Origin of the sequence: Streptomyces sp. CBMA123 (genome assembly GCF_014596465.1) — a bacterium.
Lineage (GTDB): Bacteria > Actinomycetota > Actinomycetes > Streptomycetales > Streptomycetaceae > Kitasatospora.
In genome coordinates this window covers 1-45942 of sequence record NZ_MECK01000446.1, presented here as the reverse complement: position 1 = coordinate 45942, position 45942 = coordinate 1, and the positions used below count along the sequence as shown (strand labels likewise).

The window sequence follows — 45942 nt, the reverse complement described above, 5'->3', positions numbered from 1 at the left end:
TCGTCACCGTCCGCGCCGCCCGCGGCCCCGCCGTCCGCCCCGCCCGCCGGGCATCCGCAGACGTCGGCCGCCACGCCGCAGCCCAAGGTGACCACCGCGCAGCCGCCGACCGACCCCGAACCGCAGCGCACCCAGGCGGCGGCCGGCGGTTCGGGGTGCGAGATCCGCTCCGCCGCGGGCAACTGCTACGCGGCCGGGCAGTTCTGCCGCGACGCTGACCTGGGCCGGAGCACCCACGACGCGGGCGGACGGGTGATCTACTGCCGGATGGTCAGCGGAAAGCCGCACTGGCAGGCCTGAGGCCCGGCTCAGCCCAGGGTGTCCCAGAACAGGTGCTCGTAGGCCTGGAGCAGCAGACCGTACTCCCGGGCGGTGGCCAGGGTGTGGTCGTCCAGCGGGTGCGGCCCGAGGGCGTCGGCGGCCTGCTGCTCCAGCCCGGTCGCCGGCTGGGCGAAGAAGTCGAAGAACGCGCAGGCCTCGTCGGAGAAGCCGTGGCGGCCTGGGGCTCGGCCCAGGTGGGAGACGAAGGTGGCCAGGTTGAGGCGGCGTTGCCGTCGAGCATCAGTTCGCCGTGGACGATCTGGAGGGCGGTATCCGGGTCGGGTCCATCTCGCCCTGCGGCAGCTCGTGCCGCGGCACGGTGCGCGGCTCCCGGCTGAACAGGGGATGGGCGGCTCCCTCGGTCTGCGGGCGCCGCGGGTGGCGGGGGTGCTTGAGTCCCACGGTCGGATTCCTTCCACGGTGTTCGGAACGGGTGCTGCGCCGAGCCGGCGGGCGCTGCGGTGGTCTCGCCCGGCAGTGCCGAGGGCGCTTCAAGGTTGCGGCGGTGGGCCCCCACGCTCGTGGGAGCCCACCGCCACGGGGTCAGGAAGCCGCGTCAGTCCTTGAAGGCGTCCTTGACGTGCTCGCCTGCCTGCTTGACGTCGCCCTTGGCCTTGTCGGCCTTGCCCTCGGCCTCCAGGCGCTTGTTGCCGGTCACCTTGCCGGCGCCTTCCTTGACCGCGCCCTTGGCCTTGTCGGCGGCGTTCTTGATCTTGTCACTGGCACTCATGTCGGCCTCCGGTTCGTCGAAGCTGTGCTGGCATCCCGTCTGCCCCCGATCGGCCGGAAGATTCACCGGCATATGTGCCGCGGCTGCGGGCAAGCGGATGTCCGACACTGACGACGGAGGTCGAGATGGTTCCCCTTCTTCTTGTGCTGCTGCTGGCCCTGATCCTCTTCGGTGCCGGCTTCGCGCTGAAGGCCCTGTGGTGGGTCGCGGTCGTGGTCCTGGTGGTGTGGCTGCTCGGATTCGTGGCCCGCGGCACCAGCGCCTCCGGCAGCCGCAGCCGCTGGTACCGCTGGTAGGCGCTCCGGCGCGCAGCCGGAAGGGCCGGGACAGCAAGGGGGGCACGCATCACGGCGGCGTGCCCCCTCGTCATCTCCGGTCCTGTCACCGGCAGGCCCTGTTCCCGCGGCGCGAGGTTTCTCCCCGGCGGGCACTGCCGTCGATACCAAGAAGGCAGACGGCGCAGAGCGATCCGGAACCGTGGCTACCCCCGTACAAGGGCTGGAGGAGAACCGATGAATCCCGAAACGCCCGCAGGAAGCCCCGGCCGCGACCTGCCCCCGGCCCGCCGGGCCGGCGGCCCCCGCACCCGGATTCAGATCCCCGGCCGCGCCGCGCTTCAGGTCACCTCGTGGTTCCGCGCAGGCTTCGGCCTCAGCGTCGGCGCGCTGCTGGCCTGGCACCTGACGGACGCAGTACTCCAGCTCACCTCGCTGCTCACCCTGTTGCTCCTCGCCGTGTTCATCGCGGTGAGCCTGGAGCCCGTGGTCGCATGGCTGGAACGCCACGGTCTGCGCCGCGCCTGGTCGGTGGCGCTCGTGGTGATGGGGCTGGCCGTGCTGCTGACCGCCCTGCTCGCCGTGGTCGTCCCGCCGGTCGGCATCGAGGTGAGTGCCCTGGTCGGCGCTGTCCCGGGCTGGCTCCAGCAGCTGCACGACCACCAGTCGACACTCGGCCGGATCGAGGACCACTATCACCTGGTCGAGCGCGCCAAGGAGCAGCTGGGCCACGGCGGCTTCGGCGCCGGTGCGTTCGGTGGCGTGCTCGGCGCGGGCCAGCTCCTCCTCAGTACGGTGACGTCGACCGTGATCGTCGTGAGCGTCGCCCTGTACGTCATGGCGGCCCTGCCGGTGATCAAGGCGTTCTGCTACCGCTTCGTGCCGCGCAGCCGGCGCCAGGAAGTGGAGGAGATCACCGAGGAGATCTTGGCCCGGACGGGCCGCTACATGCTGGGCAACGTGCTGACCTCCGCCGTCGCCGGCCTGGCGACCTTCGCCTGGTGCGCGGCCACCGGCGTGCCGTACGCGGGGGCGCTGGGGGTGTTCGTCGCGTTGATGGACCTGGTCCCCATGGTCGGCTCGACCATCGGCGGCGTGGTCGTCAGCCTGGTCGCGTTGTCGGTGTCCCTGCCGGTGGCTCTCGCCACCGCCGGCTTCTACATCGCCTTCCGGCTCCTCGAGGACTACCTGATCATGCCGCGGGCCATGAAATTCGTGGTGGACGTGCACCCGGTCGTCACCGTGGTCGCGGTGCTTCTGGGGGGTGCACTCCTGGGCCTGGTGGGAGCGCTGGTCGCGGTGCCGGCCGCCGTCGCCCTCGGGCTGGTCCTCGACGCGTACGTCTTCCCCCGCACCGACAACGCCTGAGGCGCAGCCGGCCGGCGCGCACCCGGCAGGGCAGCCCGCTTGGGCGAAACGGCCGGTCCGCTGGTGGGCCTGGCCTGGCCTGGCCGGGGCGTGGCGTCCGTGGCGCGGGTCCGCCGGCAGCTGCGGGGTGCCTCGGCTCCAGGGTCAGGGGGTCATGTGCAGTCGCAAGGTCAGGCCGCCTTCAGTGGCGCGGATTTCGACGAGGTCGCAGAGCTGGTGGATCATCCACAGGCCGCGGCCCCCGTCGGTGGAGGCGAGGCGGGGGCGGTGGCGGCCGGTGAGTGGGTCGCTCAGGTGCCCGTCGTCGTGGATCTCCGCGATCACCGCTGCGTTCTCCCGGTCCACAGGCGCAGGGTGCCGCTGCCGTCGCCGTGGGCCAGGGAGTTGGCGGTCGCTTCGCTGATGGCGAGCAGCAGGTCGCCCTGGCGCGCAGGTGTCAGGGCGGTGCTCCGAGCCCAGGCTTCGGCGTGGTGGCGGACCTGCGCCAACTGCCCGGTGCTGTAGGCGTCCGCGACGACGCTTATCGGCAGCGCGGTGACGTCGTAGGGGCACAGGATACGTGGTAGTGGTTGCGGCGGCCGTGGCGGGTGCGGGCAGCCGGCGTTCTCCAGATCGCTCACAATCGCGCGTACGGCCCGCTCGGTCATCCCGCCCGCCACTGCGACATCCCGCAGGCGCACGTCGGCGTCCCGGGCGACCATCAGCAGCACGCGGGCGTGCTGCGTCAGGAACGTCCAGCTGCTGCGCGGCTCCTGGGCTCCGGCCATCAATTCATCATATGAACCAGAATGCCGGTTTTTGGCAAGCCTGTTTTCCTTCACCTGTCCACCGGTGACCCCCGGGCCCGCGTGTCCGGCCCGTCCGGGGCCGTCGTCCCGGCCGGCAGGCGGTGAGCTGTCCGCTTCCCGGGCACACGCCCCACCAAGGGTGCATACGGCCCGATCCATCGGGCGAAGGGAGCTGAGCATGAATCCCCTCGAGCGGGCACTGCGAGCCGTCGACCGCACGCAGCGGCACCACAGGCTGCCGGCGGCGGCGGTGGGGGTGGTCAAGAAGTACGGCGACGACCGCGGCGGCCTGCTCGCCGCCTTGATCACCTACTACGGGTTCGTCGCGCTGATCCCATTGCTGCTCCTGCTCTCCACCGCGCTCGGGTTCGTCCTGCACGGCCATCCCGGCGCGCAGAAGGCCGTGGTGGACTCCGCGCTCGCCGACTTCCCGATCATCGGCGACCAGCTGCGTCAGAACGTCCACTCCGTGCAGGGCAGCGGCCTCGCCCTGGTCATCGGCGTCCTCGGCCTGCTGTACGGGGCGCTGGGCATCGCGCAGGTCCTGCAGCACGCTATGGCCGAGGTATGGAACGTCCCCGGTGTCCAACGGCCCGGTTACTGGCCGCGCTTGGCCCGCAGCCTACTGCTGTTCGTCGTCCTTGCCGCCGGTATGCTGCTGGCCACCGCCGCCGCCACCCTGGTCGGCACCGCGCTGGCCGGACTGCCCGCCCGTATCGGCGCGCTGGTGCTGTCGGCCCTCATCAACTCGGCTCTGCTCCTGGCCTGCTTCCGCATTCTCACCCCCGCCGAGGTCCCCGTTCGGGCGCTGGTGCCGGGCTGCGTGATCGCCGGACCGCTGTTCACCGTGCTGCAGGCGTTCGGAGCGGTCCTGGTCTCCCACCAGCTGCGGCACGCCACCGCGGTGTACGGGTTCTTCGCAACCGTGATCGGCCTGCTGGGCTGGCTGGCCCTGGCCGCGCAGATCACCCTCTACGCGGCGGAGACGAACGTGGTGCTTCACCGGCGCCTGTGGCCTCGCAGCCTGATGCAGCCGCCGCTGACGGGCGCCGACGAGGAGGTCCTAGCGGCTTTGGCCCGGCAGGAGGAACGCCGCCCCGAGCAGCAGGTCGACGTCGCCTTCACCGACGAGGGCGATGAGGCTCAGCGGCCTGAACGGCGTGATCCGCCCGGCACCGGCGGCGAGTCCGCATCGGACCGCTAAGAAGCCGCGCAGATAGGCATCGAGGGCTGGGTGAACAAGTGGGCAAAGGAGGAGAGTTCCGGGACCTTCGCGGCTCTGGTCGTCGTCACCCTGTGCTTCGGCGACTGCGAGACCGTCGCCGCCTTTGACGAGGTCCTCGTCCCAACGTCCTTCAGCACGCTGCCCTCTTGGTCAGGTGGGCAGTCCCGCGTCGCGGGCCAGGAGGGCGGCCTGAACGCGGTTGGTGACGCCCAGGGCCGTGAGGATACGGCTGACGTGGGCTTTGACGGTGCTTTCCCGCATCGCGAGGCGGGTGGCGATGTCGGCGTTGGTCTCGCCCTGGGCGAGCAGGGCCAGCACGTCCAGCTCCCGGGGGGTGAGCCGCTCAAGCCGTTCCCGCGCGGCGGTGGCCTTCGGCTGGTTTCCGGCGTGGTAGCGGTCGATGAGTCGGCGGGCCGCGGCGGGGTGGAGCATGGCGGAGCCGGCTGCCACCAGGTGGACGGCACGCAGGATCTCGGCGGGATCGGTGTCCTTGAGCAGGAACCCGTCGGCTCCTGCGGCGAGCGCGTTGTAGACGTACTCGTCTAGGTCGAAGGTGGTGAGGGTGATCACCTTCGGCGGGTGGGGAAGGGCCCGTAGCCGGGCGGTCGCGGTGATGCCGTCCATGCGCGGCATGCGCACGTCGACCAGGGCCACGTCGACGTGGTGGGCGCCGGCCTGCTCGACGGCGTCCAGGCCGTCCACGGCCTGGGCGACGACCTGGATGCCCGGGTCGCCGTCGAGGAGGTCGGTCAGGCCGAGGCGGACCAGGGCGTCGTCGTCGACGATCATGGCGCGGATCATGTGCGGGTGCCGTTCTGTGCGATGCCGGCGGGGTGGGGGATGCGTGCGGCCAGTCGCCATGCGCCTGCGCCGGCGGGTCCTGCGTCCAGGTGGCCGCCCAGCGCGCTGACGCGCTCGCGCAGGCCGACGAGCCCGTATCCGGACTCGACGGCGCCCGTGCCGGAAGTGCCGGGGACGCCGGGGGTGTTGGTGACGTCGATCAGGGTGGCGGGCGGGCGGTAGTCGACCCGTACGGTCACCGCGGCGCCGCCCGCGTGCTTGCGGACGTTGGTCAGTGCTTCCTGGACGATGCGGTACGCGGCCAGCCGGTGGGTCGTGGGAGCCTGCTCGGGAACGCCGTCGACGGTCAGTTCGACGTGCTGCCCGGCGGCGCGTGCCTCCGCGGCCAGCTCCCGTACGTCTCGTATCGCGGGTGCGAGCGCCGCGCCCTGCGCCGCGTCCGGTTCGCGCAGGGCGCCGAGGACGTCGCGCAGGTCGGCCAGGGCCTCGGCGGAGGTGGCACGCAGCAGCGCCAGGCGTTCGACGACCGGCGCGGGCAGGCCGTCGGCCCTGGTGGCCAGCACTCCGGTGTGCAGCGCGATCAGGCTCAGACGGTGGGCCAGCACGTCGTGCATCTCCGCGGCGATGCGGGAGCGTTCGGCGACCCGGGCCGTTTCCTCCCGCAGCCGCGCCTCCGTGCGCAGGTGCTCGACCTCGGAGGCCAGCGCCTTCACCAGCCGCCGCCGGTTGCCCTGCCACAGGCCGACCACGAACCCGAACAGCAGGACGAACAGGGCCGACACCCATCGCCGGTCGGCCCACAGCGACGTGGCCTGGGCACCGAGCAGGTTGGCGCCCAGCGCCACGACGACACAACCGAGGGCGACCCGCATCCGACGGGCCACGGCCAGGTCGAACAGCGAAACGGCCAGCAGCGGAGCCAGCAGCCACCCCCACCACGCCGTGCCCGCCGCGACCACCCACGGCGCGGCAGACCACCGCAGCCGGGGCACCACCAGCGCCACCGCACACACCAGCGCGGCAGCCGTCACCGGCACCACGTATCGGCCGCCGGAGAGCAGCGCAGCATTCACCGCGGCGCCCGCGACCAGGAAGGCCAGCAACCCCGCACGCCCGACCGCCGCCCACACCGGGCCCTTCCACCACATCACCTGGCCATGCTAGGCAGTCCACCGCGATCGCCGGACCGACGAAATGCCATGCCGACCCCCTACTTTCGTCGGCCAAGCCCGTCGCAGAACGGAGGATCTCAAGGGCGACGCCGCTCCGTAGCGTCGAAACCATGAACGACTGGACGACCTCGCACCAGCGCGCCACCGCGCAGCGCCATGCCGAAGGCTGGATGTTCCTCATCGAAGCCGCCCGCGACCTGCGCACCACCGGCGCCATCGCCCCCAGCGGCAAGGCCCTCGCCCACGCCCTGACCGAGCCCGTCCGCGCCCGCTCGCCCCGCCCGCTGGCCGTCCTGGAAGCAGGCGCCGGCACCGGCGCCGTCACCCGCCACCTGATCCCTCGCCTTCCCCGCGGCAGCCGCCTCGACATGGTCGAGGCCAATCCCCGCTTCGCCGACGGGCTACGCGTCCTCGCTGCCACCCACCCCCGCACGACGTCCCGGTCCGCGGACCTCACCGTCCACCAGAGCCTCATCGAGGACCTCGACACCGACCGACGCTACGACGTGATCGTCTCCGGGCTGCCGCTGACCAATTTCGCCCCCCACGCCGTGGAACGGATCATGAGCCGCTACATGGAGCTGCTCCACCCCGGCGGAACCCTCACCTACTTCGCCTACCTCGGCACCCGACGCGCCCGCACCCTGCTCGCCTCCCCCTCCGAAGCACGCCGGCACGCCGCCGTGGACCACGTCATGACCGCCTACCAGCGCCGCTACGCCACCGCCCGCTGGAGCGTATGGGCCAACCTGCCACCCGCCCACGTCTGGCACCTGCAACACCCCCCAGTGCCTTCCCAGCCCTGCGCCGACGGTCGGCAGCACCACCCGGACCGGGTGAGTCAGTAGATGCACGTCCTGACCGACCTCCTCGCCCACCTCCCGGCGCCGGCCGCTTACGGGGTGCTGGCCCTGGCCGTGCTGGCCGAGTCGATCCTCCTGGTCGGCGCCTTCATCCCGACCCTCACCCTCATGCTGACCACCGGCGCGCTGGCCCGCACCGGCCACATCAGCCTCCCCCTCGTCATCGCCACCGCGGCCGGCGCCGTCATCGCCGGCGACCTCCTCGCCCACCGCACCGGCCGCATCCTCGGTCAGCGGCTCCGCACCGGCCGCGCGGCCCGCCGCATCCCCGCCCCCCTCTGGCAACGCGCCGAGGCCCTCACCGCCCGCCACGGCGGCCGAGCCATCCTGCTGGCCCGCTTCATTCCCGTCGTACGCACCCTCGCCCCCCACTTCGCAGGCGCCACCCGCCTGTCCTACCGCCGCATCGCCCCCTACAGCGCCACCGCCGCCTGCCTGTGGGCCACCGCCGAAGCCGGCACCGGCTACGGCGCCGCCGCGTCCCTGAAGCGAATCATCACCCTCGGCGGACCCGCCCTTGCCATCGCCGGCCTGGTCACAGCCGGGTGCGCGGCCTTGTGGATGAAGAAGCGCCGCCGCTTCCCGCACCCGAACCCGCACGACGTCAGCCCCGTCCGGCGCGGACGTGACTGACCGACAACCGGTACCTCCAACGCCACACAGAGCACAGGGCCACGACCCACGCACTCAACCGTTGCGCCGAGCAGCTGACGGCGAGCGGGTTTGGCGCCCGCCGCCAGCGGTTAGCCGCGCTTGCGGGAGCGCATCCCGCCCGCGCCCCGACGGCCGGCCTCGGAACCAGGAGGAACAGACCATGAAGGTTGCCGACTACCTGCTGCAGCGCCTGCGGGAGTGGGACATCGAGTACGTCTTCGCCTATCCCGGGGACGGCATCAACGGGTTGCTCGCCGCCTGGGGCCGCGCCGAGGACCAACCTCGCTTCATCCAGGCCCGGCACGAGGAGATGGCCGCTTTCCAGGCCGTCGGCTACGCGAAATTCTCCGGCCGCACCGGCGTGTGCGCGGCCACCTCGGGCCCGGGCGCGATCCATCTCCTGAACGGCCTGTACGACGCCAAGCTCGACCACGTGCCGGTGGTCGCGATCGTCGGGCAGACCGACCGCACCGCTATGGGCGGCTCCTACCAGCAGGAAGTCGACCTCCTGTCGCTGTACAAGGACGTGGCGTCGGAGTTCTGCGAGATGGTCACCGTCCCCGAGCAGTTGCCCAACGTGCTGGACCGGGCGATGCGCATCGCCGCCACCCGCCGTACCGTGACCGCGCTGATCGTTCCCGCCGACGTGCAGGAGCTCGACTACGAGCCACCGGCCCACGCCTTCAAGCAGGTCCCCTCCAGCCTCGGCACCCCCCACTACGCGCCCGTCCCCGTCGACGAGGACCTGGCGCGAGCGGCGGAGATCCTCAACGCGGGCGAGAAGGTCGCCGTGCTGATCGGCCAGGGCGCCCGCCAGGCGCGCGCCGAGGTCGAGCAGATCGCCGACCTGCTCGGTGCCGGCGTCGCGAAGGCCCTGCTCGGCAAGGACGCCCTCCCGGACACCCTGCCGTTCGTGACGGGCTCGATCGGCCTGCTCGGCACCCGGCCGTCGTACGAGATGATGCGCGACTGCGACACCCTGCTCGTGGTGGGCTCCAGCTTCCCGTACAGCAACTTCCTGCCCGACTTCGACCAGGCCAGGGCGGTGCAGATCGACCTGGACCCGTCCATGATCGGGCTGCGCTACCCGTTCGAGGTGAACCTCGTCGGCGACGCCGCCCAGACCCTGCGCCGCCTGCTCCCGCTGCTGGAACGCAAGACGGACGGCGCCTGGCGCAAGACGATCGAGGACAACACGGCCCGCTGGTGGGAGGTCATGCAGCGCCGCGCCGAGGTGGCCGCCGAGCCGGTCAACCCCGAGTACGTCGTCCACGCACTGGACGCGCTGCTGCCCGAGGACGTGATGCTGGCCGCCGACTCGGGGTCGGCCGCGAACTGGTACGCCCGCCATCTGCGGATGCGCGGCACCATGCGCGGCTCACTCTCGGGCACGCTGGCCACCATGGGGCCCGGGGTGCCGTATGTGATCGGCGCGAAGTTCGCCCACCCCGACCGGCCGGCGATCGCGATCGTCGGTGACGGCGCGATGCAGATGAACGGCCTGGCGGAGTTGATCACTGCCGCGAAGTACTACCGGGAGTGGTCGGATCCGCGCCTGGTGGTGGCGGTGCTGAACAACCAGGACCTGAATCAGGTCACTTGGGAGATGCGGGCGATGCAGGGCGCCCCGCAGTTCGAGCCCTCCCAGGCCCTGCCCGACGTGCGCTACGCCGACATCGCCCAGTCCTTCGGCCTGGACGGCGTGCGGGTCGAGCGGCCCGAGGACGTCGGCCCGGCGTGGACCCGGGCGCTGGCCGCGCAGCGTCCGTTCGTCATCGACTTCCGCACCGACCCGGCGGTGCCACCGATCCCGCCGCACGCCACCTGGGACCAGATCAAGGCCGCCGCCTCCGCTGTGCTGCGCGGCGACAGCGATCGCGGCTCCGTCATCCGCCAAGGCGTGAAAGCCAAGGTCCAGGAGTTCCTGCCCGGCAGTGGGAGCTGACCGTGGCCGCAGACGACAGCAGGGAGGACGTTGACCTCGCGGCCCTGGAACGCGCGCTGCGCGCCGAGGTGGATGGTGAGGTCCGCTTCGACGCGGGCAGCCGCGGCGCGTATGCCACCGACGGCTCCAACTACCGGCAGGTCCCGCTCGGCGTGGTGGTGCCCCGCACGATCGAAGCCGGTGCCGCGGCTGTCGCGGTGTGCTCGCGGTTCGCCGCGCCGGTGCTCTCCCGCGGCGGCGGCACCAGCCTGGGCGGGCAGTGCACCAACACCGCCGTGGTCATCGACTGGACGAAGTACTGCAACCGGCTGCAGTCCGTCGACGCCGAGGGGCGGACCTGTGTCGTCGAGCCGGGCATCGTGCTGGACGAGCTGAACCGGCAACTCGCCCCGCATGGGCTGATGTTCGGGCCCAAGCCCTCCACGCACACGCACTGTGCGCTGGGCGGGATGATCGGGAACAACAGCTGCGGCGCCTCCGCCCAGGCTTACGGCAAGACCGCTGACAACGTCCGCCGGCTGGAAGTACTCACCTACGACGGAACCCGCTTCTGGGCCGGCCCCACCAGCGACGAGGAGTACGCGCAGGTCGTGGCCGACGGCGGGCCCCGGGCCCGCCTGTACCAGGAACTGAAGGGCATCACCGGCCGCCATCTGGCCGAGATCAGGCGCGGTTACCCGAAGATCCCCCGCCGCGTCTCCGGCTACAACCTGGATTCCCTGTTGCCGGAGAACGGTTTCGACGTGGCGAAGGCCCTGGTCGGCAGCGAAGGCACCCTGGTCACCGTCCTGCGCGCCGAACTGAAGCTGGTCGAGGTCCCCGCCGCCGAGGCCCTGCTGGTACTCGGCTTCGACGACATCTACCAGGCGGCCGACGCCGTGCCCGACCTGCTCAAGCACAGCCGGCCCGCCCAACTGGAGGCCATCGACGGGCGCATGGCCCAGCTGATGCGCGAGGAACACGCCTACCTCGACTCCCTGGAACAGTTGCCCGAGGGCGACAGCTGGCTGCTGCTCCAGTTCACCGACGACACCAAGGAACAGGCCGACGCGCAGGCCCGCGAGCTGCTGCGCGCCATCGGCCGCGACGAGGGCGATGCGTCGGTGGCCTTCTCCGACGACCCACCACGCGAGCACGAGATGCTCAAGGCCCGCGAGGCCGGCCTGGGCGTGACCGCGCGCCCGCCGGACGGCTCCGAGACCTGGGAAGGCTGGGAGGACTCCGCCGTCGCACCCGAACGGCTGGGCGACTACCTCCGCGACCTGGAGCGGCTCTTCGATCGCTACGGCTATCAACAGGCCTCCCTCTACGGTCACTTCGGCCAGGGCTGCGTCCACACCCGGATCCCGTTCGAACTGCGCGACGGCAAGGGCATCGAATCCTTCCGGGCGTTCCTGCACGACGCGGCCGACCTGGTCGCCTCCTACGGCGGCTCGCTGTCGGGGGAGCACGGTGATGGGCAGGCCCGCGGCGAACTGCTACCCCGCATGTTCGGCCAACCGCTCGTCGACGCGATGGGCGAGGTCAAGGCGCTGTTCGACCCCGGCAACCGGATGAACCCCGGCAAGGTCGTCCACCCCCACCGGGTCGACCAGAACCTGCGCCTGGGCGCCGGGTGGCGGCCCGAGCCGCAGCAGGCCACACACTTCGCCTACTCCGACGACAACGGCGACTTCGGACAGGCCGTCATGCGCTGCGTCGGAATCGGCAACTGCCGCACCCGCCAGGGCGGGGTGATGTGCCCCTCCTACCGCGCCACGCTGGAGGAGGAGCACTCCACCCGCGGCCGGGCCCGCCTGCTGTTCGAGATGCTCGGCGGCCACCAGGACTCGCCCGTCACCCAGGGCTGGCGCTCCACCGAGGTCCTCGACGCCCTCGACCTGTGCCTGGCCTGCAAGGGCTGCAAGTCCGACTGCCCGGTCGGGGTGGACATGGCCACCTACAAGGCCGAGTTCCTCGCTCACCACTACCAGCACCGCTTGCGTCCGGCCGCCCACTACGCGATGGGCTGGCTCCCGCTGTGGGCCCGGCTCGCGGGCCTCGCTCCGGCACTCGCCAACGCCGTCCTGCACGCCCCGGGCCTGGCCCGGCTGGGCAAGCTGATCACCGGGATCGACCCACGCCGCGACGCACCCCTATTCGCGCCCGAGAGCTTCCAGGACGCCTGGCACGGGTCCGGGCGGCCGCAGCCGGACCCGGGTGATCCGCGCACCGTGCTGATCTGGCCTGACACGTTCACCAACCATTTCCATCCCCACATCGCCCGCGCCGCGGTCCGGGTGCTGGAGGATGCCGGCTTCCACGTCGCCGTCCCCGAGGGACCGGTGTGCTGCGGCCTGACCTGGATCTCCACCGGCCAACTCGCCACCGCCCGCCGCGTCCTGAAACGCACCAGCCAGGTGCTGCGCCCCTGGCTGGAGGCCGGCACCCCGATCATCGGACTGGAACCCTCGTGCACGGCCGTGTTCCGCACCGACGCCCCGGACCTGCTTCCCGGTGACCAGGACATCGTCCGGCTGGCCGCGCAGACGCGCACGTTCGCCGAGCAGCTCGTCAACCACGCCCCCGACGGCTGGCAGCCGCCGCAGGCAAACCGGGCGGCGACCGTCCAGACCCACTGCCACCAGCACGCCGTCCTCGGAACCGACCCCGACCGCGAACTGATGCGCCGCGCCGGCCTGGACGCGAACGTACTGGACGAAGGCTGCTGCGGCCTGGCCGGCAACTTCGGCTTCGAGCAAGGCCATTACGACCTGTCGCAGACGATCGCCGAGCAAGGCGTACTGCCCGCCGTCCGCGACACCGCACCAAGCGCCTTCGTCGTGGCGGACGGCTTCAGCTGCCGCACCCAGATCGAACAGGCCGGCACCGGACGCCAGGCCGTGCACCTGGCCGAAGCCCTCGCCATCGCCCTCGACGGGCCGGCACCCGCCGGACGCCCCGAGAAGGCCGTCGCGCGCCCGCGACCCCGACCCGCAGCAGCCCGTCTCCTGACCGCGGCCACCATCGGCGCGCTGACCGGCCTGGCCGCAGGGGCCGTGCTGGCCGTCCGCCACCGCGTGAGGAGAACGCCGTGACCACCCTTCACGAACGAATGCACCGCCAGGCCCGTGCCTACGCCGGTGACGCCGACCGTCCGCTGGCCTCCTACACCGGCCTCATGGCCGTCTACGCCACCACCGTTGCGGGCATCTCCATCACCGCTCGCGCGACTGCCCGTGAACTGCCGGATCCGAAGCCATGGGACGTCGCGTTGAACGCGCTGGCCACCCATCAGCTGGGCCGCCTGATCGCCAAGGACCCCGTCACCAGCCCGCTGCGCGCACCGTTCACTCACTTCGAAGGCACCACGGGACCGGCCGAACTCAAGGAGGGGGCCCGCGGCACCGGCGCCCGCAAGGCGATCGGCGAACTGCTCAGCTGCCCCTTCTGCACCGGCCTGTGGATCGCCACCGGCATCACCGCCGGCACCGTGTTCGCACCCCGCGCCACGCGCCTGGCCACCACGACCCTGTCCGCCCTGGCCGCGGCCGACTTCCTGCAGTTCGCCCGAACGGCCCTCCAGCGCGCGGCCGGCGAGACCTCATGACCGTCCGGTCGATGCCGACCGTCGACGGCCTGCGGGTGTGGGTCCTCGACTTCCCCACCGACGTCCCCGAGGCCGACGGCACCGCCACCTGGACCAGCACCACCATGGTCCTCGTCCGGGCACGCTCCGGCGCCTCCCACGGCTACGGCTGGACCTACGGTGCTGCGGCCTGCGCCGGCGTGATCACCGACCTGCTCGCCGAACACGCCATCGGCCGTAGCGTCTTCGACGTGCCCGCCGCCAACGAGGCCATGCACCGTGCGCTGCGCAACGCAGGACGTCCCGGCATCGGCGGCTACGCCCTGTCCGCCGTCGACATCGCCCTGTGGGACCTCAAGTCCCGACTGCTCGGCCTGCCGCTGGCCGACCTGCTCGGACGCGCCCGCGACACGGTCCCGGTCTACGGCAGCGGCGGCTTCACCACCTACACCGACCAGCAGGCGCGCGAGCAGCTGCGCGGATGGACCGAGCAGCAGGCGATCCCCCGCGTGAAGATCAAGATCGGGGAGGAGTGGGGCACCCGCGAGGACCGGGACCTGGCCCGCGTCGAGCAGGCCCGCGCCATCATCGGACCGGGCGTCGAGCTGTACGTGGACGCCAACGGCGGCTACACCGCCAAGCAGGCGATCCGCCTCGCCCGCCGCTTCGAGGAGTACGGCGTGCGCTGGTTCGAGGAACCGGTCTCCTCTGACGACCTTGCCGGCCTCGCCCGGGTCCGCGCCGCCACCGGCATCGAGGTCGCCGCGGGCGAGTACGGCTTCACGCTGCCCTACTTCGCCGCCATGGCCCCGTCCGTGGACTGCCTGCAGGCCGACGCCACCCGCTGCGGCGGAATCACCGTCTGGCTGCGCGCCGCCGCCCTCGCCCAGGCCCACGGCCTGGAACTCTCCGGCCACTGCGCCCCGCACGTCCACGCCCACGCCGCGGCCGCCCTGCCCAACCTGCGCCACCTGGAGTGGTTTCACGACCACATCCGCATCGAGAACCTCCTCTTCGACGGAACCCTCGACCCCACCGGCGGCGCACTGCACCCCGGCCGCAGCGACGCCCCGGGCATGGGACTGACGCCCCGCCCGGACGTCCTCGAACGCCACACACGCACCACCGCCACCGCCCCGGCCGCCAGCCCGTAGCCGTCGGCTGCGGCTTCGGCTGCCACGGACCGTCCCCGAACCGGAGGAGAGACCGAGTGCCGAAGAGCCCCGATCCACCGCCCCCGCACGCGCTGCGCGACTACGCCCTGCTCGCCGACGGACACCGCGGCGCCCTCGTCGGCCCGCGCGGCGACATCGCGTGGATGTGCGCACCCCACTGGAACAGCGACGCCGTCTTCGCGGCTCTGATCGGCGGGCCCGGCTGGTTCACCGTCACCCCCGCCGGACGCTTCGTGTGGGGCGGCTACTACGAGGACGGCACACTGATCTGGCGTAGCCGATGGGTCACCACCACCGGAATCATCGAGTGCCGCGAGGCCCTCGCCTACCCCGGGCAGGCCCACCGCGCCGTTGTGCTGCGCCGCATCACGGCCGTCGACGGCCCGGCCGAAGTGACAGTGCGCCTCCAGGTGGCCCCCGGCTTCGGCGAGCACCGACTGCGGAAGGTCACGCACGAGGAGGACGGAAGCTGGACGGCCCGGGCCGCAGGCTCGCACCTGCGCCTGAGCGGCCTGCCGGACGCGAAGACGAACGATGCCGGTGACCGCCCGCAGCTGAGGGCACGGCTGCGCCTGGAGCCCGGGGAGCAGCACGACCTCGTCCTGGAGATCTCCGACCAACCGCTCACCCGGCTCCACGACCCTGACCGGCTGTGGCGGGCGACCGAGGTGGCCTGGGCAGAGCGGGTACCCGAGCTCGCCGGGGTGCTGGGCCGGCGGGACGCCCGGCACTCGTACGCGGTGCTCCTCGGCATGACCGGCCCCGGTGGCGGAACCGTCGCCGCCGCGACGACGAGCCTGCCGGAGCGAGCGGAGCAGGGCCGCAACTACGACTACCGCTACGTGTGGATCCGCGACCAGGCCTACATCGGCCAGGCCGCGGCCGCCGCAGGCTGCGATGCGCTGCTGGACGACTCGGTCCGTTTCGTCACGGCCCGCCTCCTCGACCACGGCCCCCGCCTGGCGCCCGCCTACACCGCCGCCGGCGGCGCCGTCCCCGACCCGCGCACGCTCGACCTGCCCGGCTACCCGGGGGGCTTCGACGTCATCGGCAACCGGGTCAACCACCAGTTCCAACTCGACGGCTTCGGCGAGAGCCTGCTGCTGCTCGCCGCCGCCGCCCGCCGGGGCAGGCTCGATGCCGACGGCTGGCGCGCCGCCACGGTCGCCGTCGACGCGATCACCGCCCGCCACCGGGAGAAGGACGCCGGCATCTGGGAGCTCCACCCGGACCGCTGGACGCACAGCCGACTGACGTGCGCGGCCGGACTGCGCGCCATCGCCACCGCCCACCCGGCAGCAGGGTCCGGCCGCGCCGCCGCCTGGGAGGCCCTGGCCGACCAGGTCATCGCCGAGGCCGACCACGACTGCCTGCACCCCGCCGGCCGCTGGCAGCGCTCACCCACCGAGGCGGGCGTGGACGCCGCCCTGCTCCTGCCCGCGCTGCGCGGCGCCGTCCCGGCCGACGACCCCCGCACCCGCGCCACCCTGCACGCCGTCCTCACCGACCTGTGCGAGGACCACTACTGCTACCGCTTCCGCCACGACCAGCGCCCCCTGCAGGACGCGGAAGGCGCGTTCCTGCTGTGCGGATTCGTTGTCGCCCTCGCCCATCACCAGCAGGGCGACGAGCGGGAGGCGCTGCGCTGGTTCGAACGCAACCGCGCCGCCTGCGGACCGCCGGGCCTGTACGCGGAGGAGTTCGACGTCGCCCAGCGCCAGCTGCGCGGCAACCTGCCCCAGGCCTTCGTCCACGCCCTCCTGCTCGAAACCGCCCATCGCCTGGCATCCGGCCACTGATCCGCGGCAGCGACAGCGCGGCGGGTGTCGGGGGCGGCCCAACCGGGCAGCCGCTCAGTGGTCCGCTATCGGGCGGCCGTGAGGTGCGCAGATGTCCGGGAACGACGAACACACGCACCTCCTGTCCTGCGAGGAGTTCACCCCCGCAGAGCTTCTGGACCAGGCCCGGCGCGCGAAGGACACCGGTTTCACCAGGCTGGCGATCTCCGATCACTTCCACCCGTGGAACGACGGCCTCGCCCCACGGCACCGGGCGGGGGCGGCCAGGATGCTGCGGTCCCGGCGGGCCAGAAGGGCGTCTGCGTCGGCGGGTACCTCGATGGCGCCGGCTCTGCGCAGGACTTCTTCTCCGAACCCGGCGGACAGCACCGCCACGCACGGGACGCCTGCGCGCGCTGGCGTGCACGTGCCAGGGGGGTGTCGCCGACGAACACCGCCTCGCCGGGCTCGGCGCGGGCCGCACCGTGGCCGGTGCCGTCGCCCTTCGCCTTCCCCGCCTCGTCGTCCATGGGGTCACCGGCACCCGCCCTGCCTGCCAGGCGGGACGGGGTGTCCGGCCGGCGGACCGGGAGGGCCGGGAGGTTTGCCTCGCCCGGCCGGGGTTAGCCGCAGGATATGAGACGTCAACTCCAGACACCGCGCACCGTGGTGGTCACCGGGGCCAGCGGCGGCATCGGCCGGGCGAGCGCTCTCGCCTTCGCCGCCCGCGGGGACCGGCTCGCGCTGATCGCCCGCGGCCGGGCCGGACTCCAGGGCGCGGTCCGCGAGGCCGAGCAGGCGGGTGCGGAGAAGGTCCTCGCCATCGAGACGGACGTCGCCGACCCGGAGGCGATCGCGGCGGCCGCGCAGCGGGTAGAGGACGAGTTCGGGCCGATCGACGTGTGGGTCAACGACGCGTTCGCGTCCGTGTTCGCGCCGTTCACCGAGATCACCCCGCAGGAGTTCCGGCGGGTAACCGAGGTCTCCTACCTGGGCTACGTGTACGCCACCCGGGCGGCGCTGGCCCGGATGCTGCCCCGCAACCGCGGCGTGCTCGTCCACGTCGGCTCCGCGATCGCCTACCGCGGCATCCCGCTGCAGAGCGCCTACAGCGGCGCCAAGCACGCCATCCAGGGCTGGCACGAAGCACTGCGCTGCGAACTGCTCGCCTCCGGCACCGCCGTGCGCACCACGATGGTGCAGATGCCGGCGGTCAACACCCCGCAGTTCGACTGGGTCCGCTCCCGCCTGCCCGAGCGCGCCCAGCCCGTGCCGCCGATCTACCAGCCGGAGGTGGCCGCCCGCGCCGTACTGTTCGCCGCCGACCACCCCGATCGGCGGGAGTACTGGGTCGGTGGCAGCACGGTGGCCACCCTGCTCGCGAACGCCATCGTGCCCGGGCTGCTGGACCGCTACCTGGCGCGAACCGGCTTCGACTCGCAGCAGAGCGGTGAGCGGCGCCGCTCCGGCGATCCGGACAACCTCTTCGAGCCGGTCGACACCGGGGAGGACTTCGGGGCGCACGGGCGCTTCGACGGTCGGGCCCGCGCCCGCAGCTCCCAGCAGCTGGCCGCCCACGGCCTCGCCTCCGCCGTGGCAGGGGTGCGGCGGGCGGCCGACCGGGTGCGGGCCGGTCTGACGTACGGGCCGTGCGGGTTCGCATCCGGGCGGCGGGGCAGACGCATCCCACCGACCGGAACCCGTGAGACAAGGAGCATGTGATGCCACGCGGATCAAGCCCGAAGCGGGAACGCCAGTACGAGCACATCAAGGACAGCGCGCTGGAGCGCGGGGAGAGCCCGAAGCGGGCCGAGGAGATCGCCGCCCGCACCGTGAACAAGGAACGCGCCCGCCACGGCGAGTCGAAGACCGCCAGCCGCAGCTCCCTCAAGGACATCTCCTCCAGCCGGCGCGGCGGCCTGCGCTCCCACAGCGGCTCGCAGGGCCCGACGAAGGAACAGCTGTACAACGAGGCCAGGCAGCGCAACATCCACGGCCGCTCGAAGATGAACAAGAAGCAGCTCGCCGACGCACTCGGCCACTAGCGAGCAGGTACGCGATGGCATCGATCCCCGTCCCACCGGACCCCGACCTCACCCCGGTACCCCCCGTACCGCCCCGACCGCCCGAGCCCCCACAGCCACCCGACCCGGTGCCGCCTGATCCGCCGAAGCCACCCGGATCGCCTGAACCACCACCCGATCCACCGCTGCCCGGCCGTCCCGGCAGCCCTGGACCTCAACCTCCGGCGGATCCGCAACCGCCGTCATCCGAAGAACCCCGTCCGCACGAGCCACCGGACTGAACCACGCCGCGAACGGCCGATGACCCGGACAGGGGCAGGTTGCTGCGTACGGGTGGCCGACGGCGCGCCGACCGGCCTCGTCGGGCGTCGCCCTGTGGGGCACCGAACAATGACCGTGAATCAGAACGATCGGTCCGGGCGAGGGAGGGGTGGGCGTGCGCGGCGCGGTGCTGGAGATCACGGCATGGTTCAGCGTGCTCGTGGGGGTGACGGTCGTATCGATCAGTTCCCTCTCGCCGGTCGAGCTGCTGGTGGCCGCCGTCGCCGCACTCGGCGGCGCGTTCGCGGCCAGGCGCCTGCGTCTGGCCGCGAACGTCACCCCGGGCGGGACCCGGGGAGCCGTCCGGGCGGTCGTGCGGCTGCCGGGCGCCATTCTCAGGGGCAGCGCCGTCCTGGCCGCTGCGCTGCTCGACCAGCCGCAGACAGCCGGCTTGCACCGACTGCGGCTGCTCCCGGGAGTCGGCGCGGGATGGGCGCCGGTGCTGCTCGCCGCGTCACCGGACACCTGCGTTCTGGAGATCGACCGGCCTGACGCGGTGGACGAGGTCTTGGTGCACGCGCTCGGCCGCGGGCCGGGGCCGGTGGAGCGCGTAGTTGCCGCCAAGGGTGAAGGGGAGCCGTGAGCGTGTGGGCCGCGGCGGCGCTGGTCCTGTTGGCGGCCGCGGCGCCGGTGTGCCTGTGGGTGGCGTCGCGCGGCAGCACGGTGCGCCGCCTGGCCGGGATGTGTCTGCTGTCGAACGTCGTGGGTGCCGTGTTCCTGCTGCTGCCCCAGACCTACCAGCGCTCTTCCTACCAGGACCTCGCCCTGGTGCTCGCGGTGCTGGCCCCGGCGGGCACGCTCGTCTTCACCCGCTTCGCCGCCGGCCCACGCCGGGCACCCGACGACGCCGAACGAGAAGGCAGCGACACATGACGGCCGGTCACATCCTGGTGCTGGTCCTGCTGTGGGCCGGGGTCGCCTTCGTGCTGCTGTCCGTGGCGGCGCTGGTCCGCTTCACGGACACGTTCACGCGGTTGCACGCGCTCGCCCCGGCCGCGTGCGTCGGGGTGCCGTTGATCGCGGCGGCGGTGGCCCTCGACCAGGGCGGCGGGCGCGGGGCGGCGAAGACGCTGCTGATCGGCCTGCTGTTCGGGGTCGGCGGCACGGTGACGACGATCGCGCTCGGCAAGTCCAGCTGGCACTCAGAGGGGAAGGACGGCACGTGAACGAGTGGTTGATCGGTGTGGCGGTCGCGTTCGTCGTGGCCGCGGCGACGGTGGCGGTGCTGTGCCGGGACCCGGCCCGCCAAGCCGTCGTCCTGGCCGTCCTGGGGCTGGGACTGTCGGTACTGTTCGCCGTCCTCCAGGCCCCCGACGTGGCCCTGTCCCAGCTGGCGGTGGGCACCGCGCTGACGCCGCTGCTGATCCTCCTGACCGTCCGCAAGGTCACCCGCCGCCCCACCCGCGACGACCGCCGAGACGACCGGGGGAGCGGCCGGTGACGGCCCGCACCCGGCTGATCGTGTTCCTCGCCTCGGCGGCCGTGATCGCCGCGTTCTTCACCACCGCCTGCACAGGCCTGCCGCGCTTCGGCTCCGACCTCCACCCCTACGGCGACCGGGCAGTCGCGGCGGCCCTCGCGCACCGCACCGCCAACGTGGTGTCCTCCGTCAACTTCGACATCCGCGCGTTCGACACCCTCGGCGAGGAGTCCATCCTCTTCACCACCGTGCTCGGTGCCACCCTGCTGCTGCGCCTGGCCCGGGACGAACGCCAGCACCGGCCGACCGCCGAGCGGGTCCTCCCCACCACCGGCCTGTTCGGCGTCGTCCTCATGCCGGTCACGCTCGCCGTGGGGGTGTACATCATCGCCCACGGCCAGCTGTCGCCCGGCGGCGGTTTCCAGGGCGGCGTCGTGCTGGCCACCGCCCTGCACCTGGCCTACGTGGCCGCCGACTACCGCATCCTGAAGAAGGTCCGGCCGCTGACCGTCCTGGACGTCGCCGACTCCCTGGCCGCAGCCTCCTTCACGATCATCGGGCTGGCCGCCCTGATCACCGGAGGCGCGTTCCTGAAGAACGTCCTGCCACTGGGCACCTTCAACACGATCACCTCCGGCGGCACCGTCCCCGTCCTCAACGCCGCCGTCGGCATCGAGGTCGCTTCCGCCCTGATCGTGCTGCTCGCCCACTTCCTCGACCAAGCCGTCGAGATCACCGACCCCGACGAGCAGGAGACCACCTGAACATGGGCACCCTCGTCTACCTCGCCGCCGGATGGGTCCTGCTCATCGCCCTCTACGGCCTCGTCACCAGCCGCAACCTCATCCACGCCATCGGCTGCCTCGCCGTCGCCCAGTCCTCCACCTACCTGCTGCTCCTGGCCGTCGGCTACCGGCACGGCGCCACCGCCCCGGTGTTCTCCGACCTCACCCCCGGCACACGCCCGCTCGTCGACCCCGTCGTACAGGCCCTCGCCCTGACCGACGTCGTCGTCGGCGCCACCGTCACCGCCCTGCTGCTCGCCCTGACCATCCAGCTGCGCAAACGCCACCACACCGTCGACCCGCAGGCCCTCACCGGACTCAAGGGCTGAACCGTGACCGCACAGGACCTGCTGCCGCTCGCCATCGCCGTCCCACTGCTCGGCTCCGTCCTGCTCGCTGTGGCGGGCCGACGCCTGCCCCGGCTGAGCTGCGACATCCTCGCCACCGGGATCGCGGCCCTGGAGGTAGCGGTACTGGTCGTGCTCTGGACCAGGAGCGGCAGCATCGCCACCGCCGCCCTCGGCGGCTGGCCCGCCCGCGTGGGCATCGTGCTGGCCGCCGACCCGCTCGGTGCCGGCCTCGCGCTGCTGGTCGCCGTCCTCGTACTCGCGGTGATCATCTACTCCTGGCGGTACTTCGACGAACCCACGGGCGAGCGCGCCGGCGTCTTCCCCGCGCTGATCCTGCTGTTCGAGGCCGGCATGGCCGGCTTCGCCCTCACCGGCGACCTGTTCAACGCCTTCGTCTTCTTCGAACTCATGGGCGCCGCCGCCTACGCCCTCACCGGCTACCGCATCGAAGACCCCCGCCCCCTGCACGGAGCCCTCACCTTCGGCATCGTCACCTCCTTCGCCGCCTACTGCTCCCTGCTCGGCATCGGCCTGCTCTACGCCCGCACCGGCGAACTCAACCTCGCCCGCCTCGGGCTCGCCACCCACCACACCGACGCACTCACCGTCATCGCCTTCGTCCTGGTGTGCACGGCACTACTGGTGAAGGCCGCCGCGGTGCCGTTCCACTTCTGGCTCCCCGACGCCCACGCCGTCGCGCCCACCCCCGTGTGCATGCTGATGTCCGGCGTCATGGTCGAACTCGGCGTCTACGGCACCGCCCGCATCTACTGGACCGTCTTCGCCGGGCCCGGCGGCATCCCCCACGCCGCGTTCCGCACCACCTTCACCGCCCTCGGCATCGTGACCGCGCTACTGGGCGCCGTGATGTGCTGGCAGCAGCGGCACCTCAAGCGCCTGCTCGCCTTCTCCACCATCAGCCACATCGGCCTGTTCCTCATCGGCATCGCCCTGCTCACCCCCGACGGCGCCGCCGGCACCGCCCTCTACGTCGCCGCCCACGGCCTGGTCAAAGCCGCCCTGTTCGGCCTCACCGGCGTCCTGCTGGACCGCTACGGATCCGTCGACGAACACGGCCTGCACGGCAGAGCCCGCTCCCTGCGCACCGTCGGCGTCCTGTTCACCGTCGGCGCGTTGGCGCTCGCCGGGATGCCGCCGTTCGGCACCGGACTGGGCAAGGCCCTGACCGAGGACGCCGCCGGCCACCTCCAGCCCTGGCTGCCCACCGTGTTCGTCCTCGCCTCCGCCGCCACCGGCGGCGCCGCCCTGCGCGCTGCCCTGCGGATCTTCTTCGGCCTCGGACCGGTCCCCGCCACCCGCCCCGGGGAGGAGGAGACCACCGGCGAAGGCGAGGAACCCGAGATCCGCGAACCGCAGCGGCGCCTGCCGCCCGCCATGCTGGCCGTGCCCGCCGTCCTCCTCGCCGGCGCCCTGCTGCTGGGCTGCGCGCCCGCCGTCGCCACCGCAGTCGCCCGGGGCGCACAGACCTTCACCGACCCCGCCCGCTACACCGCTGCAGTCGCCACCCCGCTCGGCACCACCGCGACGAGCCCGGCCACGAGCACCGGCTGGACCGGAACCGGCATCGGCCTCGGGCTGCTCTCCGCCGCCCTGGCCTGCGCTCTGGCCGTCACAGCGGCCCGGCGCCGAACGCCCTCCGGCGCCGCCAGGGCCGCCGTACGAGTACTGCGCCGTATGCACTCCGGACACCTCGGCGACTACCTCGCCTTCCTCGCCCTTGGAGTGGCCCTGCTCTGCACCGCCATCGCCGCCCAGACCTGATCTCCCAGGCCGGCCGCCGCCAGCCGAGGAAGTGGGAACGGTGCGGTCAAAGGCGCTCCTCCATCCGGATCGCCTCCTTCAAATGCTCGTGCGCCTTCCCCCGCTTGCCCTCCTGCTGCTCCAGCAGCGCGGCGGCGATCGCATCGAGCTTGCGCTGAATGGCGTGCTCGGCCCGGCGCTCCGCGTTCTTCAACAACGCCAGCAGCAGCAGCGTGACCGCGCTCATCGCATCCCCGACCAGCAACTGCCAGCCAGCGGACCACCCGGCGACATGGGCCGCGACGAACAGGGTGACCAAGCCCAGGCACAGAACGGCGAACAGAGGCGAGCTGGTGAAGTTCGACGCCAGTTCTGCGGCCTTCTCGAACCGGCCCCGTCGCCCGTCGTCACGCTTCTGCGCGGGATGCTGAAAAGTCATGACCAGTTCCTCCAGTCGGCCAACCGGCCAGTTGCCACGGCCGCCGCCCGTCCCACCGGATCCGCGGTCACCCGGCGCTCGGTCGCTGCCGCACCTCGACCCGAGGACACGGTCTACGTGAGGCCCAGCGACGGAGACGTGCACGGCGAACATCTCATCCGCGCCGGTCGCTTCCAGCAGGCGCAGCATCTGGTCGGCGGGCGCCGCCAGGCCCAGGCGCCCACCGGCGCCTGGGCCCGGGTCAGATCGCCGATGTGGACGTGGCAGCCGCACAGCTCCCCGCCGATCTGATCAGCCGACGCAGGAGCGTGAGCTGCCATCCGCCGGTATCGCGGTGTCTGCGTCACGGGTAGCGGGTGCCGGCTGGGCAGCACCGCCGTGCCCGACGCGACCAGGCGGCAGCCGGCCCGTTCGGCCGCAGCAACGGTGGCCCGGCGCGCACGGCCCGGTTCCGAGCGCAGGTCAGCCGATGTCCGCACCGGATTTGTGCAGTGCTCGACCTGGGTCCGGAAGAACTCGGGCTGCGCCCGGTCTCCCAGCGCCAGGGCAAGACCCGGGTCGGCCAGGACCGCCGCGGCCCGAGCCGTCGTCGCCCGGCGCTCGGGGTCGACCAGGAGGAACTCCTCTCCTCCACACCGAAGCGCAGCGTTGTGCCAGTAGGGGTCATCGCGCTGCCTCCGTTTGTCCGGATCAGTCTGCGGAATGCCGAGCGCCCTCAACCCGCGTATTGCCGCCGGGCCGGGATCCAATCCAAACCGGCTCGTGGCCGCCGGCACGAGCGCTTCGGCCCCGTGGACGTGCTGGTCAACAACGCGGGCGTGATCCAGGCCGGCTGCCGGGAAACCTCCGTCCGCGGACGCAGCCGGCTCGTGACCACCGGCTCGCCACCCACGGGCTGCGCGCAGCCCGTCAGCTTTCGCGACGGGCCTGCTCGGTGCCGACTGGATCACCCCGTCGGGGCCCCTGCGGCCGCTGAACGGCTTCCGTCTCCGGACCCGTGCAGCCCGTGGGGTCCTCGTCCTGCTGGGCGCGCTTGATGTGCTCGGTGTTCTTCTCGGCGACGTCGTCCTTGAGGTGGGACAAGTTCTCCGCTTTCCGATGGGCCTGCTCCCGGTCAAACTCGCTCATGGGCTGCCTTCCTACGTCGGCGCGGCGCCGTCAGTCGGGCCAGGTCCCCGTCAGGCGGCGGGTGCCGACGGCTCCGCTGCGGTCGACCACCGCCTTGACGAGGGCGAAGACCGCCCCTTGCAGGGCAGCGGCAGTCAGCACCTCCTTCCAGGTGCGGTCCTCGTCGGTGGCCTGCGGCGCACTGCCCTGGTGACCAAGGACAGCCCACAGGCGCCGGAAGACGGCGCCCGCGATCACCCCGCCAAGGGCGCCGAACAGCAAGCCGAGCGGCTTGTAGAGGATCTTCACCATTGCGGTCTCCTCCGTTGGCGTGACCACCGTGGCCTGGCGGCTCTCCTCTGCGTCTGTCCGCGCCGCGGACAACCAATCCTTCCGGACCCCACCCGAGCGATTGCATGTCCAGCGCTACCGGCCGGCTCGGGCCCGTACAACCATGGGTGTCTGAGCGCCGGTCGACGCCTCTCGCCCCGCCTTGCGCCCTCCGGTCACAGGGACGGCGAGCCGCCGCCCCTGTGAGACGTGGCGCCGCTGCCGGGAAGGACCTTGCTGCTGACCGACCGGTGCCAGCCTTTCAGCGTGCGTGTCTGGTCCCGTGCCCGCTCGATGAGGCGATCCAGGTCGTCCGGGTCCAAGCGCGGGTCGGTGTCGGCGATGGCGCGAAGCGCCTGCCACAGCGCGGTCTTGCCTTCGACGCCAGTGCGCATCGCTTCCAGTTCGACCAGGTCGCTCAGCGGGGAGCGGCGCACCAGCGACCCGTTGGGCTTGAGTCGCGCGATCCGCTCGCCTGCCAGGCCCAGCCAGGTTCGATAGTGGCGCACGGGCACCCCGAGGCTGTTCATGATCCGGACCAGGTCGTCGCGGTCTTCCTCCACATCGCGGACCAGGCGGCGCAGGTCGGCCGCGCGGCGACTGTCCGGATGGCTGTCGGCCATGCGCCGGGCCAGCGCGGCACCACCGAACGCACCGGTCAGGTGGTCGTTCAGGTAGATGCTCAACGGTTCCGCCAGGAGTCGGGGAGACATCACGCGTCCTTCGAGAATGTGGCCGACAGTGCGGCCTGACCTGGGCGGCCCGCAGGAGCCGGAGATGTACAGCAGCGCGGGAGTGTTCTTCCATCGTGCCCTCCACCGCCGACGCACGCCGCCCGACGCGGCCGCCCGCGATCGGTGCGCGGCCGCCACAGGACGCCACCGGCCCCGGCCCCAGCCCGGAGGCGGCAGAGGGCCGGTGGACGTAACTTGCCGACATGAGCACACACGAGGCGACCACGCCAGCGGTAGGGGCACGGGGCTGGACAAGGTACTCGACCAGGGCATCCGACCGTCCGCCCTCACCGTGCGCCGGCCTCGAACACGGCGCGTAGGCCGTCTACCGGTGGGCCGCCGGAACCCAGCCCAAAGCCCCAGTGACCGCTGCCCCGCTGCCCCGGACCGTGATGCCCAACCGTGCGCAGCTCCTCGTCGAATGCCGAGCGCCGCCGTGAAACTGCGCGCAGCCGCGCACGACGGCGCTGACGCCGACTACGTCCTCGGGTTCTACCAGGCGCTGGCCTGGCTCTGCCGGGCACCACGACCGGCCGCGAGGTCGCGCAACTGCCTGCGATAGCTCGCCAGCTCCGAGGGAAGAAGCAGCACCATGGGCCAATTCGATTCGTTCGCCGCCTTGTTGGACTACCCGGTGTATGTCGTCACCGCGACGACCGGACGGGAGCACGCGGGGTGTCTGGTCGGCTTCGCCGGCCAGTGCTCGATCCAGCCGCTCCGCTTCGCCGTCTGGATTTCCAAGGCGAACCGGACCTATGCCGTCGCGTCGCGCTCGCCCGTGCTGGTGGTCCACCTGCTCCCGACGCGCCGACATGATCTCGCCGAGCTGTTCGGCGGCCGCACAGGTGACGACGTCGACAAGTTCGCGGTCGCCGCGTGGGAGGTGGGACCCTACGGAGTCCCGGTGCTGGAAGGCGCCGTGGCCTGGTTCGCCGGCCGTGTCCTCGACCGGGTGGACTGGGGCGACCACGTGGGCTTCCTCCTGGAACCGATCGACACCGAAGCCGCGTCGAGCGGCGGCTCACTGACCTTCCAGGACGTCCAGGACATCGACGCCGGACACCCGGCGTGAAGAGGGATAGGCCCCGGCGGCGGCGAGGCGAGACAGGAGACGACCAGTGACATCGAGGAGCCGCGGGGACGCGTCCGGGAGCGGCCGCGACGAGACGCCGCAGGAACGGGCGGACCGGCTGTGGAGCGAGATGCTCCAAGAGGTCCGCGTGTGTCAGACCGGTGCACAGATCCTGTTCGGCTTCCTGCTCAGCGTCGCCTTCACCCCCCGTTTCGCCGGCCTGTCCGACTTCGACAAGAACCTCTACGACGCAACCGTAGTCCTGGGCGCGATCGCCACCGGCCTGGTCACCCTGGCCCTGACGATCACCGCCGCCCTTCTGCTGTGGTGATCCGGTGCTGTTGGGCGGCGAGGTCGGCCACCGCGGTGAGCGGGGCGGTGCCCTGGGCGAGCGCGGTGACCAGGGCGGGGGCGGCGTCGTCGGCCAACTCGGCGCGCAGCTGGTGGATCTGGTGGAGGATCGGGTGGTTCACCGGTGCCTCCGGGGCGGGGTTCGGGCCGGTGCCCGTTCCTACCGCCTTGGGGGCGTCGGGGCGGTGGCGACAGGCCGGGAGCGCCGGATCGGCCGGCGCTCCCGGGCCCACGTGGTGGCGGTGCCGGGGTGTCGGGGCGTCAGGCTCCGGCGCAGGCCTTGGTCAGCTCGCCGGCCGCGTCGCCGATCGGTCCGAAGTCGGGCTCCTTGCCCTTGGAGACGGCGGTCTGGGCGTTGTCGACGGCCTTGGACAGTTTGTCGGCGGCGGCGTCGACCTTGCCGTCGCCGTCCTTGCGGATCTGCTTGATGTCGTCGCTGACCTTCTTGAGGGCCGCGACGGTGTGTTTGCGCCGACTCTCGTCGGTGATCTGGCCGACGTTGAGCGCCGAGTCGGTGAGGTCCTGGACATCGCCGGTGAGGCTGATCGCCCGTTTTCCGCAGTCGAGGGCCTGGTCGGCGTTCTTGCAGGCGGTGAACAAGGGCGCCGCCACGAGCAGTGCGATCGTGGCGGCGGCGAGGCGGTACGGTCTGGTTGTCATGTCTGTATCCCTCCCGCCTTCGAGAACGTCCGGTCCCCGTACGGTGGTTCCGACATGACACGTGAACGGTCGGCAAATTGTCTTCTGCCGGTTGGTGGTTGACGAACAGTCAGATATGCTGCTTCAGGCCCGTGTTGGCCCGTCCTGCCATGCCCGCCAGGCCTGCCAGCCGGCGGCCGGCAGCAACTCACGGGTGCGGGACAACAGTTCGTACAGGCCTAGCCCGTAGCGGGCGGCGAGTTCGGCGTTGTGGCGGAGCACGTCGAGTTCGTTGGCGGCGGTGATGGCGAGGAAGGCCCGCAGGTCCTCCTCCGGCGGGGTGTGGTCCTCTCCGGTGAACCGGTCGTGGAACAGCGGCTCGTCGTCCCGGCCCAGGCGCGGGTAGACGGCGGCTCGGCCGCAGCTCGCGTACAGGTAGACGAGCGCCTCGGCGCGCTCGCCGACAAGGGCGGCCAGCGCGTCCCGTTCGTCCAGTGCCAGCAGGGCGCCGTCGAAGCCGTCGGTCCCGTACGCGGCGTGGCAGAGCCCGGCGACCTGGACGGCGGCATCGGTGCCCCAGTCCGCCAACAGGGCTGCCACCCGGGCCAGGTGCTCCAGCAGGGTGCCGCCCGGGTGCGGGATCCGGTCGGCCTCGTGGGCGCGCAGGAACTCCTCGACGTGGCTCCACGCGGGAGCGGTGCGGTGGTCGGCTGATGTCACCCGAGGAGTTCTACTCCTGTGGCCGACCGCCCCGCAAGCACGGTCGGCCGTTCCGCCGGGCCCGCCCTCGAACTTCCGCCGTCGGTCCACATGGATGTTCGACGGCGGGAGTTCGCGGACGGGGGCGGGGGAGGGGTGCGGCTAGGAGAGTTCGCGCACCAGTCGGGCGATGGTCGGGGTGGGCACGGAGTGCGCCTCGGCGGCCCGCAGCACCGCGCCGCCGATGGCGTCGAGTTCGGTCGGCCGGCCCGCCTCGACGTCGCGCTGCATCGAGGACCTCATCGCCCCGGGGATCCGGTCGAAGGCGGCGAGCAGCGTCGGAAGGTCGGCCGGGGCTCCGATCGCCGCGGTGACGGCGGTGATCTCGTCCAGGACGGCGAGGAGTTCATCCCGGTGCTCGGTGCGCACGACGCCGATCCCGTCGGCGTGCCGGGTGGTCAGCAGGGCGAAGGGCGCGAGGAAGGACAGCTTGCTCCAGAGCATCGCCGTCTCGTCCTCGCGCAGCGTGACGTCGAGCCCGGTGCGGCGCAGCTGCTCGGCGAACTCCTCCACCGGCGCGGCGAGTTCGATGGCCGCGAACGGGCTGGTGTGCTCGATCCGGCCGGGTGCGGTACGGGTGGCCTCGACCCGGATCGTCCCGGCCACCACCCGCCCGGCCGGGTAGCGCTCGCGCAGCACCGCCATGTGGTCCAGGCCGTTGAGCAGGGGCACCACGATGCCGGTGCCGAGGGACTGCGGCGGCATCCGGTCGAGCGCGTCGGCCAGGGCCGTCTCCTTGACGGTCACGAAGGCGGCGTCCACCGGCTCGCGCAGCTCGGTGACGGCCTCCACCGGGGCGGTGAACTCGCCGAACTGGGTACTGCGCACGTGCAGTCCGTCCCGGGCGAGGGCGGCCGCGGTCTGCTCGCCGGCCAGGCAGATGACGCGGTGGCCGTCGCGCGCCAGCAGGCCGGCGATCAGGCCGCCGACGCCGCCGGGGCCGAGGACGGCGACGGTGAGGGGGGTGGTGGTCATGCGGACTCCTCGTGGGGTCGGGAGGGGGCGGTGGGCGGGGCTTTCGGGGGTGGGGCAGTGGGGTCGTCGGGTGCGGGGTCGTCGGGTGTGGGGTCGTCGGGTGCGGGGTCGTCGGGGGTGGGGCCGGCGCTACGGGATCTCCCAGCAGAAGCGGCCCTCGAGGCCGTCCGGGCTGAGGAAGCCGCTGCCGACGCCGTAGCCGAAGTTCAGGAAGTACGGGTCGTCGTCGTCCGGTGCGTCGGAGAACGAGAAGAGGTACCGCCAGGGCGCGGGCACCCGGGCCTCGCCGTTGGGGAAGGAGGGGAGGCCGCCGAGGTGGTCGAAGACGTGACCGCCGTCCGGGAACCGGACCTCGGGGCCCTCGTGGCGCAAGTACCGCTGGAACGCCGCCCGTTCGTCCATCGACCGGTCCAGCTCGGCCGACAGCGGCAGCAGATCGAGGTGGAACTCGACCGGCGTCGTCGCCGCGCTCCCGGGCTCGCGGCGCCAGAGCGTGCGGCCCCGGGTGCCGGGCGGGCCGATCACGGCGAAGGAAGGGATCCGGCCGCCCGGTTGGACGAGCAGCACGCCGTCCCCGGCGTCCGGAGCCATGCCGCCCATGATCTGCTCGACCTCCGCCAGGAAGAGGTACGCCAACCGCAACTCCTCACCGGGGACGGGGAACTGGCCGATGAAGACCAGGGGTTCTCCGGTCTCGGGCGAGAGCGGCCAGGCGGGCTCGGCCAGCCAGCAGGGCTCGCCGCCGAGCTTGGGCACCGGTTCGGTGATCGGCCGCTCGGCCGGGCGCGCGGAGAGCTCCAGGCGGGGGAGGAAGGCGGCGTCGTACGGGCCGGTGGCGACGTCGGTCGGGTGCGGGGCCGGAGTCGGGGTCGGGTTCAGGGCCGGGGTCGGGGTCGGGGACGGTTCCTGCGGGGTCATCGGGTGGCCTCGGGAGCGGTGTGGTGGAGGGAGACGAAGTCGAAGTGGTAGGGCGCCTCGTGGCGCGGCTTGCGGCCGGGGGCCGGGCGGGGAGGGCGCCCGGCATCCGCGCGGAGATGGACCGGGCCGTGACGCAGGTTGCCGTGGGCCGGGTCGGGCACGGGCAGGCCCTGGGCACGCAGGGCCCCGGCCAACTCCTGGGCCGGCCAGCCGAACACGTCGATCCCGAGGTAGCCGACCGGGCAGGCGGCCCGGTCGTCGTGCGGGTTCCGGTTCACCCAGACTGCCGTCAGGGCGTCGCCGTCGTGCGCGGAGAGCGTGACGTTCACACCGGGGAGCCGGAAGCCCAGCGCCCACCGGGTGCCGCAGACGAAGGTCGGGCGCACCCCGTCCGGCAGTAGCGCGCCGTGCGGGGCCAGCAGCGCGAGTACCGCTGCCTCGGCGAGGCCGAAGCGCAGTTCGGGCAGCGGGGCCGGCAGGCGGACGCCGTGGCCGGGCAGCAGGTCGATGGTCACCTGATCATGATTCCTCCTCGGGAGCCCGGATGGGAGGCCGTTTTCCGTGGTGGGCATCACGTGCCCCGGTCGGGCTGTCGGTCCGGCTGCGCGGGGGAGCGGGAGAGGAGGGGGAGGGGGTGCGGATGGCGGCGGATCAAGTCCCGGCGGATGCCCGGCTCGTGGCGGCGGACGCGGTCGGTGGGCGCGTACGGGCGCGTACGGGCTCCTGTGGCTTCGTGTCGGCTCGTGCGGTCCGGACGATCCGGGGACGGCGGCGGCGATCGACCGGGTCGGACCGCTCCCGTGGCCGGAGTACCAGCACGACTCCTGGGCGACGGGGCGTAGCACCACCTGCGGGGTTCGGTTTTCCGAACCCCGGATTGGGGTGCCAGCACAATCGACCCGGCGGTCCCGGATGCCCAGGATTGGGGGCATGAACGGGATGACGAAAGCCGCCGTCGGGGCGGCGCACGACGGAGTGACGGGTGCGGCGCTCAGCGGCGAGGGGCTGCACCGCGAGTACGGGCGCGGCACGACCGCCGTCCGGGCGCTGCGCGGGGTCTCGGTGGCCTTCGCGCCGGGCACCTTCACGGCGGTGATGGGGCCCTCGGGCTCGGGCAAGACCACCCTGCTGCACTGCCTGGCCGGGATGGACCGCCCCACCCGGGGCACCGTCCGCTGGGGCGGCACCGAGGTGTCCGGCCTGCCCGAACGGCGGTTGGCGGAGCTGCGGCGCACCAGGGTGGGGTTCGTCTTCCAGGCCTTCAACCTGATGCCCGCGATGACGGTCGCGCAGAACGTCGAACTGCCCGGGCGGCTGGCCGGGCACCCACCGGAGCGGGCCCGGGTGCGGGAGGCACTCGCCCGGGTCGGGCTGGCCGGGCGGGAGCGCGACCGGCCGGGCCGGCTCTCCGGCGGCCAGCAGCAACGGGTGGCGATCGCCCGCGCCCTGGCCGCCCGGCCCGAGGTGCTGTTCGCCGACGAGCCCACCGGCGCGCTCGACCGGGCGACCGGGCACGACATCCTCGACCTGCTGCGCGCGGGCGTGGACGAGGACGGCCGGACGTGTGTGATGGTCACCCACGATCCGGTGGCCGCCGGCTACGCGGACCGGGTGCTGCTGCTCGCCGACGGCACGCTGGTCGACGAACTGGTCCGGCCGACGGCCGCGCAGGTCGGCGAGCGGCTGAGCAGGCTGGGCGGGTGAGGGCGATGAGTGGTTCCGTACCGGCCCTGGCGGTCGGTCAGATCGGACGTCGACCGGCGGCCTTCGCCGGGCTTGCGACGGCACTGTTCCTGGCGGTGGGGGCGGTGACCCTGTTCGGCTCCCTGGTCGCCGCCCAGCTCACGGCCCCGGCCGCGGTGACGCGGGCCGCGGTGGCCGGGCCGGGGCTGATGGTGATCGCGGGGGCGTTCGGTGAGATCGCCGTCCTGGTCGCGCTGTTCGTCGTGGTCAACGCGCTCGGCTTCACCCTCCGGCAGCAGCACCGCGACCTGGCCCTGCTGCGGACGGTCGCGGCGACGCCCCGCCAGATACGCCGGCTGGTGCGCCTCCAGGTCACGGCGACCGTCCTGCTGGCGGCCGTCCCCGGCGGTGCGGTGGGCCTGCTCGCCGCCCGGGCCTTCCTCGACGCGCTGCAACGGCGCGGGATGGTCGCGCCCGGCCTGCGGATACCGGTGACGCCGGTGCCGACGCTGATCGCGCTCGCGGTGGCGCTGCTGGTCGGCCTGGCGGCCACCGCGCTCACCGTCCGGCGGATCACCCGGCCCGCCCCGGCCGCCGCGCTGACCGACAGCGCGGCCGGTCAGGCCCGGACGGGCCTGGTGCGACTGCTGGCCGGTGCGGCGGTGCTGGCGGGCGGCCTCCTGCTGCTGCGGCTGGCCGCTGGCCGACCGGCCGGGGAACTGGACAAGGCGGGGCAGGCGGCCCTGCTCGGTTCGCTGGTGCTGCTGGTCGCGGTCGCCCTGCTGGGGCCGGTGGCGGCCCGAGTGCTGGCGACCCTGCTCGGCGCCCCGGCCCGGGTGCTCCTGCCCAGGGTCGGCTGGCTCGCGGACGCCAACCTGCGCGGCTACGCGGCCCGGCTCTCCTCGGCGGTGGTCCCGGTCGCCCTGCTGGTCGGGCTCTCGACCACCATGCTGATCATGACCAGCACGGCGGAGCGGGCGGCCCGGGCGAGCGGCGCCGCGACCAGCGTCACCAAGGCGAGCGACGTCTGGCTGCGACAGGCGGAACTCGGCCTGCTGGTCTGCTTCGCGGCGGTCTCCACCGTCAACACCCTGGTCGCGCTGACCGCCGACCGGCGCCGCGAGTTCGCCCTGCTGCGGCTGGTCGGGGCGACGCGACGGCAACTGCTGCGGATGCTCACCGTCGAGGCCGCCCTGACCACGGCCGTCGGCGTGCTGCTCGGCGCGGCCGTGGCGGGCGCGGCGACCGGGGCGTTCAGCCGGGCGGTCACCGGGTCGGTGGTGCCGGTGATGCCGTGGGCGGCGTGCGGCTGGGTGGTGGCGGGGGCGGTGGTGCTGACGGTGCCGGGGATCGTGGGCACGGGGCTCTGGGCGATCGGCGGTCGTGCGGTGGAGGAGGTGGGCGGGGAGCGGGGCTGAGGTGGGGCGCGGGAGGTGATGGGTGGTTCGGGCGAGCGGCGGTTCCGGTGGTCACTGGGGGATGCTGGGGGCCGGTTGATCGGTGGATTGGGTGAGGCGCGTGGCGGGTCGATGGCGGCAGGGGCTGTCGGTGCGGGGCGGTGAGGTGGCGTTCGCCGTCCTCGGGCTGCCGCTCGGAGTGCTCGGCGGGGTCTACGCCGTGGCCGTGCTCTACGCGGGGGCCCTGCTCTCGCTCACCGTGCTGGGGCTGCCCTTCGTCGCCGCCGCCCTGGCCGGGGCCCGAGGGATCGGCGGGCTGCACCGGCGGCTGGTCGGGCGGCTGCTGGGCGAACAGGTCGCCGCGCCATCGCCGTTGGCGCGCCCTTCGGGGCCGCTGGCGCGGGGGCTGGCGGTACTGACCGACCCGGTCGCCTGGCGGGCGCTGCTCTACCTCCTCCTCCGGCTGCCGCTCGGAGTGCTCGGTTTCCTGGCCGCCGTAGGGCTGCCGCTCAGCTCGGTGTGGCTGGCGGGATTCCCGTTCTGGGTACGGCTGTTGGAGCCGGGCCCACGAACGGTCGACTGGCTGGACGTGGCCGGGCTCCCGGTCGGCCTGGCGGTGCTGGCCGCCGTACCGGCCGCGCTGCGCGCCCTGAGCCGGGCCAACCGGGCGCTGGCCCGGGCGCTGCTCGGGCCGGCGCGCTCGCAGCAGCGGGTGCGCGAGCTGGAGAACGCCCGCATCACGCTGCTGGCTGACGGCACGGACCGGCTGCGACGCCTCGAACGCGACCTGCACGACGGCACCCAGGCGCAGCTGGTCGCGCTCGCCATCACCCTCTCCCTGGCGGACGACGCCCTCGGCGACCCGGCCGCGTCCGGGCCTGGGGCGGACGCCGGCGCCGACCTCGGACGGCTGCGCGCCCTGGTCGACCGGGCGCGCGGGCAGACCGACGACACCATCACCGGGCTGCGCCGCCTGACCCGGGGCATCCACCCGGTGGCGCTGGACGCCGGGCTGGCCGAGGCGCTGCCCGGGTTGACCGCCACCTCACCGGTGCCGGTGGCGCTCCGGCTGGACCTGCGGGAGCGGCCCGCGGAGGTGATCGAGCGGGCCGTGTACTTCTGCGCGGCCGAACTGCTCACCAACGTGGCCAAGCACAGCGGCGCGCAGGCCGTCGAGCTGACCGCGAGCGCGGGTGACGGGAGCGTCCGGCTGATGGTCCGCGACGACGGGCACGGCGGCGCCGCGGTCGGCGCGGGCACCGGGTTGGCGGGGCTGGCCGAGCGGCTCGCGGCGGTGGACGGGGTGCTGCGAGTGGACAGCCCGCGCGGCGGGCCGACGGTCGTCACGGCGGAGCTGCCGAGCAGGTTGTGACGGGGGCTGGGAGGGGGCTGGGGCTGAGCCGGGGCCGGGGCCGGAGCTGGGGAAGGTGCGTCAGGTCTCGTGGTCGGGGTGCGAGGCGTTCAGGAACCGGTCTCCGCGAGGTAGGCCAGGACGGCCTTGACCCGTCGGTTGTCGGCGTCCGTCGCGGGCAGGTCGAACTTGCCGAAGACGGCCGCCACGTGCTTCTCCACCGCCCGCTCCGAGACCACCAGCCGGCCGGCGATCGAGCGGTTGGAGTGGCCCTGGGCCATCAGCTCCAGGACCTCGCGTTCGCGGGCGGTGAGGGAGTCCACCCGGCTGCGCCGGCCGCCGTGGAGCAGTCCGTTGACGATCTCCGGGTCGAGCGCCGTGCCGCCCGCCGCGACCCGGTGCAGGGCGTCCACGAACTCGGAGGTGCGGGCCACCCGTTCCTTGAGCAGGTAGCCGATGCCGGCGGCGCCGCCGGCCAGCAGCCGGGCCGTCCAGGCGGTCTCCACGTGTTGGGAGAAGACCAGGATCCCGACCTCCGGCGTGACGGCCCGGATCTCGACCGCGGCCCGGATGCCCTCGTCGGTGTGGGTGGGCGGCATCCGGATGTCCACCACGGCGACCTCGGGCCGGTGCTCGGTGACGGCGGCGACCAGTTCGGGGGCCGTACCGGCGGTGGCGACCACCGCGCACCCACGGGCGGTCAGGAGTTCGACCATCCCCTCGCGGAGGATCACCGAGTCCTCGGCGAGGACGACGCGGAGCTGCTTGTCGATCATGACGCCATTATCGGGGTGGGCGGAAGAACTGGATGTACAGCAAGGCTGGACAGTCTGGACTGATGAAATTACCGTGGAGTGGTGACCGAGAAGCGAACCGCCCCAGCGATCCCCGAAGGCCCGGCCGAGCCGGTCGACCCGGTCGGTCCGGCCGATTCCGCCGGCCCGAATGACGCCGCCGGCCCCGCTGACTCCGCCGCGCTGGCCGCCCGAGAGCTCCGTGCCGTCTTCAGCCGACTGCGCCGGACCCTCCAGGAGAAGGGGCAGGGGTCCAGCGGACTCACCCCCTCCCAGACCGCGGTGCTCAACCGGCTGATCGTCGACGGGGCCGCCTCCGCAAGCGCGCTGGCCGCTGCCGAGCGGGTCCGTCCGCAGTCGATGGCCGCCACGCTGGCGGCGTTGGAGGGGCACGGGTTGGTCGGTCGCCGCCCCGACCCCGAGGACGGGCGCCGACAACTGGTCGACCTGAGCGCGACCGGGCTGGAGTGGATCGCGGACAGCCGTCGGGCCAGGGAGGAGTGGCTGGCCCGGGCGCTGCAGGACGGCCTCACCGAGGCCGAACGCGCCACCGTGCTGGCGGCACTGCCCCTGATAGACCGGCTGAACCGGCGATGACCGGTCCGTCGACGCTGCTGGCACGGCTCCGGTCCCGCCGCCAGGAAGCACAGGCGCAGCAGGGGGACCGGGGGGACCGGGGGCCGGGGCGGCAGGGGCGGCAGGCGCCGCGGGACCGGCAGGAGCCGGCCGGCAGCGGGTTCAACCGCCGGCTGCTCGCCCCGATGGTGCTGGGCTCGGTACTCAACCCGATCAACTCCTCGATGATCGCGGTGGCCCTGGTGCCCATCGGCACCGCCTTCGGCGCTCCGCCCGCCGAGACCGCCTGGCTGGTGAGCGCGCTCTACCTCGCCACCGCCGTCGGCCAGCCGGTGATCGGTCGGCTGGTGGACACCTACGGTCCGCGCCGGCTCTATCTGACCGGGACGGCCGTGGTCGGTCTGGCCGGGCTGGTCGGCGCGCTCGCGCCCACGTTCGGGCTGCTGATCCTCGCCCGGGTGCTGCTCGGGATCGGCACCTCCGCCGCGTACCCGGCGGCGATGCACCTCACCCGCAGTGAGGCCGAGCGGACCGGCCGGAGCAGTCCGACCGGGGTGCTGACCGTGCTCGCGGTGGCCAACCAGACCATCGCCGTGGTCGGGCCCACGCTCGGCGGCCTGTTGATCGGGCTGGGCGGCTGGCGGTCGATCTTCGCCGTCAACGTCCCGCTGTCGCTGGCCTGTCTGGTGCTCGGGGCCGTCCGGCTGCCCGCCTCGGTGCCGCGCCGGGAGGACGGGGAGCGGCTCGACCACGCGGGGATCACGCTGTTCGCGGTCTTCCTGCTGGCGCTGATGCTGTTCGTGATGAAGCCCGGCTCCGGGCTCTGGTACCTGCCGGTGCTCGCCGTGCTGGCCGGCGCCGGGTTCGCGGTCCGGGAGGCCAGGGCCCGCAGCCCGTTCATCGACCTGCGGGCGCTGGCCCGCAACCGTCCGCTGGTCGCCACCTATCTGCGCCAGTTGCTCGGCTACACCGCCGTCTACGCCTTCCTCTACGGCTACACCCAGTGGCTGGAGGAGGGGCGTGGCCTGAGCGCCGCCTCCGCCGGACTGGTGCTGCTCCCGCTGTCGCTCACCGCGCTCACGGTCTCCGGTGTGACCGGTCGCAGTCCGGCGGTGCGCGGCAAGCTGGTGGTCGGTGCGGTGGTCCAAATGGCCGCCTGTGCCGCCCTGTTGGTGGCCGGTCCGACGAGCCCCCTGGCGCTGCTGATCGGGGTCGGGGTGCTGGCGGGCATCCCGCAGGGGCTGATCGGGCTCGGCAACCAGACCGCGCTCTACCACCAGGCCGACCCGGCCGCCATCGCCGCTGCGGCCGGGCTGCTGCGCACCTTCATGTACTTCGGGGCGATGGCGGCCTCGGCCGCGAACGCGGCCTTCTTCCCGCACGGCGCCACCACGGGCGGGCTGCACCACCTCGCGCTGTTCATGCTCGGCGGCGCGGCCCTGCTCTTCCTCCTGGTCTTGCCGGACCGCTCGCTGGGTCGGCTGGAAGCTGCTTCTGTTGAACGAAGTTGACGATCCAGCAGGACATCGACCGGCCGGATCAGGCCGTCCGGTCGTCGCCGGACGGCCGGCCGCGCCAGGCGTGGACGCCGGGGGCGACCTCGACCGCCTCGACGGAGTAGGCGTCCCGGACGAGCAGGACCTGCCCGGAGCGGGCGCGGGCCCGGCTCCGGGCTCCACCGACTCCCGGCTGAGCCGGGTCGGCTGACGGCAGGGGCGGCGGCCGGGAGACGGCAGGGGGTGGGCACGGGCGCTCGGCACCGTCCGGCACCCGGTAGCGGGGGATCTCCGGGTGTACTGGGGCGGCCGCTCGTACGCTCTCGACTCGTGGGCGAGATCCGGCCCGAGGCCGATCCCGCGAGCGCGGCGGAGGTCGCGGCGCTGTTCGGCGAACCGGAGCCGGAGCTGGAACCGGAGCCGGAGCCGTCCGGGGTCCGGGCGTCGAGCTGGAGTCCCCGGCCCGCTCGCCCGTCACCCGGAACGGGACTGGCGCCGTGTGCCCGGCACATTCCGGTCCGGCGCACCCTGGTCCGGCGAGAGGTAGGCGTCGAGCCTCGCGGCTGCGGTGAGCATCGCCCGGCCCCGGGCGGTGAGCCGCCGTTGCCAGCCGTCGAGGGCCTCGGCGAGGGAGTCCGTGCCGCCCGCCGTGCGGACCTGCCGGATCACGGTGGCGATGTGGTCCAGCGGGTAGCCGCCGCGCCGCAGCAGGTGGGCGAGTTCGGCGTCGCGGGTGTCGTCGGGATGGTAGAGCCGCCGCCCGCCGGGGCGTTCGCGGGCCGGGGTGAGGATCCCGGCGGTCTCCCAGGTGCGCAGGGTGGCGGGGGTGAGGCCGAGCCGGTGGGCGAGTTCGCCGATGCTGAGCGGGCCGGGGATCGAGCGACGGGCGTCGGCGCGCGCGGACTGATGGTCCGAGGTCTGCTGCTCCGAGGTCTGATGGTCCGAGGCCTGTCGGCCTGAGGTCCGGTGCTCCGAGGTCAGGTGGTCGACGGCCCGGCGGACGGCGGCCAGCGTCTCCCGGTCGCGCAGTAGCTGGGCGTGGCCCCGGTCGACGGCGGTCAGCGCCTCGTCCGGCCGGTCGGTGTGCAGGGCGGCCATCACCAGGCCCGCGGTCGCGTGCCCGAACGCCGGGACGAGGGTGAGGAAGGCCCGCAGGGCCGCGGCGTGCCGCTCGGTGTAGATCCGGTACCCGCTGGGGGTGCGCTCGGCGGGCGGGAGGAAGCCGTCGCGCTCGTAGTTGCGCACGGCCTGGGTCGAGATGCCGTGTTCGCGGGCGAGGTCGGCGGGGCGCACGGCGGATCCCTCCGGTTTGAGACTTCTGGTCGAAAATGTCGAGCCGAGACGCTGAAAGTCTCAACCGTTCTTTCAAGGATACGCTTGAGGTCCATGAGTCAGGACATCCGAGACTTCCTCACCCCCTCCTGCGAACTGCTGGCGCTCGGCGAACCGACGCACCAGGAACCGGCCTTCGGGCTGGTCCGCAACCGGCTGTTCGCCCAACTCGTGGAACACGGCTTCCGCTCGATCGCCCTGGAAACCGACCGGGTGGCCGCGTTCGTCGTGGACGACTACGTCCGGCACGGCGCGGGCACCCTCGACGCGGCACTGGTCGAAGGCTTCACCCACGGCTTCGGCGCCCAGCCGGGAAACCGCCGACTCCTCGCCTGGATGCGGGAGTTCAACCGCGACCGGGACGCCGGGGAGCAACTGGCCTTCCACGGCTTCGACATCCCGACCGAGAACACGACGGCCCCCAGCCCGCGCCGCTACCTCGAACACGCCCGCGACTATCTGCGACTCGACCTGGACATCGCCGCCCTGGCGGGCGAGGACCGGCGCTGGGAGCGCGAGGAGGCGATCCTGGACGCCGCCACGTCTCCCGGAGCCACCCCCGAGGCCGAACTGCTGCGCCGCACCGCCGACGACCTGCTCAACCGACTCTACGTCCAGGCACCGGACGTGATCGCGGCAAGCTCGCACGTCGAGTGGCTCCGGGCCCGGACCCACCTGCAGGCCGGACTCGGACTGCTGCGCTACCACGCGCAGTCGGCGGTCCAGGGTCTTGGGACGAGCGCCCGGATCTCCGGACTGATCAGGATGCGGGACGCCCTGATGGCGCAGAACCTGCTCGACATCCGCGCCGTCGAGGCCCGGCGCGGGCCGACTCTGGTGTTCGCCCACAACCGGCACCTCCAGCGGAACCCGAGCGCCTGGTCGCAGGGGGAACTGGACTGCGGCTGGAACGGCGCGGGCCACATCGCCGGCTCGCTGCTGGAGGAGCGCTACGTCTTCGTCGCCGGGAGCCTCGGTCGCAGCGCGGTGCTCGGACTGGGCGAGCCGGCCCCGGGGACGTACGAGGCGCCGTTGCAAACACAGCCCGGCGCTTGGCAGTTGGTGACCCCGCCGGCCTCTGGCACAGCCGTGACCCGCACCGACACCACCCCGCGCCAGGGCTACTTCCCGCTCGACCCGGAGACCCTCGACGGCGCGGCCGTGCTACTGCACATCGCGGACGGAGGAGCCGTGGAGTAGCGGACCGTCATGTCCCCCGGGTGGGCGGCCCGCAGGTGGCCGACCAGGCCGACCAGGACGACCAAGGCGGCCAAGGCAACCAAGGCGACCAAGGCGACGGCCGGCGGTTTCCGGCGCCCGCCCGGGTGAAGCCGCCATGCCGGGCAACGGTGGCGACGTACTGGACCTGCCGGAGTCCATCACCGCTGATCATAGGTGGCAGAACAACCCGTTCTTGGACGCGCGGGCGACTCCGGCCGCAGGCTGGGGGCATGGACAGTGTGCAGCAGGACCAGGGCGTCGAGTGGGTCCGCGAACAGATCGCGGCGGAACGGCGGGAACTCGCCGAGGTATTCGCCGGCCTCACCGCCGAACAGTGGAACTCGCCTTCGCTGTGTGCGGGTTGGCGGGTGCGCGAGGTGGTCGCGCACATGGGAACCGGCTTCCGGTACTCCACCGCCCGGACTGTCTGGGAACTCGCCCGCTCCGGCGGCAACCTTCACCGGATGGCCGACCGGATCGCCCGCCGCGACGCCGCCGCCGGCACAGAGGCCCAACTCGCCGCCGCCCTGGCGGAGAACGCCGACCACCCCTGGCGGCCCCCGGTCGGCGGCCGGATCGCGGCCCTCGCCCACGACGCCGTCCACGGCCTCGACATCACCGTCGCCCTCGCCCTGCCCCCGCGCCTGCCACTGCCCCGGGCCGCCGCCCTGCTGGGTGCGGTCTCGGCCCGCAGCCTGCGCTTCTTCGGTGCCCGGCTGGAGGGCGTACGGCTGAGCGCGACGGACCTGGACTGGTCGTACGGGCAGGGGCCGTTGACGGTGGCGGGGCGGGCGGAGCACCTGCTGCTGGTGGCGTACGGGCGGCGGCTGCCGACCGGGCTGCTGACCGGGGCGGGGGCGGAGCGCTTCACTCGCTGAAGGATCGGGTGGCGGGGCCGGCGGCGGGGTCGGTGACGGGGCCGGACCGCCGGTGACGGGGCCGGACCGGCCGCTGACTCCGGGACTCCGGCCGGTCCGGCCCCGGCGGGTGGTCAGCCCCCGAGGGGAGCGGACGTCACAGCGAGTCGCAGTACCGCGCGAAGGCGGCCTCGGTGCCGGCCCCGGCGATGCCGTCGATCGCTCCGGTGTAGCCCCAGTTGCTCTTCAGCCAGCGCTGCAGGGCCTCCACGGTGTGGGCCCCGACGATGCCGTCGATGGAGTCGGTGTAGCCCCAGTCCGCGCGCAGGAACCGTTGCATGGCCTGCCAGCTGCCGGTGCCGAGCCGGCCGTCGATGGCGCCGGTGTAGCCCCAGTAGGTCCGCAGCGGGACCTGGAGCTTCTGCGCCTGGGAGACGCTCAGCCCGAGGTTGACCACCGCGGCCTGCGCTGTGGGCGTGGAAGCGGCTTCCTGGTGAACGCCGGGCGGCGTGGCCGCGAAGGCGGCGCCGGCGCCGGCCAGGCTGCCGACGGCGAGTCCGACCACGGCCGTGGCGCCGACGAGTGTCTTCACCAGTGCGTTCGATCGCATGGGTTACCCCCTTCCGGCACCCGCGGGGCGGGTGACGTGTACGGACACCGTCACTCTGGCAGGGGTGTCGTCGCGCACGAACGGAACGGCGGCGGATGGCCGGTACTCGGCCACCGCTGGCCGACCGGCGGACGTTCGAACCCGAACCTCCGCCTCCGCCGGGAGTACTCGCCCCGCAGGGCCCGCGGCGCCGTCACGGCCGTCACGGCTGTCATGACAGCGAGTGCGGGGCGGCCGCAGGACGCGGCCGGCGGGGGCCCAGCCGGACCGCTCGGACACCGCGCGTGACGACGGCATCGGCCCGGACCGGCTGTCCTGCACCCACCGCCCTGCGCCCCGCCGCCGCCCGTGCCTACGATCGGTCCAGGGCGGGGGCGAGACGGAAGCCAGGTGGCCGATGGCGTCGAGGTCCGAGCAGTGGCCGTCGTATGTGCGGGTCGCGCCGTGGTTGCTGATCGTCGGTGGCCTGGTGTGGAACTCGTTGGATCCGGCCGACTACTGGGGCGATCCGCTGCTGGCGGCCGCCGCCGTGCTGTCGGGGGCGCTGCTGTCGCTGCGGGACACCGTGGCGGTGGCGCTGGCGAACGTGACCGGGATCCTGGTGCTGGCGGTGCGGGACGGGTCGATCGGGACCCAGGACGGCTATCTGGAGCTGGTGAACACCGCTTTCGCCGCGTTGCTCGGGATCGGGGTGAACCGGGTGGTGGCCTGGCAGGGGCGGCGGCTGGCGCGGGTGCGGTCGGTGGCGGAGGCGGCGCAGCGGGCGGTGCTGCCGGAGCCGCCGGGGCGGGTGGCGGGGCTGGATGTCGCGGCCTGCTACCGGGCGGCCCAGGACGAGGCGCTGATCGGCGGGGACGCGTACGCGCTGCAGGTCACTCCGTACGGGGTGCGGGTGCTGATCGCGGACGTGCGGGGCAAGGGGCTGCACGCGGTGGGGGCGGTGTCGGTGCTGCTGGGGGCGTTCCGGGAGGACGCGCACCGGGAGCCGGATCTCGGCGCGCTCGCGGACGCGCTGGAGCGCACGCTGGCCCGGGAGAGCGGGCAGCTGAGCGAGGAGTTGCGGCTGGAGGGGTTCATCACGGCGCTGCTGGTGGAGTTCCCGCCGGGGGAGGCGGTGGCCCGCACCCTGGACTGCGGGCACCCCGGGCCGTACCTGCTGGGCGGTGGCGGGCCGGGGGTGTGCCGGTGGGACGCGGCCGATCCGGGGCTGCCGCTGGGGATGGGCGGGCTGGGGGTGCCGCGCCCGGGAGTGGAGGCCAGGCCGTTCCCGCCGGGGTGCACGCTGCTGCTGGTGACCGACGGGGTGACGGAGGCGCGGGACGCCGCGGGGGAGTTCTACGACCCGGTGCGTGGGCTGGCCCCACTCGGGCCGTTCGCCGGGGCGGGGGAGGCGGTGGAGGCGCTGGTGGCGGACGTGGCCCGGTGGACGGGCGGGCCGCGGGACGACGACATGGCGGTGCTCGCGGTGACCCGGCGCGGGGGCGGCGGGGGGAGCGGAAGGGTGGGCGACGAGGGGGTGTGAGGTGGCCGCCGGACCGGTTGCGGTGCGTGGCCGACCGGCCACCGGGGGCGGCCCCGCGAAGCCCGGCCACGGCTCTGTACGGTCACGCCGATATCACGGTGGGGTTACGGAAGGCATGTACTCCATGGATTCCGGCCAAGTTGAGGGGTTCGCTCCGGTGGCCGGAAAGCAGGCGTCCGGATATCGGACGGCGAAATGGACTCCCTGGTCGCGGGTTCGCCCGGACGTCCCGGTGGGCCGTGATGCCTTGGCGGACGGGCCGGGGCGGGCGCGCGCCGGATCGGCGCCGGGCCACAAGGGCCCGTAAGGGAGGCGGAAGGGGTCGTCCCGGCGGTGGCGGGATCCGGCCGACCCGAGGTTCGTCCGGAAACGGACCAGGTGCTTGCCCTGTGTCGAATGGGTGACCGAGAGTCGCATCGATGAACGAGAAGCCTCACCCCCGCCAGGCCCGTCTGTTCGGCCACCGCGACTTCCGGCTCCTGCTGACCGGAGCCGCGGCGGCCCAGACGGGCAGTCAGGTCACCCTGGTAGCCCTTCCGCTGGTGGCGGTGGTGGTGCTGGACGCCACCCCGTTCGAGGTCGGCCTGCTGACCGCGGCCGAGACCGCCGCCTTCCTGCTGGTCGGCCTGCCGGCCGGCGCCTGGCTGGACCGGATGCGCAAGCTCCCGGTGCTGATCCGCGCGGACGTGGTGCGCTGCCTCGCGGTGGGATCGATCCCGCCGGCGGCGGCGTTCGGCGTGCTGACCATGCCGCAGCTCTACCTGGTCGCGCTGGTCACCGGGGTGGCCACGGTGTTCTTCGACGTGGCCCACCAGTCCTTCCTGCCCGCCGTCCTGCCGCGCGAGCAACTGGTGGCCGGAAACGGGGCGCTGGAGACGGTCCGGTCCTCGGCGCAGATCGCCGGGCCGGGCCTGGGCGGCGGGCTGGTCCAACTGCTCGGCGCACCGCTGGCCATCGTGGCCGACGCCTGCGGCTACCTCGCCTCGGCCCTGCTGCTCGCCCGGATCCGGGTCGACGAGGCGCTGCCCGAGCCGGTGCCCGGGCGCTCGCTGCGCGCCGAGGTGGCCGAGGGCGTGCGCTTCGTGCTCGGACACCCGCTGCTGCGGGCGATCGCCGCCGCCACCGCGACGTCCAACCTGTTCGCCGCCGTGCTGATGGCCGTCCAGACGGTGTTCTGGGTGCGGGTGCTCGACCTGTCGCCCGGGGCCATCGGCGCCCTGCTGTCGGCCTCCGCCGTCGGCGGGCTGGCGGGGGCGCTGTGCGCCGGGCAGCTGTCCCGCTGGGTCGGACAGGCCCGGCTGATCTGGCTGGCCACCGTGGTGAGCGCGCCGTTCGCGCTGCTGTGGCCGCTGTCCGGCGGCGGCGCGGGCGCCCTGCTGTTCGGCCTCGCCTCGGGCGTGGTGCTGTTCGGCGCGGTCGCCTACAACGTCGCCCAGGTGAGCTTCCGGCAGAGCGTCTGCCCGCCCGAACTGCTCGGGCGGATGAACGCCACCATGCGCTTCCTGGTGTGGGGCACCCTGCCGATCGGCGCCCTCGGCGGCGGGCTCGTCGCCGAGTGGGTCGGCCCGCGTGCCGCGCTGTGGCTGTGCGCGGTGGGCTTCCTGCTGGTGCCGGTGCCCCTGCTGCTCTCGCCGCTGCGCGGGATGCGCGACCTGCCCACGGCGACGGCCGAACCCCGGGCCGGGGGCGGCGAGGACGCCCTCGACGCCGTCGACGCCCTCGACGCCGAGGACACCCGCGACGCCGAGCACCCCGCCGCGAGCCCCACCACCCCCTGACCCCCCAGACCCGAGCCGACACTGGAAACCGGAGACCGTTCCGTGCACGCCAGCATCACCGCCGCCTACCTCGCCCGGTACCGCTCCGCCGCCGCCGACTCCCCGGTGGAGCTGCTCCCGCTGACCGGCGCCCAGCGACGGTTCCTGATCACCCGCCGACTCGCGCCACAGACCCGCTCCGACATCGCCCCGCTGTTCTTCGCCTACCCGGGCGGCACCCTCGACCTGGCCCGGCTGGGCCGCGCCGCCGCCTCCGTCGCGGCCGGCCACCCGGCACTGTGCGGCGCCTTCGCGATCGTGCGCGGCACACCCGTGCTGCGCACCGGCGGCCCCTCGGTGGAGGTCGCCCGGATCGCCGTGGCCCCCGGCGGCAGCACCCACACGGCGCTGCGCGAGGCGATGCTGGACTGGCCCGTCGACGGGCCCGCGCTGCGCCTGCTGGTGGCCCGGGAGCCGGACGGCGGCGAGGAGTTGCTCGCCCTCGCGCTGGACCACGCGGCCTGCGACGAGCAGTCGCTCGGGGTGCTGGTCGGCGAGCTCACCGAGGCCTACCGGCGCGACCGGGAGCCCGCGCCGGGCCCCGGCCCGCAGGCCGTCGCCGACTTCCGGGAGGCCGTGGAACTCCAGCTGGCCGCCGAGGAGTCCGCCGCCGGGCCCGCCGCCCAGGCCCACTGGGG

Annotated in this window: 50 protein-coding genes and 4 pseudogenes; 35 read left to right on the top strand and 19 right to left on the bottom strand. The window is 73.3% G+C overall.

Features of this window, described 5'->3' with window-relative positions:
• Window positions 1–300 (top strand): hypothetical protein (locus tag BG452_RS33840; RefSeq protein ID WP_223243121.1); only part of this gene is annotated, 300 nt, incomplete at its 5' end.
• Window positions 301–308: 8 nt separating this feature from the next.
• On the opposite strand, the gene BG452_RS33835 is transcribed toward BG452_RS33840, so the two are convergent.
• Window positions 309–740 (bottom strand): hypothetical protein, encoded by a 432-nt coding sequence (locus BG452_RS33835; RefSeq protein WP_188308171.1) that lies wholly within the window; start codon window positions 738–740, stop codon window positions 309–311.
• Between the two features lie 137 nt (window positions 741–877).
• Window positions 878–1051: a CsbD family protein gene (locus BG452_RS33830; RefSeq protein WP_188308170.1), complete on the bottom strand. Its 174-nt coding sequence runs from the start codon at window positions 1049–1051 to the stop codon at window positions 878–880.
• 125 nt (window positions 1052–1176) lie between these two features.
• Here BG452_RS33830 and BG452_RS33825 point away from each other — a divergent pair, with 125 nt between their 5' ends.
• Window positions 1177–1347, top strand: coding sequence for a hydrophobic protein (locus BG452_RS33825; RefSeq protein WP_188308169.1), 171 nt, complete (start codon window positions 1177–1179; stop codon window positions 1345–1347).
• Window positions 1348–1563: 216 nt separating this feature from the next.
• Complete coding sequence (locus BG452_RS33820; RefSeq protein WP_188308168.1) at window positions 1564–2694, top strand: AI-2E family transporter; 1131 nt, start codon at window positions 1564–1566, stop codon at window positions 2692–2694.
• 144 nt (window positions 2695–2838) lie between these two features.
• Here the strand turns inward: BG452_RS33820 and BG452_RS33815 are convergent.
• Window positions 2839–3341: pseudogene (locus BG452_RS33815) on the bottom strand (ATP-binding protein).
• Between the two features lie 319 nt (window positions 3342–3660).
• Between BG452_RS33815 and BG452_RS33810 the strand changes: the two are divergent.
• Window positions 3661–4686 carry a YihY/virulence factor BrkB family protein gene (locus tag BG452_RS33810; RefSeq protein ID WP_188308166.1) on the top strand — a complete coding sequence of 342 codons (1026 nt, stop codon included), beginning with the start codon at window positions 3661–3663 and terminating at the stop codon, window positions 4684–4686.
• A 171-nt stretch (window positions 4687–4857) separates the two neighbouring features.
• On the opposite strand, the gene BG452_RS33805 is transcribed toward BG452_RS33810, so the two are convergent.
• Both BG452_RS33805 and BG452_RS33800 read right to left on the bottom strand, forming a co-directional pair.
• Window positions 4858–5508 carry a response regulator gene (locus tag BG452_RS33805; protein ID WP_188308165.1) on the bottom strand — a complete coding sequence of 217 codons (651 nt, stop codon included), beginning with the start codon at window positions 5506–5508 and terminating at the stop codon, window positions 4858–4860.
• Complete coding sequence (locus BG452_RS33800) at window positions 5505–6656, bottom strand: sensor histidine kinase (protein ID WP_188308179.1); 1152 nt, start codon at window positions 6654–6656, stop codon at window positions 5505–5507. The genes BG452_RS33805 and BG452_RS33800 overlap by 4 nt, the downstream gene beginning before the upstream one ends.
• Window positions 6657–6790: 134 nt before the next feature.
• Between BG452_RS33800 and BG452_RS33795 the strand changes: the two genes are divergently transcribed.
• The 16 genes from BG452_RS33795 (at window position 6791) to BG452_RS33720 (ending at window position 23345) form a co-directional block, all read left to right on the top strand.
• Window positions 6791–7528, top strand: a complete 738-nt coding sequence (locus BG452_RS33795) for a class I SAM-dependent methyltransferase (protein WP_188308164.1) — start codon at window positions 6791–6793, stop codon at window positions 7526–7528.
• Window positions 7529–8176, top strand: a complete 648-nt coding sequence (locus BG452_RS33790; RefSeq protein WP_188308163.1) for a DedA family protein — start codon at window positions 7529–7531, stop codon at window positions 8174–8176.
• A gap of 181 nt (window positions 8177–8357) precedes the next feature.
• Complete coding sequence (locus tag BG452_RS33785; RefSeq protein ID WP_188308162.1) at window positions 8358–10142, top strand: thiamine pyrophosphate-requiring protein; 1785 nt, start codon at window positions 8358–8360, stop codon at window positions 10140–10142.
• On the top strand, window positions 10139–13219 hold the full coding sequence (locus BG452_RS33780) for an FAD-binding and (Fe-S)-binding domain-containing protein (RefSeq protein ID WP_411293064.1): 3081 nt from the start codon (window positions 10139–10141) through the stop codon (window positions 13217–13219). Before BG452_RS33785 ends, BG452_RS33780 begins: the two co-directional genes overlap by 4 nt.
• Entirely contained in the window at window positions 13216–13731 is a 516-nt protein-coding gene (locus BG452_RS33775) for a DUF1360 domain-containing protein (protein ID WP_317621359.1), read from the top strand. The genes BG452_RS33780 and BG452_RS33775 overlap by 4 nt, the downstream gene beginning before the upstream one ends.
• Window positions 13732–13742: 11 nt before the next feature.
• A complete protein-coding gene (locus tag BG452_RS33770) occupies window positions 13743–14864 on the top strand; it encodes an enolase C-terminal domain-like protein (protein ID WP_188308160.1) in 1122 nt (373 codons plus the stop codon).
• Window positions 14865–14920: 56 nt separating this feature from the next.
• A complete protein-coding gene (locus BG452_RS33765) occupies window positions 14921–16684 on the top strand; it encodes a glycoside hydrolase family 15 protein (RefSeq protein ID WP_317621358.1) in 1764 nt (587 codons plus the stop codon).
• Between the two features lie 615 nt (window positions 16685–17299).
• Window positions 17300–18385 carry an SDR family oxidoreductase gene (locus BG452_RS33760; protein ID WP_188308159.1) on the top strand — a complete coding sequence of 362 codons (1086 nt, stop codon included), beginning with the start codon at window positions 17300–17302 and terminating at the stop codon, window positions 18383–18385.
• Window positions 18385–18708 (top strand): plasmid stabilization protein, encoded by a 324-nt coding sequence (locus tag BG452_RS33755; protein WP_188308158.1) that lies wholly within the window; start codon window positions 18385–18387, stop codon window positions 18706–18708. Before BG452_RS33760 ends, BG452_RS33755 begins: the two co-directional genes overlap by 1 nt.
• Window positions 18709–19123: 415 nt before the next feature.
• The gene (locus BG452_RS33750; RefSeq protein WP_188308157.1) at window positions 19124–19591 is read left to right on the top strand and encodes a hypothetical protein; all 468 of its coding nucleotides are present in this window, start codon (window positions 19124–19126) and stop codon (window positions 19589–19591) included.
• On the top strand, window positions 19588–19881 hold the full coding sequence (locus BG452_RS33745; RefSeq protein ID WP_317621357.1) for a monovalent cation/H+ antiporter complex subunit F: 294 nt from the start codon (window positions 19588–19590) through the stop codon (window positions 19879–19881). Before BG452_RS33750 ends, BG452_RS33745 begins: the two co-directional genes overlap by 4 nt.
• The gene (locus tag BG452_RS33740) at window positions 19878–20174 is read left to right on the top strand and encodes a cation:proton antiporter (RefSeq protein WP_188308156.1); all 297 of its coding nucleotides are present in this window, start codon (window positions 19878–19880) and stop codon (window positions 20172–20174) included. The genes BG452_RS33745 and BG452_RS33740 overlap by 4 nt, the downstream gene beginning before the upstream one ends.
• Window positions 20171–20449, top strand: a complete 279-nt coding sequence (locus tag BG452_RS33735; protein WP_188308155.1) for a Na(+)/H(+) antiporter subunit B — start codon at window positions 20171–20173, stop codon at window positions 20447–20449. Before BG452_RS33740 ends, BG452_RS33735 begins: the two co-directional genes overlap by 4 nt.
• On the top strand, window positions 20446–21192 hold the full coding sequence (locus BG452_RS33730; RefSeq protein ID WP_188308154.1) for an MnhB domain-containing protein: 747 nt from the start codon (window positions 20446–20448) through the stop codon (window positions 21190–21192). The genes BG452_RS33735 and BG452_RS33730 overlap by 4 nt, the downstream gene beginning before the upstream one ends.
• Window positions 21193–21194: 2 nt before the next feature.
• The gene (locus BG452_RS33725) at window positions 21195–21542 is read left to right on the top strand and encodes a sodium:proton antiporter (protein ID WP_188308153.1); all 348 of its coding nucleotides are present in this window, start codon (window positions 21195–21197) and stop codon (window positions 21540–21542) included.
• A gap of 3 nt (window positions 21543–21545) precedes the next feature.
• A complete protein-coding gene (locus BG452_RS33720) occupies window positions 21546–23345 on the top strand; it encodes a complex I subunit 5 family protein (RefSeq protein WP_188308152.1) in 1800 nt (599 codons plus the stop codon).
• Window positions 23346–23391: 46 nt separating this feature from the next.
• Here the strand turns inward: BG452_RS33720 and BG452_RS33715 are convergent, their stop codons facing one another.
• Entirely contained in the window at window positions 23392–23763 is a 372-nt protein-coding gene (locus BG452_RS33715) for a low affinity iron permease family protein (RefSeq protein ID WP_188308151.1), read from the bottom strand.
• 117 nt (window positions 23764–23880) lie between these two features.
• Here BG452_RS33715 and BG452_RS47360 point away from each other — a divergent pair, with 117 nt between their 5' ends.
• The gene (locus BG452_RS47360; protein WP_262986087.1) at window positions 23881–24054 is read left to right on the top strand and encodes a hypothetical protein; all 174 of its coding nucleotides are present in this window, start codon (window positions 23881–23883) and stop codon (window positions 24052–24054) included.
• Between the two features lie 17 nt (window positions 24055–24071).
• Here the strand turns inward: BG452_RS47360 and BG452_RS48240 are convergent.
• The 4 genes and pseudogenes from BG452_RS48240 to BG452_RS33695 all read right to left on the bottom strand — a co-directional run.
• Window positions 24072–24539: pseudogene (locus BG452_RS48240) on the bottom strand (glutamate-cysteine ligase family protein); the annotation flags it as partial.
• 133 nt (window positions 24540–24672) lie between these two features.
• Window positions 24673–24891 (bottom strand): hypothetical protein, encoded by a 219-nt coding sequence (locus tag BG452_RS33705; protein WP_188308149.1) that lies wholly within the window; start codon window positions 24889–24891, stop codon window positions 24673–24675.
• A gap of 30 nt (window positions 24892–24921) precedes the next feature.
• Window positions 24922–25182 carry a DUF4235 domain-containing protein gene (locus BG452_RS33700; RefSeq protein ID WP_188308148.1) on the bottom strand — a complete coding sequence of 87 codons (261 nt, stop codon included), beginning with the start codon at window positions 25180–25182 and terminating at the stop codon, window positions 24922–24924.
• A 194-nt stretch (window positions 25183–25376) separates the two neighbouring features.
• Window positions 25377–25886, bottom strand: a complete 510-nt coding sequence (locus tag BG452_RS33695) for a hypothetical protein (RefSeq protein WP_188308147.1) — start codon at window positions 25884–25886, stop codon at window positions 25377–25379.
• A 484-nt stretch (window positions 25887–26370) separates the two neighbouring features.
• Here BG452_RS33695 and BG452_RS47355 point away from each other — a divergent pair, with 484 nt between their 5' ends.
• From BG452_RS47355 to BG452_RS33685, 3 genes and pseudogenes are all read left to right on the top strand, one after another.
• On the top strand, window positions 26371–26496 hold the full coding sequence (locus BG452_RS47355) for a hypothetical protein (RefSeq protein WP_262986086.1): 126 nt from the start codon (window positions 26371–26373) through the stop codon (window positions 26494–26496).
• Between the two features lie 30 nt (window positions 26497–26526).
• Entirely contained in the window at window positions 26527–27006 is a 480-nt protein-coding gene (locus BG452_RS33690) for a flavin reductase family protein (protein ID WP_188308146.1), read from the top strand.
• Window positions 27007–27052: 46 nt separating this feature from the next.
• Window positions 27053–27295: pseudogene (locus BG452_RS33685) on the top strand (DUF6328 family protein); the annotation flags it as partial.
• A gap of 16 nt (window positions 27296–27311) precedes the next feature.
• Here the strand turns inward: BG452_RS33685 and BG452_RS33680 are convergent.
• The 6 genes from BG452_RS33680 to BG452_RS33655 all read right to left on the bottom strand — a co-directional run bounded on the left by BG452_RS33680 (window position 27312) and on the right by BG452_RS33655 (window position 31163).
• Window positions 27312–27479, bottom strand: a complete 168-nt coding sequence (locus BG452_RS33680) for a hypothetical protein (protein ID WP_188308145.1) — start codon at window positions 27477–27479, stop codon at window positions 27312–27314.
• 139 nt (window positions 27480–27618) lie between these two features.
• Window positions 27619–28017: a hypothetical protein gene (locus BG452_RS33675; protein WP_188308144.1), complete on the bottom strand. Its 399-nt coding sequence runs from the start codon at window positions 28015–28017 to the stop codon at window positions 27619–27621.
• 123 nt (window positions 28018–28140) lie between these two features.
• Window positions 28141–28716, bottom strand: coding sequence for a DUF6817 domain-containing protein (locus tag BG452_RS33670; protein ID WP_317621356.1), 576 nt, complete (start codon window positions 28714–28716; stop codon window positions 28141–28143).
• Between the two features lie 141 nt (window positions 28717–28857).
• A complete protein-coding gene (locus tag BG452_RS33665; RefSeq protein ID WP_188308143.1) occupies window positions 28858–29730 on the bottom strand; it encodes a ketopantoate reductase family protein in 873 nt (290 codons plus the stop codon).
• A 129-nt stretch (window positions 29731–29859) separates the two neighbouring features.
• Window positions 29860–30648: a hypothetical protein gene (locus tag BG452_RS33660; protein WP_223243120.1), complete on the bottom strand. Its 789-nt coding sequence runs from the start codon at window positions 30646–30648 to the stop codon at window positions 29860–29862.
• On the bottom strand, window positions 30645–31163 hold the full coding sequence (locus BG452_RS33655; protein WP_188308142.1) for a hypothetical protein: 519 nt from the start codon (window positions 31161–31163) through the stop codon (window positions 30645–30647). The genes BG452_RS33660 and BG452_RS33655 overlap by 4 nt, the downstream gene beginning before the upstream one ends.
• Window positions 31164–31578: 415 nt before the next feature.
• Here BG452_RS33655 and BG452_RS33650 point away from each other — a divergent pair, with 415 nt between their 5' ends.
• From BG452_RS33650 to BG452_RS33640, 3 genes are all read left to right on the top strand, one after another.
• Entirely contained in the window at window positions 31579–32352 is a 774-nt protein-coding gene (locus BG452_RS33650; protein WP_411293063.1) for an ABC transporter ATP-binding protein, read from the top strand.
• A 5-nt stretch (window positions 32353–32357) separates the two neighbouring features.
• Window positions 32358–33749 (top strand): FtsX-like permease family protein, encoded by a 1392-nt coding sequence (locus BG452_RS33645; RefSeq protein ID WP_188308141.1) that lies wholly within the window; start codon window positions 32358–32360, stop codon window positions 33747–33749.
• 100 nt (window positions 33750–33849) lie between these two features.
• Window positions 33850–35100 carry a sensor histidine kinase gene (locus BG452_RS33640; RefSeq protein ID WP_188308140.1) on the top strand — a complete coding sequence of 417 codons (1251 nt, stop codon included), beginning with the start codon at window positions 33850–33852 and terminating at the stop codon, window positions 35098–35100.
• Between the two features lie 89 nt (window positions 35101–35189).
• On the opposite strand, the gene BG452_RS33635 is transcribed toward BG452_RS33640, so the two are convergent.
• Window positions 35190–35855 (bottom strand): response regulator transcription factor, encoded by a 666-nt coding sequence (locus BG452_RS33635; RefSeq protein ID WP_188308139.1) that lies wholly within the window; start codon window positions 35853–35855, stop codon window positions 35190–35192.
• A 201-nt stretch (window positions 35856–36056) separates the two neighbouring features.
• Between BG452_RS33635 and BG452_RS33630 the strand changes: the two genes are divergently transcribed.
• From BG452_RS33630 to BG452_RS47350, 3 genes are all read left to right on the top strand, one after another.
• A complete protein-coding gene (locus tag BG452_RS33630) occupies window positions 36057–36470 on the top strand; it encodes a MarR family winged helix-turn-helix transcriptional regulator (protein ID WP_223243122.1) in 414 nt (137 codons plus the stop codon).
• Window positions 36467–37960 (top strand): MFS transporter, encoded by a 1494-nt coding sequence (locus BG452_RS33625; RefSeq protein WP_188308138.1) that lies wholly within the window; start codon window positions 36467–36469, stop codon window positions 37958–37960. The genes BG452_RS33630 and BG452_RS33625 overlap by 4 nt, the downstream gene beginning before the upstream one ends.
• Window positions 37961–38030: 70 nt before the next feature.
• Window positions 38031–38156 (top strand): hypothetical protein, encoded by a 126-nt coding sequence (locus tag BG452_RS47350; RefSeq protein WP_262986085.1) that lies wholly within the window; start codon window positions 38031–38033, stop codon window positions 38154–38156.
• Window positions 38157–38419: 263 nt separating this feature from the next.
• Here BG452_RS47350 and BG452_RS33620 read toward each other — a convergent pair whose 3' ends face one another.
• Window positions 38420–39238 carry a TioE family transcriptional regulator gene (locus BG452_RS33620; protein WP_188308137.1) on the bottom strand — a complete coding sequence of 273 codons (819 nt, stop codon included), beginning with the start codon at window positions 39236–39238 and terminating at the stop codon, window positions 38420–38422.
• 93 nt (window positions 39239–39331) lie between these two features.
• On the opposite strand from BG452_RS33620, the gene BG452_RS33615 reads away from it, so the two are divergent.
• Both BG452_RS33615 and BG452_RS33610 read left to right on the top strand, forming a co-directional pair.
• Window positions 39332–40477, top strand: coding sequence for an erythromycin esterase family protein (locus tag BG452_RS33615; RefSeq protein ID WP_188308136.1), 1146 nt, complete (start codon window positions 39332–39334; stop codon window positions 40475–40477).
• A gap of 251 nt (window positions 40478–40728) precedes the next feature.
• The gene (locus BG452_RS33610) at window positions 40729–41376 is read left to right on the top strand and encodes a maleylpyruvate isomerase family mycothiol-dependent enzyme (RefSeq protein ID WP_188308135.1); all 648 of its coding nucleotides are present in this window, start codon (window positions 40729–40731) and stop codon (window positions 41374–41376) included.
• A 136-nt stretch (window positions 41377–41512) separates the two neighbouring features.
• On the opposite strand, the gene BG452_RS33605 is transcribed toward BG452_RS33610, so the two are convergent.
• A complete protein-coding gene (locus BG452_RS33605; protein WP_188308134.1) occupies window positions 41513–41965 on the bottom strand; it encodes a peptidoglycan-binding domain-containing protein in 453 nt (150 codons plus the stop codon).
• Window positions 41966–42362: 397 nt separating this feature from the next.
• On the opposite strand from BG452_RS33605, the gene BG452_RS33600 reads away from it, so the two are divergent.
• The 3 genes and pseudogenes from BG452_RS33600 to BG452_RS33590 form a co-directional block, all read left to right on the top strand.
• The gene (locus BG452_RS33600) at window positions 42363–43487 is read left to right on the top strand and encodes a PP2C family protein-serine/threonine phosphatase (protein ID WP_188308133.1); all 1125 of its coding nucleotides are present in this window, start codon (window positions 42363–42365) and stop codon (window positions 43485–43487) included.
• Window positions 43488–43906: 419 nt separating this feature from the next.
• Window positions 43907–45265 (top strand): MFS transporter, encoded by a 1359-nt coding sequence (locus BG452_RS33595; protein WP_188308132.1) that lies wholly within the window; start codon window positions 43907–43909, stop codon window positions 45263–45265.
• Window positions 45266–45307: 42 nt separating this feature from the next.
• Window positions 45308–45942, top strand: a pseudogene (locus BG452_RS33590) (non-ribosomal peptide synthetase); the annotation flags it as partial.

Bases quoted from the DNA above. Each gene is read 5' to 3' on its own strand.
- BG452_RS33795 (WP_188308164.1), top strand. From the start codon at position 6,791: ATGAACGACTGGACGACCTCGCACCAGCGCGCCACCGCGCAGCGCCAT.
- BG452_RS33725 (WP_188308153.1), top strand. From the start codon at position 21,195: ATGGGCACCCTCGTCTACCTCGCCGCCGGATGGGTCCTGCTCATCGCC.
- BG452_RS33675 (WP_188308144.1), bottom strand. From the start codon at position 28,017: ATGACAACCAGACCGTACCGCCTCGCCGCCGCCACGATCGCACTGCTC.
- BG452_RS33715 (WP_188308151.1), bottom strand. From the start codon at position 23,763: ATGACTTTTCAGCATCCCGCGCAGAAGCGTGACGACGGGCGACGGGGC.
- BG452_RS33660 (WP_223243120.1), bottom strand. From the start codon at position 30,648: ATGACCCCGCAGGAACCGTCCCCGACCCCGACCCCGGCCCTGAACCCG.
- BG452_RS33740 (WP_188308156.1), top strand. From the start codon at position 19,878: ATGACGGCCGGTCACATCCTGGTGCTGGTCCTGCTGTGGGCCGGGGTC.
- BG452_RS33615 (WP_188308136.1), top strand. From the start codon at position 39,332: ATGAGTCAGGACATCCGAGACTTCCTCACCCCCTCCTGCGAACTGCTG.
- BG452_RS33705 (WP_188308149.1), bottom strand. From the start codon at position 24,891: ATGAGCGAGTTTGACCGGGAGCAGGCCCATCGGAAAGCGGAGAACTTG.
- BG452_RS33600 (WP_188308133.1), top strand. From the start codon at position 42,363: ATGGCGTCGAGGTCCGAGCAGTGGCCGTCGTATGTGCGGGTCGCGCCG.
- BG452_RS33610 (WP_188308135.1), top strand. From the start codon at position 40,729: ATGGACAGTGTGCAGCAGGACCAGGGCGTCGAGTGGGTCCGCGAACAG.
- BG452_RS33810 (WP_188308166.1), top strand. From the start codon at position 3,661: ATGAATCCCCTCGAGCGGGCACTGCGAGCCGTCGACCGCACGCAGCGG.
- BG452_RS33825 (WP_188308169.1), top strand. From the start codon at position 1,177: ATGGTTCCCCTTCTTCTTGTGCTGCTGCTGGCCCTGATCCTCTTCGGT.
- BG452_RS33820 (WP_188308168.1), top strand. From the start codon at position 1,564: ATGAATCCCGAAACGCCCGCAGGAAGCCCCGGCCGCGACCTGCCCCCG.
- BG452_RS33755 (WP_188308158.1), top strand. From the start codon at position 18,385: ATGCCACGCGGATCAAGCCCGAAGCGGGAACGCCAGTACGAGCACATC.
- BG452_RS33760 (WP_188308159.1), top strand. From the start codon at position 17,300: ATGAGACGTCAACTCCAGACACCGCGCACCGTGGTGGTCACCGGGGCC.
- BG452_RS33785 (WP_188308162.1), top strand. From the start codon at position 8,358: ATGAAGGTTGCCGACTACCTGCTGCAGCGCCTGCGGGAGTGGGACATC.
- BG452_RS33635 (WP_188308139.1), bottom strand. From the start codon at position 35,855: ATGATCGACAAGCAGCTCCGCGTCGTCCTCGCCGAGGACTCGGTGATC.
- BG452_RS33650 (WP_411293063.1), top strand. From the start codon at position 31,579: ATGAACGGGATGACGAAAGCCGCCGTCGGGGCGGCGCACGACGGAGTG.
- BG452_RS33770 (WP_188308160.1), top strand. From the start codon at position 13,743: ATGCCGACCGTCGACGGCCTGCGGGTGTGGGTCCTCGACTTCCCCACC.
- BG452_RS33605 (WP_188308134.1), bottom strand. From the start codon at position 41,965: ATGCGATCGAACGCACTGGTGAAGACACTCGTCGGCGCCACGGCCGTG.
- BG452_RS33645 (WP_188308141.1), top strand. From the start codon at position 32,358: ATGAGTGGTTCCGTACCGGCCCTGGCGGTCGGTCAGATCGGACGTCGA.
- BG452_RS33805 (WP_188308165.1), bottom strand. From the start codon at position 5,508: ATGATCCGCGCCATGATCGTCGACGACGACGCCCTGGTCCGCCTCGGC.
- BG452_RS33700 (WP_188308148.1), bottom strand. From the start codon at position 25,182: ATGGTGAAGATCCTCTACAAGCCGCTCGGCTTGCTGTTCGGCGCCCTT.
- BG452_RS33665 (WP_188308143.1), bottom strand. From the start codon at position 29,730: ATGACCACCACCCCCCTCACCGTCGCCGTCCTCGGCCCCGGCGGCGTC.
- BG452_RS33595 (WP_188308132.1), top strand. From the start codon at position 43,907: ATGAACGAGAAGCCTCACCCCCGCCAGGCCCGTCTGTTCGGCCACCGC.
- BG452_RS33830 (WP_188308170.1), bottom strand. From the start codon at position 1,051: ATGAGTGCCAGTGACAAGATCAAGAACGCCGCCGACAAGGCCAAGGGC.
- BG452_RS33800 (WP_188308179.1), bottom strand. From the start codon at position 6,656: ATGTGGTGGAAGGGCCCGGTGTGGGCGGCGGTCGGGCGTGCGGGGTTG.
- BG452_RS33625 (WP_188308138.1), top strand. From the start codon at position 36,467: ATGACCGGTCCGTCGACGCTGCTGGCACGGCTCCGGTCCCGCCGCCAG.
- BG452_RS33690 (WP_188308146.1), top strand. From the start codon at position 26,527: ATGGGCCAATTCGATTCGTTCGCCGCCTTGTTGGACTACCCGGTGTAT.
- BG452_RS33790 (WP_188308163.1), top strand. From the start codon at position 7,529: ATGCACGTCCTGACCGACCTCCTCGCCCACCTCCCGGCGCCGGCCGCT.